This window comes from Desulfofundulus luciae (assembly GCF_030813795.1).
In the GTDB taxonomy this organism is placed as follows: Bacteria; Bacillota; Desulfotomaculia; order Desulfotomaculales; family Desulfovirgulaceae; genus Desulfofundulus; species Desulfofundulus luciae.
On the sequence record NZ_JAUSUX010000009.1, the window covers coordinates 57,672 to 108,278 of the forward strand.

Genomic DNA, 50,607 nt, shown 5'->3' on the forward strand with positions numbered 1-50,607 from the left:
TATGCCGTTGCCTCCGGCGGCATTTTCACCGTTGGCCACAACAAAATCGATGTCCAGCTCACGCTGTAACCCGGGCAGGTTTTCTTTTAAAGCCCGCCTGCCGGGGCGGCCTACAATATCGCCGATGAAAAGCAAACGCACTGGAGGTTTTCCCCCTGGTCACTTGTTAAAAACCAGTACACGACCATCCTCACGAAAGGCAAAAAGATGCTTCTCTTCAGCAGTGACGCGCATGCTGTCAAGCATATGTTCAATAATTTCTTCCTGGATCAGTAGATCCTCTTCAAAGAGGGAATCATTGGCTTCGGTAACCAGGTTATCGTCTAAAAGCTGGCGCAAAAGCTGCACGATAAGGGCTATTTCTTCCTGAACCAGGGTTTCCACATCGCGCTGAACCTCAATTATGGTCAGGTGGCCGCAAATTTGATGGTCGATGAGGCTGACCCGGATCTGTTTGCCTTCCAGCATGCTGAAAACCTCTATACTATCAAGCAGCTTTTCTTTTACTGCTGCTATTTCCCGGCGATTAAGGACCCGGGAAGCAATGAAGGTAAACTTCAAAACCTGCCTGCCGGGATCAAAATTAATGGTGGCCACCTCGGGATAACGCACCAGAATGGAAATTAACAGTCCCACACTATCCGTAACGTCTTCCCTGCCCGTAACCAAAAAAGTCACCTTCCTTTTGTCCTCATACCAGCAATACGTTTAAAATTCGGTTTTATCGTCCGAGTTCCTGCCTCTTCCCGGAGGCAGCCCAAAAAAAATTTATTCCATGAAAGGGAAATGACCCCTGTACGGGGTCACTTTGCGTAATCCACCACCCGGGTTTCCCGTATAATGGTCACATTAATCTGGCCCGGGTAATCCAGTTCTTTTTCGATTTTCTTGGCAATTTCCCGGCTCAGGCGAACGGCTCCCAGGTCATCAATCTTATCTGGCTTAACCATAATCCTGATCTCCCGCCCTGCCTGGATGGCATAGCATTTTTCCACACCCTCAAAGGAGCCGGCGATCTCTTCCAGCTTCTGCAGCCTCTTGATATAAGCTTCCAGGGTTTCCCGCCGGGCCCCCGGCCGGGCCGCCGATATGGCATCGGCCGCCTGTACCAGCACCGCAGTAATGGTCTGGGCTTCCTGATCCCCATGGTGGGCGGCAATGGCGTTGATCACCTCGGGATGCTCGCGGTACTTTTTGGCCAGCTCCACGCCAATGGATACGTGGGGACCCTCTACCTCGTGGTCCACCGCCTTGCCAATGTCGTGCAACAAACCGGCCCGTTTGGCTGTTTGCACATCCACACCCAGTTCAGCGGCCATCAATCCGGCCAGGTGGGCCACTTCGATGGAATGTTTGAGGACGTTCTGCCCGTAGCTGGTACGGAATTTTAACCGGCCCAGGAGAGTAACCAGCTCGGGATGCAAACCGTGCACCCCGGTTTCGAAGGTGGCCTGTTCCCCGGCCTCGCGAATTTGGGCTTCCACTTCCTTGCGGGCCTTCTCCACCATTTCTTCAATCCGGGCGGGGTGAATGCGCCCGTCAACGATGAGCTTTTCCAGGGCAATCCGGGCAATTTCCCGCCGGATGGGGTCAAACCCGGATAGAATAACCGCTTCCGGAGTGTCGTCGATAATTAAATCGATCCCGGTTAGAGTTTCAAAAGCGCGAATGTTGCGCCCTTCCCGGCCAATGATGCGCCCCTTCATCTCATCGCTGGGCAGGGGAATAACCGCCACCGTAGTTTCGGTGACGTGATCCGCGGCACACCGCTGAATGGCCAGGGAAATAATCTCCCGGGCGCGCCTTTCCGCCTCCTCCCGGGCCTTGTTTTCCACATCCTTGATCATCAGGGCCGCTTCGTGTTGCACTTCCTTTTCAATGTCGGCAAGTAGCTGCTGGCGCGCTTCCTCTGAAGTCAGCCCCGAGATCCGTTCAAGTTCGCTAACCTGTTGTTGATAAATCTCGCTTAAACGCGCTTTTAGACTTTCAATCTCTGCCTCCTTGCGGTTAAGGGCTTCTTCTTTGCGTTCAATGGACTCGATTTTGCGATCGAGGGTTTCCTCCTTTTGCAACAGCCGCCGTTCCAGGCGTTGCAGCTCGGACCGGCGCTCCTTGTTCTCCCTCTCCATTTCATTACGTAACCGCAAGACTTCTTCCTTAGCCTCAAGGATGGCTTCCCGTTTTTTCGCTTCTGCAGCCTTTTCTGCCTCTTCTATTATCTTCCTGGCTTCAGTTTCGGCCGAAGCAATCTTGGCCTCTACCAGGTACTTGCGAACCAGATACCCAATGGCAAAAGCAACCACTGCGGCGATCACTGTTACGGCTACGGTAATGGCTTGCAAATTATCTCACCTCCTTAACGCATGCTCCCTGCAGGCATCCCAAGCTTTTTAGCCCGCCGGGCCTGCCGGGATGTCACAGGTATACAAAAAAAAGACCGAGTCAAGCTCGGTAGAAAAAGAATCGGTACTACTTTTGTTTCGGCCACGGGCAGAAAAACCCCTCTAACCCCTTTTTTAGAGGTTATTCTTGAGGTTATGTCCTTCCCTTTGGGAAGGTTGTATCTATTTCAAACCCGCACCAGTAGTAACCAATTCTACTTTCTCCCAACGATAATTCTATATATTTTATTAGAGAATGTCAAGGTTCATCCCTCACTGGCAACGGGCAATATAACTGGTTGCTGTTAACATCACTGCGGTTCAAAATTACTCCTCTGTGGTTTGATCCCCTGCTGAAGGCATCTTAATGCCGCCCACCTGTAGTTGCTGGCGGATTTTTTGCTCAATTTCCCGGGCTACCTCGGGGTGATCCCGCAAGTATTCCTTCACATTCTCCCGGCCCTGTCCCAGCCGTTCCTCTCCGTAAGAATACCAGGTACCGCTTTTGGTGACGATCTTCATCTCTGTGGCCAGATCCAAAAGCGTCCCCTCCCTGGAAATCCCCGTACCATACATGATATCAAAATCTGCCTGCTTAAAGGGCGGAGCCAGCTTGTTTTTAACTACCTTCACCCGGGTCCGGCAGCCAATGATGTCCGAACCCTGCTTTAGTGCTTCCAGCTTGCGCACCTCCAGGCGTACGGAAGCGTAAAACTTTAGCGCCCTGCCGCCGGGTGTGGTCTCCGGGTTGCCAAACATTACGCCCACCTTTTCCCGCAACTGGTTGATAAAAATGGCCGTGGTGCGGGATTTACTGATGGCACCGGTTAGTTTGCGCAGGGCCTGGGACATCAGGCGGGCCTGCAGGCCGACCTGGAGCTCGCCCATTTCCCCTTCAATTTCCGCCTTTGGCACCAGGGCCGCCACCGAGTCGATGACCACCACGTCTATAGCACCGCTCCGTACCAGCGCTTCACAGATCTCCAGGGCCTGCTCGCCGGTATCGGGCTGGGACACCAGCAGATTTTCAATATCCACCCCCAGGTTTTTGGCGTAGACCGGATCCAGGGCATGTTCCGCATCAATAAAAGCTGCTATGCCGCCGGCTTTTTGGGCTTCGGCGATGATGTGCAGGGCCACGGTGGTCTTGCCTGAAGACTCCGGGCCAAAGATTTCCACCACCCGGCCCCGGGGCACTCCGCCAACCCCCAGGGCAATGTCCAGGGACAGGGCCCCGGTGGGAATCACCTCCACGTTGAGCCTGGCAGTCTCGCCCAGTCTCATGATGGCCCCTTTACCGAAATTCTGCTCAATTTTACTTAAGGTCGCTTCCAGTACCTTTAATCTCTCATTGGACATTCTCAACACCACCTTAAAAAAGTAAGTACCCACCGGGTTCGGCCAAAAAGGCCTGGCCAAAACTAACACGATGGATTATGATTATGATCGTGCGGAAAGGAGAGTACAGGTAAAAATGAACAAAAGATATTTCCTGCTGGGGGTCAAGGACGCCCTGCCTGTTGTGCTGGGCTACCTCCCCCTGGGCATGGCCTTCGGGGTGCTGGCCCGCTCCGGCCACCTTTCCATTGGCCAGGTGCTGGCCATGTCTTTAATAATCTATTCCGGCTCGGCCCAGTTTATTGCCGTGGGCATGCTGGGAACCGGGGCAGCCCCGGCCAGCATTATGGCCACAGTTATGCTGGTCAATTCCCGCTTGATACTTTTAAGTGCCTCCCTGGCATCCCATCTTTCCCGTGTGACCGCTCCCGTGCTCTCTTTCCTGGCTCACGGGATCACCGATGAAACCTACGCCGTGGCTGTGGGCCGGATGGGTGAAAAACCCGCTAACCGGTGGTACCTCACCGGGTTGTTCGTCACCGCCCACATGGCCTGGTTAGGAGGCAGTGCGGCGGGAGGAATACTGGGCAGGTTGCTGGGGGATACTGCCCGCTGGGGGTTTAACTTTGCCCTCACGGCCATGTTTGTCTGCCTGTTAATCTTGCAGTTGAAAAACAATGTCACCATCATGGTAGCCTGCCTGGCCGGGCTGGTTTCGGTCGTGGTGGCCTCCATGATCGGCGGCGGATGGAATATCATTGTGGCCACTATCCTGGCCGCTACGGTGGGGGTGTTGATGGAAAAATGGGAAAAACCGTCTGGGCAATCATCCTCGGTATCGCCGCGTTAAATTACCTGTTCCGGGTGACCCCGCTTTTACTTTTAAGCCGGATCCGGATCCCTCCGCTCTGGGCCAGGTGGCTGGGTTACGTACCGGCAGCCGTGCTGGCGGCCCTGGTTGCCCCGGAAATTTTTCTGGCCGGGGGGAAGCCGGCACTAACGCTCGAGAACAAGAACCTCCTGGCCGCCATTCCTACTTTTCTGGTGGCCGTCAAAACCAGGAGCTTACTTTTCACCCTGCTGGTGGGCGTGACCTCCATGATCCTTTTAAATGCCCTGGGCTAGGACCGGGCGAGTAAATACAGGCGGATCATGTTCAGGGCAGCGTTGGCAGCCCCCTGTCTCACCGCCTGGCGGTGGCCGGGAAAGTGAAACTCCCGGCAACTGGTACCATCGGGGGCAGCCAGGGCAATATAAGTCAGCCCCACCGGTTTGGCCGGGGTGCCCCCACCCGGCCCGGCAATACCTGTAATGGACAGCCCTAAATGTGCTCCGGCAAGGGATCTCACTCCTTCGGCCATGGCCACGGCAGTCTGCTGGCTTACGGCACCGTGGGCCTGAAGAGTCTCGAGCGGGACACCCAGGACTTTTTCCTTAACCCGGTTATCGTAAGCCACAATGCTGCCCAAAAAATATTCGGAACTGCCGGGTACGGAGGTTAAGCGGGCGGCAGTCAATCCACCGGTACAGGATTCCGCCAGGGCGCAGGTCAAGCCCTTTTGAGCCAGCAACCGTCCCACCACCTCCTCCAGGACGTCGTCATCCATCCCAAACAGGTAACCGGCCAGGCGTTCCCGCACCTTCTCCAGCAACCCGGTGATCATTTGCTCGGCGGCAGCACCGTCGGCAGCCCGGGCACTAATGCGCACATGCACTTCGCCGGGCTGGGCCACGTAGGCTATTCCGGGGTTACCCTGCCCCCCCAGGTCGCCGATGAGCTCCTGAACCTCTGATTCGGAGATACCGGTCACCTTGAGCAATCTGGTGCGGGTAACCATCCCCGGGTTGCCCAGGGAGGCCAGGTAGGGAACCACCGAGTTTTCAAACATGGCTTTTAGCTCCCGCGGCGGTCCGGGAAGGAGGATGACCACCTTGCCCTGGTGTTCCAGCAGGGCCCCCGGGGCGGTACCTACGGGATTGGGCAACACTCTTGCCCCTGCGGGGAAGTAGGCCTGCCTGGCCATACTTTCGAACACGGGCGTCCCCCGCCGGGCCATGAACTCCCGGAGCCACTGCAGCGTTGGCTCATCGAGTACCATGGGCAACCCCAGCACCCGGGCTACCGTATCCTTGGTCAGGTCATCGGTGGTGGGACCCAGACCGCCGGTAACAATGATGAGATCCGCCCTTTCCAGGGCGGCTTTTAGAACCTGGGCCAGACGGTCCCAGTTATCGCCCACAGTGGTGTGCAGGATAACCTCAATCCCATGGGCCGCCATTTGCCGGCCCAGATACTGGGCATGGGTATTCAGCACCTCTCCTAAAAGCAGTTCGGTGCCGGTGAAAATTAGCTCGGCCTGCATGTGCTCACTTCCTCGCCTTCCTCTTCCTGCTTGCCTCTCCTTCATTTATCTTTTCGCCAGGACCACTCGAAACCCTCCCGCCCCCGGAAAAATGTAGTACGGGGAGGTCAGAAGACGACCTCCCCTCCATCAATTTGCCCCTTTGTCTCCCCTGTTATGCAACCGGCGGGTTGATCAAACTACGGAACTCCTCGCCGGTAACCTTTTCCTGTTCCAAGAGCAACTGGGCCACCCGTTCCAGGACACTCCGCTTTTCACTCAGGTAGGAACGTACCCGTTCCTCCTGGGCCCGCAAGATTTCCGTAAGCACCCGGTAACGCAAGCCGCCGGGGAGGCTTTCCACATCCACCACACCCAGACGGGACATGCCGTTTCTGATAATCTGCTCCGCCACGCGGGTGGCCTCCCGGAAATCGTTGCCGGCGCCGGTGCTGCGATTGCCCAGGATCAATTCCTCGGCCACCGCTCCGGCCAGCATGACAGCAATCTGATTCTCCAGGTAGTCCCTGGTGTACAAATAGGTGTCGTCTTCGGGGATCTGGCGCATGTAACCCAGGGCCTGCCCCCGGGGAGTAATGGTCAGGGTGGATACGGAACCACTTCTCACCAGCTCACTTAAAAGGGCATGGCCGGCTTCGTGGATGGCCACCCGCCTCAACTCGGCCGGGGCGGGCCGGCGATCCAGCCGGTCGCCCATCATGACCTTATCCACTGCTTCGTGGAAATGCCGCTGGTGGATGACTTCGCAACCCTCGCGCATGGCCAGAATGGCTGCCTCATTGGCCAGGCTCTCCAAATGGGCACCGCTGAAGCCAAAGGTTTCCTTGGCCAGAGCCTCCAGGGAAACATCATCAGCCAGGGGTTTATTTTTGGTATGCAGCTTTAAAATTTCCAGCCTTCCCTGCTTGTCCGGCAAATCCACCCTTACCTGGCGGTCAAAGCGACCGGGCCTTAACAGGGCAGGGTCCAGCATATCCACCCGGTTGGTGGCCGCCACCACCAGTACCTGTACCTTGTCATCCACCCTCAGGCCGTCCATCTCCACCAGCAGCTGGTTAAGGGTCTGATCATATTCGTGGTGGCTGGCGGTTTGGCCCCGCTTGGCCCCGAGAATATCGATCTCGTCAATAAAGATCAGGGCATGCTTCTTGCCCTGCTTTAACGCGCTTTCCCGGGCCGCCTGGAAGAGGCGCCTTACCCGCTGGGCACCTACCCCGGCATACATTTCGATAAATTCCGAACCGCTGCAGGCCACAAAAGCGGCATCGGTATAACTGGCCGCCGCCCGGGCCAGCAGGGTTTTCCCTGTGCCGGGCGGCCCCGTCAACAAAATGCCCTTTAAAGGCCTGATACCCAGCTTTTGAATATGGTGATAGTTTTTAATAAAATCAAGGGCCTCACGCAATTCCTGAATGGCCGCCGCCTGGCCGCCGATATCGGCAAAGGAAATCTCTTGCCGGGAAATCACCTGTTCACCCGCAAAGTTGCGGGCCAGCAGGCCGCGGGACCGGGCCACATAATATAAACCCGCCCCGGCCGCGCCCACAAAGATCAGGGGAGTTACATCATGGCCGTTAATGAGCAGGAAAAGGATACCGGCCAGAACCAGACCCAGGCCAATTTCCTTCAACATGAAATACCTTCCCTTCAATCAGCTAGCTGATTACCGGCAAGTTTTTTGGTCAGAGCATTTTTATTATAGCATATATAAAGGGAAGACCGGTCAGGAAATCTATGCCACAGTCCGTATCAAGATTCAGTAGGTAACTTTGTTCTGAAAATATACTCGAAATATACTCGCCTGCCTTTTGCACGCGCTCGCTCCGTTCGCCTCGCAGGCCAAACTACCCAGCACTCACCGGATCCAGGTAACTGCGTAGGGATTAAAGCTGCACATAGTTGGCAATCATTCACACCAAATAACTCTGGTTACAGTGAGTGCTGGGGCGCTTCGTGCAAAACGGCGGCCATTTTATCCTCTCTGTTGGTGGCGCTGAATGCGTCATGGGCGCCCACTTAAATTTTACACGGCCTACGCTTACAGCTTGAGAGGATATGATATACCACTCGTTACACGCCGGCGGCTTCCGGCTTCAAAGCGGCCCTGCGGGGGATCACTTCATAAAGGTGGCGGTCCAGGTGTTTCATGTGCACGTAGATATTTTCTTCATCGAGAGAAATAACGGCTTCAACCCCTACTGACCCTGCCCGGTCTTCAATATAACGCACCATCTCCCGGTAATTACCCCGTATCTGGGCCTCATAAAGGGCAAACTGGCTGTAATAAAATGCTTTTTTTAACTCCTGGTCCCGGTTATCCTTTACTTCCAGGGCAAAGGGTTGGCGACCAAGAACCCCCCGAATTGATTTTTTCAACCTCCGGTAGGTTTCCCCCAGGTCAACCGTATCCTTTAACTGCACGGCAATTTTATAGACCCCGTCCTGTTTCTCGATGGAAAAGGTTTGGACCGCCCTATCGGCCTCCAAAAGCCGGGTCAGGGGCTCCTGATAGTTGTAACGGTTATAAAGCCACTGGACGGCAAAGAAAAATGAAAGGCCAACCAGCAGTGCCGCCAATATAACCGGAATACGCCATCCATGCCACTGCATAATATACTTGATCCCTTCAATGTTTTCAGTTTAAATATAACACGAAGGAAAAGGCCCGTATGTCAGGAAAAATCCGGCTAAAAACCACCCTTTTTCAGCACCGCCCAGCCCCGGTTAAGGTAGTCCAGCCCCGACCAGATGGTAAAGGCGATGGCTATCCACATAGCCAGATTCCCGGGGGTTAAACGGATAACGCTAAAGGGAGAGTCCTGTAAAAGGAGGGCTACAATAGCTACAATTTGGGTAATGGTCTTGAGCTTACCCAGGATGCTGGCTCCCAGAACAGCACCCTCGGCAGCCATCAAAGAGCGCAGTCCCGTAATGGCAAATTCCCGCCCAATAATGATCATGGCCACCCAACCGGGCAAACGGTGCAGTTCGACCAGGGAAATAAGCGCACTGGAAACCAAAAGCTTGTCCGCCAGGGGATCCATTAGCTTGCCCAACCGGGTAACCAGCTGGCGCTTTCTGGCAAGGTAGCCGTCCAAACCATCGGTGCTGGCGGCTAAAATAAAAACGGCAGCAGCGACGTAATCCCCGTAGGGCACCTGGAGGGATACCACAGTTAAAAAAATAGGAATCAAAAAAATCCTGGCCAGGGTTAGACGGTTGGGCAAATTCATGCTAGCTCCCCCATCAAGTCGTACTCACTGGCCCGGGTAATCCTTACCACCACAAAATCACCCGGGCTAAGAGTCACACGGCCGGCTGCAAAGTACACCCGGCCATCTATTTCGGGGGCATCGGCCTCGGTACGGCCAAAATAACGGCTGCCTTTTTTCCCTTCCACCAGAACGTCCACGAGGCTACCCACCAGAGAACGGTTGTGCTCCAGGGATATTTGCTGTTGCAAAGCCATGGCCCTGTGGTAGCGCTCTTCTTTAACTTCTTCCGGCACTTGATCGGTCATGGCAGCAGCCGGTGTACCTTCCTCGGCACAGAATTTAAATACTCCTGCCCTTTCAAAACGCATCTCGCGCATAAAGTCAAGCAGCTGTTGAAAGTCTTCTTCCCTTTCTCCCGGAAAACCAACCATGAAAGTAGTGCGCAGGGTTAACCCGGGAATGACCCGGCGCAGTTTACAGACAAGCTCTCGCAGCCTGGAAGCACTCAGGCCCCGCCCCATGCGGGCCAGCAGTGCCGGACTGGCGTGCTGCAGGGGCAAATCGATATAGCGGCAGATTTTATCGCAAGATGAAAAAACATCGATCAATTCATCGGTAAACCCGTCGGGATGGCCGTAAAGCACGCGGATCCAGCGTATGCCGGATATCCCGTTCAGGGAACGCAACAACGGAGCCAGCATCCGCTCCCCGTAAATATCAAGACCATAGCGGGTAGTATCCTGGGCCACCAGGATAACCTCTTTAACCCCGCAGGAGGCCAGGGCTTCCACCTCTTGCCGGATGGATTCCAGAGTGCGGCTGCGATAAGGACCCCGGATGGAGGGGATGGCGCAGTAAGTACAGCAGTTGCTGCAGCCTTCGGCAATTTTTACATAGGCCGTATGCCCCCCCGTGGTTCTAATCCGGGGCAGGTCGGCATTATAATCAAAACCGGGCTCCCCTACGGCAAAAACCCGCTCGCCGGCCAGAGCCCGCCGGACCACGTCCACCACCCGGTTGACCATTCCGGTACCTAAAACACCGTCGATTTCGGGCATTTCATCCAGCAATTCCCCTGGGTAACGCTGGGCCAGGCAGCCGGTCACCAGGAGCACACGGCAGCGCCCGCTTTTTTTGTACTGTGCCAGGTCCAGGATCTGGTCGATGGATTCTTCTTTGGCGGGGGTAATAAAGCCGCAGGTATTCACGATCAGGACATCCGCCTCTTCGGGACGGGGCGTAATGATAAATCCGGCCGCATCCAGCTGCCCCAACATTAGTTCCGTATCTACCAGGTTTTTCGCACAACCCAGACTGACCATACCAACGCGGTACGACATTTTCTCCATCTCACCAACCCAGGTTCAGTATAACCCAAAAAAAACGGCCCTGTCAAAAAAAGGCGCGGCCCGCGAGGGCCGCCCGGACAAAACCGGGTTATTCGCCCAGCAAGTTTGCTATTCCTTCGTGGATATGGGAGTTGATCTGGGCCATAGTTTTTTGTAAGGAAGGGAAATCCTTGAGGATGTAACCCTCACTCCAACGGGTGATCAGGTACTGTACAAAGGCGAGATAACCCTTTACAGAAGCCACCCGGAAAAGATCACGGTACACGTTGTTGTTTGGCTGCCCCAAACAGTGCTCGCCGGGGCGGTGGGTAATGGCGAAGTTGCCCAATTCCCGCCCTTCCCGGTACCAGGAAAGAATGCCGTCATACAGGCCGACCTCCCGACCGCAGGAGTCACAGATAAAGGATCCCATCACAAGCCCTCCTATCCCTGGGTAGAGGCAGAAAACTCCCGGCTCACCACCTGTCCCCGATCGCCCAGCACACCCAGATCCCGGCCATTTACCCGTACCTTGACCACTCCGGCGTTACCCAGCTTAACCCAGATGTGCTCCCTGGCCTGGAAGGACTTGGATTGATTGGCCGCCACTTCACCGGTAAACATGGTTTTACCATCAACCACTACCCGCATCCAGCATGTTTCGTCGGTAACGTTGAGCACCAGGTGAACCCCTTCCGGCGTACGGTTATCGGTTCCGGTCGAAGCCGGTGTGGGGGAAGAAGCGTCCTGGTTTTGCGTATGATCGGCGTTCCCCGGGGACAACTCACCGTGTGTGCCGGCTGGTTTATCCTGGGACACGACATCATAAGCCGTATCCCGGGTGAGACCAGCGACCCAACCGGCACCCCACAAGAGCAGGACGGCCAGGACCAATCCCGTTACCACATAAACGATGCGGCCAAAGGGCAGGCTCAGCCGCAGTTTTTTCTCAGATCCGGGAAGTGGCTGCGTAACAGGCGGTATCTCCTCCAGAGGTAACATTTCCTCAAACCGGGCCACCAGGGCCTCGGCATTCAGCCCCAAAAACCTGGCGTAATTCCGGAGAAAACCCCGTACATAAACCCGTCCGGGCAGCACATCAAAGGCTTCCTCCTCCAGCGCCTCCAGGTATTTGCGGCGAATCTTCGTTTCTTCTTCAACCTGCTCCAGGGACAACCCCCGGGCCTGGCGGGCTTCCCGCAGCATGTTTCCTATATCCACCGGGTTCACCTCCCTTTACCCGTCCATATTCGGGCAGGCCTGTAATCCACTCCCTAACCCGGTTAACTGCCTCATCCATATCAGCCGTGTTCACACAAAGGTCATAATCTGGGCTGGGCTCACCTGGATATCCGTAGAGAGGATCATAATATTTGGTCAAAAGATAGGAAAAAACCTGGTCAAATTCCCCCCGGGCCAGCAACTGGTTCAGCTCCGCCACCCGGCGTGCTCCCAGATATTTTGCCAGGGCAGTGGTGGCCTCCTGTAAAGCGGGAATGTTTTGTTGTGGGCCACTGGTATACTCCTGGCGAATGCGCCTTACACGATTCTCCAGGGAATCATAGAGCAGTACCCGGTACCCTTTTTCCATAGCCCTGAGCACCACCGCCGGAACCAGCAGATTGCCCAGGCGGCGGCTTTCACATTCAACAACAAATACCCCTTTTTCCTCTGCCGCCATCAAGGCCTGGACAATAAGACCCTCGAACATTTTCTGGCTGGGAGAAGGGGGCAAGCCGATCTTGCCGTAAACCGAGCCCCGGTGCCGGGCCAGGCCTTCCAGGTCTAAAACGGGCAGGCCCTGTTCCGCCAGGCGGCCAAGCAAAATGGTTTTGCCCACCCCCGTCAATCCGTGAATAACCACTGCCTTTAAAGGCAGCTCCTCTACCCCCAGGTAAGAGTTAACAAACCGGCGGTAGGCCTTATAGCCACCCAGGATGCGATATACGGTAAAGCCCATTACATCAAGGATGGCCGCTGCAAAATGGCTGCGCAGCCCTCCCCGCCAGCAAAAAAGGACCACTTGTCGGCTGTGGGCCAGGCGTTCTACAGTCTCGACCCAGCAGGGAAGGCGGGGAGAAACCAGCTCCAAACCCAATTTACGGGCCTCTGCTGGCCCCTTTTCCTTATATACGGTTCCTACCAGCGCCCGCTCCACATTGTCCAGCAGAGGAACATTTACCGCCCCCGGGATGGTTGCCTCTGCAAATTCCCCTTCCGAGCGTACATCCACCACCAGAACATTCGGTAAAGATAGAGCTTCTGCAACGTTAACTTCTTTAACCATAATGCCCCCTGCGTTTTGCACTGACCACTATTATATACTTCCCCGGTAAAAACAAAACACATGTGAAAACGGCCGGTGCACTGGTTCCCGCTCTTTCCAGTGCTTCGCCCGCAGTACCCAGGCTTGATATGCTGGTAAATGTTCTGTGACCTCGCTATGGTGCCGCGTTGCCCACGCTCACTCCAGTGCTCCGCGCTGACAAAATGGTTTTTACCGCAAAAGCTAAAAATTCTCGCCGCAGCGGCATCAGAAAAAGTCTGCACTAACTGAAATAAACCGATGCCGCTGCCATACTCGCTTCGGACCGGACTAGCGGCGCTGCAAATGCGGCATGGCTGTTGTATCTAACCTGTCATCTTTTTGTCGTTTTAGTAAGTTACCTTTTCTAAAGCTACATTTCGGTGCCGCTGGTTTCGCGCCGCAGTCCGGTTACCCTCCCCAGCACTCACTGGCAATGATGTTCTTGTAAAGCTTGCTACGACAAAATTATCAGTCTGGAGCATTTAAGGTTGTTATTCTCGGTGAGTGCTGGGCGGGTGCTGTTACCAGCGCTCCGCAAGTCGTTCGCTTTGGACCCAGCACTCACTAACGTATCAGATCTTCAAAAAACCTGGGGTATCAATTAAGCCTGAAATACCAGGAGCAGAGTCGTATTCTGGTGAGTGCTGGGCGGCACCGTGCCGATAGTAGCGGTTTTACTGAACAATTACCTATGCTGAAATCCACAAAGTGTTTTTCTACACTTAACGCTGGTTTCCTTTCAAACAACGCACTTTTAATTTACCTTTTTTTTGAAAGTCTGCTTGAACTGCTCCAGGGTAATGAGCACAGACCGTGGCTTACTGCCCTCGTAACCTCCCACGATACCCTGCCTTTCCATAATGTCCATTAACCGGGCAGCCCGGGCGTACCCCACCCGGAGGCGCCTTTGCAGCAGGGAAATGGATGCGTGGCCTGTTTCAATAAAAATCTCCACGGCCCGGGGCAACAATTCATCTTCCAGTTCTTTTTCCTGTTCTTCATGGTCTTCTTCATGAACGACCTGCGCTTCAAAGTGGGGGGCAGCCTGTTTCTTCAGGAAAGAAACAAGCGCTTCCACTTCCTGATCGGAGAGATAGGCTCCCTGGACCCGAATGGGTTTGGGCGCCCCCACCGGAAAAAAGAGCATGTCCCCCTTTCCCAGGAGCTTTTCCGCCCCGGCCATGTCCAGGATCGTGCGGGAATCAATTTGGGAAGAAACGGCAAAAGAGATCCGTGAAGGAATATTTGCCTTGATCAGGCCGGTTATGACATCCACTGAAGGGCGCTGGGTGGCCACTACCAGGTGGATACCTGCGGCCCGGGCCATCTGGGCCAGGCGGCACACCGCGTCCTCTACATCGGCCGGCGCTACCATCATTAAATCAGCCAGTTCATCAATGATGATCACAATCAACGGAAGCGGTCCCCGTGCCCCCATACCCGTCTCCTGGCTGCGGCAAAGCTCATTGTAACGAGTAATATCCCTTACTCCGGCCGCGGCAAAGAGCTCATAACGGTGTTCCATTTCTTTAACAGCCCAGCGCAGCGAGGTGGCCGCCTTTCTGGGATCCGTAACCACGGGCGATACCAGGTGGGGGATCCCGTTGTATGTGGACAGCTCCACCATCTTTGGGTCGATAATTAAAAACTTTACTTCGTCGGGTGTAGCCTTAAAAAGAATGCTGGCAATGACGGTATTCAGGCAAACACTTTTCCCGGAGCCGGTTGCTCCGGCAATAAGCAGGTGGGGCATGCGGGCCAGGTCGGTCACTACCGGGTTGCCGGTAATATCCTTGCCCAGGGCCACGGTGAGCCGGGAAGGCGCCTGCTGGAAATCGAGCGTTTCCAGCAGTTCCCTTAAATAGACCATTGAAACTTCCCGGTTGGGCACTTCAATCCCTACGGCCGCTTTGCCAGGAATGGGTGCCTCAATCCGCACATCCGGCGCTGCCATGGACAGGGCAATATCATCGGCCAGGCCGACAATACGGCTAACCTTGATACCCGCCGGCGGCTGAATCTCATACCGGGTAATGGCCGGTCCCCGGGAAACCTGCACCACCCTGGCTTTTACCCCAAAGCTGCTTAGAGTTTCTTCCAGTATACGAATATTTTCGGTAATATCCCTGCTATTCTTGATGCTTTTGGGCCGTGCCGGTTTGGAAAGCAGGCTCAAGGGAGGAAACTGGTAAGGTAAAGAGCCGGATGAAACCTCCTTTTCCCCGGCGGTTTCGCCGGACGGGTAAACGGGAGAAGGAACAATGCGCAAAGCCCGGGTCATACCCGTATTGCCCGCATTACTGTTACCGGGCTTTTCACCGGCCACTTCCGGGCTGGCTGCTTCCCCGGTTGATATCCCCGGCCCGCTTTGATCAATGATCACCGGCCCGGGGTCAGGCTCCTCCACTATCTCTTCCGCTTCCGTAAATAACAAACCTCCAACGCGCTCGTAGAGACTTTTAAGAGCACGCATTAGCCTGGCTAACAATGTACTTAAAGAAACGTTACTGCTTAAAAGCACCCCCATCAAAGTCAAAGTAGCCAGGACAACGTAGGTGCCCGTAAAACCGAAGGAACGCTCCAGAAGGAAATAGCAAACCGCCCCCACCAGGCCACCCCCTTCCCCGGCCAAGCCGGCTTCAAGGGAGTAATCCTGTGGCACCAGCATGTGTAACAGGGTGAGGGCCACCACAAAGAGCAGGGCACCCCCATAGAAACGCCGGCCGGCCGCCCGCCCGTACGCCTTTCCCCGGACCAATCTTAAGCCCCAAAAAGCAAGCAGAAGGGGAAAAAGATATCTTCCCTCTCCGGCTATCCCCCGCAGCACCCGCTCCACCCCCAGGCTGACCAGCCCTACGGTGGGGTTAACCAGACTGATCAGAGCCAAAAGGGACACACAGATTAAACCAATGCCGCTAAGCTCGTACTTTTGCCGGTCTTTTACCGGTCTTACTTTCACCCCAACCAGCCTCCATCCCAATTATACCACATCCAATGGTAAAGCGCTGCACTATATCTATATTTTTCCACAAAGAAATCAGAACAGGGAAAACCGTTGAGCTTACCCGGGTACAACCCATTACCAAAAGTCCTGTTCTTACTTTTTCCCTGCAATGCAAAAAGCCCCCGGATTTTTCCGGGGACTCGCAGTACATTTGTGTGCGACCTTGAAAAATGGTTACCTGCTTGCCATTTGCACCCCCTGTTGGCGCCGGTAAAAACGGCATGAGCGTCTCAGAATTAATTGTTTTTTCCATCCTGAACCTGTACCGTACCGGCAATACAACTCGCGAGGATCTCTGCCGTATGCATCACCCGTATGGGCCGTCTTTCATGGTCTAGTCCGCCACTGATCTGCATCTGGCAACCCGGACAGTCCAGGGCCACCACTTCTGCCCCACTGCCCAGTACGGCCTGCAGCTTGCGGTCCAGGACAGACCTGGAAAGCTCCGGAAACTTGATGGAATAGGACCCCCCAAAACCACAACAGAGAGCAGCGGGAGTCATTTCCACCAGTTCCGCCCCGGCGTCAATCAGCAACTGGCGCGGTTCACCGGTTACCCGCAGGCGGCGCTTCAAGTGGCAGGAGTCGTGGTAAGTAACCTTCTGCTTCAGGGGTATCATGAAAGGAACCAGCTTTTCCCTGTGAGCAAAAACAAAAGAGGAAAAGTCCGTTACTTTTTCCGCCAGCCACCTGGCCCGTTTGCTCCAAACCGGATCATCGGCCAGAAGCTGCGGGTAGAGAAACTTCAGTGCTTCGGCACAGGTCGGGCAGGCGGTAAGCACATACCTGGCATTTATATTCTCAAAGGCGGCGATATTTTGCCGCGCCAGTTCGGTAAAACTGTTAGTCAAACCCACCTGTCTGGCCGGATAACCACAGCAGGTTTGTCCCTCCGGGCAGAGCATTTCAAATCCCAAAGATGCCAAAACTTTAGCTACGGACTCACCAATACCCGGGTAGACAAAATCTACCAGACATCCAGAAAAGAAGGCTACACGGTCAACTACCCTGCCCGGTCGGGGCAGCTTGTCAACCCGCTCCCGGAAAGGAATCTCCGCAATGGCGGGCAGAGAGCGTCCTTCAGTTAAACCGGCTAAAAAGAGGGGTAAGTGACGGATCTTTCCCTCCCGGGTAAAGGGCTTTTGCAACCGGGAGGCAGCCTTTAACAGTTTATGGAAGACCCTCCGGTTGACCAGCACTTTTTCAAAGATCACTCTCTGGACATAGCTCATGCCTTCCTTTTCCACTGTCCGCCGCCTGAGTTCACCAATAAGCCCGGGCAGGTCAATGTTGCCCGAACAGTAATCCCGGCAGCGCTCACAACCCAGGCACAAGTTCTGCACCTGCTGTGCCTTTTGCGGGTCGGTGAAGAAGGCAGTGAGCACGGTCCCAATGCCGCCGGTATAAACATCCCCAAACACCCCCCCGACCAACTGGTAAATGGGGCAAACGTTTAAACAGGCGGCACAACGCACACACTGCAGGGCTTCTCTAAAGACGGGATCACCGGCCATCCGGGTGCGGCCGTTATCCAGAAGAATGATATGCAGTTCCTTTTGCTCGTGGTAGTTGCCGTTGGGGTCCACCGCCGGAACAGCACCGGTAATCATGGTCACGTAGGTAGTAATGTGCTGGGCCGTGGCACTGCGCGGCAGTACTTCCAGTATGGGTACAATATCCGTAAAGCGGGGCACCAGTTTTTCCAGGCCGACGATGATTACATGCACCGGGGGCAAAGTGGTGGTCAGCCGCCCGTTGCCTTCATTGGTGACCATGACGATCGTACCCGTTTCGGCCACGGCAATGTTCGCACCGGAAATGCCCATCCAGGAGGAAAGAAACTTCTTGCGCAGCTCCCTGCGGGCCAGCTTGACCATGGAGGAAATGTCCGGTTCCACCGGCTCTTTAATTTCCCGGCTGAAGATTTCAGCCACTTCGTTCCGGCTCATGTGAATGGCCGGCATGACCATGTGGGAAGGGCGTTGACAGGCAAGCTGGATGATCCACTCACCCAGATCCGTTTCCACGGCCTCTAAACCCTGTTCCTTTAAATATTCGTTTAAATGGATCTCCTCGCTGGCCATGGACTTGGACTTGACGATGGTCTTGATGTCCTTGGACTTGGCCAGCCGGGCAATGTATTCGCGGGCATCCTGGGCGGTAGCCGCCCGGAAAACAGTGGCGCCACGACGGGTAGCCTCCCGGCTAAATTGTATGGCCAGCTCTTCCATGCGTTCCGCCGCTTCCCGCTTGATCCGGGCTACTTCCCGGCGCAGTCCCTCAAAATCCTTATGCCGGTAAGCCTGTTCCCTGGCAATGACATAGTTATCGGCAAACTTTCCCAGGGCGGAACAAACACTTGTATTGGCCAGGGCCTCCCGGGTCGCCTGCCGTAAGGCTGCTTTACTCACCGGCACACCCTCCTTCATCAATGAAGATGACCACCACTCTGCCCGGCCCGTGCACGCCAATGGTTAGCACGCGCTCGATATCTGCCGTACGGCTGGGGCCGGAAATAAAAGCCAGGTAACCGGGAATTTGACCCCGGGCCGCCAGGCTATAAATTGCCTCCATTAAAGTACCCACCAGCCGGCGGGTGGATACCACGGCGAGGTGCGCGGGGGGAAGCATGGATACCAGCCGCTGGTCAATTTCAGTGGCATCCTGAACCAGCGTCCCCGTCTCAGCAATGGCCATTTCAAAGGACGATATGCCCAGGTCTGCCGCTCCGGCCCGCTCCCGGGGATTACCGCCGGTGACTTCCGCTCCGGCCCCGGCTACTGCTGCAGCCAGGTCAAGGGCGGTTACAAGAGGTGATTCGGCCAGGGCAACCTTTCTGGCACCCATCTCCCGGACCAGCTTAACCACCAGTTCCCTGGCCTTAGCCAAATCGGACACCCGGTAGACTTCAGTTCCCAAGGCCCGGGCCCTGGTAACAAATTCCTCGTATAGTTGCTCCAAATTCCGGTTTCTATCCGGCAATAGCTCTTTGTTTAAAGCCACGGGCTGTTCATTCCTTTCCCGGAAGATCCCGGCCGGATCATTCCATCCAGCCGGGATAAAAACCTCCTTGATGTTCTTTTATGCACTCCGGCGACCGTTCAAGGCCTCCAGAGAGCCCTTTTGCCGGGAAGCAACTAATCCCAGCAACAAAATGAACGCTGCTGTCAGCAACAGGATGGTTACCCCGCCGCCGGAAGTCGCGCCGGTTGACGCAGAGGCACCGGCAGCTTTGGCCATGGCCGGCACCATCCAGTCGAACACATAGGCCTGCAGTAATGTAATTACACAGATGATCAGAGTAAAAAAGATACTGTGACCGACGGTAAAACGGAACAGTTCCCCTTCCCGGCCGACCAGACCCGTGGAGGCCGCACCCACGGCAAGGCTCTGGGGGGAGATCATCTTGGCCGCCACCCCGCCACTGCTGTTGGCCGCCACGGTAAGCACCGGGTTAACTCCAATCTGTTCAGCGGTAATCTGTTGCATCTTGCAAAACAGGGCGTTAGATGAAGTATCACTGCCAGTGACGAATACACCCAGCCAGCCCAGGAGGGGGGCCATGAAGGGGAAGAAAGTGCCGGTGACGGTAAAGGCTTTCCCCAGGGTGGGGGTCATGCCGGACCAGTTGGCCACATAAGCAAAGCCCAATACAGAAGCGATGGTCAACAGGGCAAAGCGCAGGTCCTTTAAGGTTTTTGCGAAGACCTCCAGGAACTGGCCGGGGCCTACCCGCAAAATCATGGCGCTGATAATGGCCGCAATCAAAATGGCCGTCCCGCCGGCAGAAAGCCAGTTGAAGTTATAGACCACGGCGAGGGGCTTCCCACCGGCAATGATGGCCTGGTCCAGACCGCTGAACACGATCTTGATGCTGACTTTATCCAGAACCGCCTTGACAGATTTGAGGCCCCAGTCGCTGATCAGCACCGTCAGGACGATAAAGGGCGACCAGGCCTTGAGTACAGCCCCGGCCGAATGCTTTTTCACTTTTAGAGTCACCGGAGGTTCATCGGCAAAACGCCAGACATTTTTCGGGTTCCAAACCCGGAGAAAGAAAACCAGGGCAACGATGGAAACCAGGGAGGACAGGATGTCCGGCAGCATGGGGGTCATGTAGTTGGAAGAGAACCACTGGGCCACGGCAAAAGAAACACCGCTGACCAGGATGGCGGGCATGACTTCCATGGCACCCTTCCACCCGGCCATAATGAAGACCAACCAGAAAGGTACGAAAACCGAAAGGAAGGGCAGCTGGCGGCCGACCATCTGGCTGATGGCCATGGCATCGATGCCGGTTACCGCACCGGCGGTAATGATGGGAATACCGATACCCCCGAAGGCCACCGGGGCGGTGTTGGCAATTAAGCAAATGCCGGCGGCATACAGGGGGTTGAAACCGAGGCCGGCCAGCATAGCCGCCGTAATGGCTACGGGAGTACCAAAGCCGGCCGCCCCCTCCAGGAAGGCACCGAAGGAAAAAGCAATTAAGAGCGCCTGCAGGCGGTGGTCTTCGGTAATGGAAGCAATAGAATCCTTGATGATTTCAAACTGGCCGGTTTTTACCGTCAGGTTGTACAGGAAAACTGCCGTAACCACAATCCAGCCAATGGGGAAAAGGCCCGTCATTACGCCGTAAAGGGCGGTTAAAAACGCCATGTTCCCCGGCATACCATGAACTCCTATGGCCAGTACCAAGGCCAGAGCCAGGGTAATAAGACCGGCAAGATGCCCTTTCATCCGCCATATGGCCAGGGCACAGAACAGGAAGATGATGGGCAGGGCGTCTACCAGGGCCGAAAGACCCAGGTTGCCCAGGGGGTTGATTGCCTGTGTCCACGTCATGGCACCATTCCTCCTTATCAACAAGTACCAAGAAATAAATTAGTCCGAAAACTCCACTAAACTTGATATGGGTTAATTATCAGTCCTTTCTAACTCTCACCACCCTTTCATCATAATATCAATGGTTTGAGCTAGCATAGGATTTGATGGTCAGACCATCAAGATATATAATTCTAGAAGATAATAAATTTTCCTTCTTCGGCAATCTTTTTTTTCTCAAAAATCACGTTTATTTTTAAAAAAATTGCAGTGGTCGAAAATGACTCGCCTCCCCATTACGCCAGGCTGCGGCTTTCCCAGCAACATAAAAGCCAAGAAAAGCGCCGCATGAAAATCAGCATATCTTAATAGTTGGTGGCCTGACCAATTATCTTAATCATTCTATGCAGGCTAATAAAATCCTTCTGGATAACAAAATTTTCGCAAAAAGTCCCCCTAAAAAGGGGGACTTGCTGAATTAAATTTTTTCAAATATAATCAACTTTCATTTTGTCGAAGTTTATGCAGGTTGACCCGTACCAGCTCCACTTCCACTTTCCACAGGTGCTGGTACATCAATTCCCTGGCCCGGGATCTATCCCGCGCGGCCACGGCCAGGTAAATGTCGCGGTGCTCTTCAAATAGCCGCCGGGTGGTGCCGGAAGTGGCGGAAAGCCACAGGGCCCTGGTCACCCGTAAAGTCTGACTGATAGTCTCCTGAACGGTGTTCATCAACCGGCTCAACAAGGGGTTCTGGCTGGCCTGAGCCAGAGTAAGGTGAAAGCGCAAATCCAGTTGCTCGGCTTTCTCTCCTGCGGGGAGATCTTCTTCCATCTCTTCCACCACTGCCTTCAGTTCCTGCAACAGTCCGGAAGTGCATCTTTCGGCAGCCAGGCCGGCGGCCTCCACTTCCAGGGCCTTGCGCACCTCCAGGATATTCTGCAGTTTATCCTTTTCCAGGAGCAAAATAAAGGTCAGGGGTTCAATAACGGCATTCGGCCCGGGCCGCTTGACATAAATCCCCTCTCCATGCCTGATTTCCAGAATACCGGCCAAATTCAGGGCCGAAAGAGCCTCCCTGACCGAGGCCCGGCTCACCTGCAACCGTTCAGAAAGCTCCCTTTCCGTAAGCAATTTGTCACCGGGTGCCAGTTGACCTTCAATGATCAGCTTCTTGATCTGTTCCAAAATGCTTTCAGAAGTGCGTTTAGTTTTTACTGGTTTAAATTCGGCCATTTTTACCCCTACCCCAATTTTTCACCTGATTCCGGCAAGAGCCAGGAATATTACCGCCGCCCCCAGGATCAGGCGGTACCAGATAAAAATGCCGAAACTATGGCGGGTGAGAAAACGTAGAAGAAATTTAATGGAAAGGAACCCCCCCACCGCCGAAACAGCCACGCCAGCTAAAAAAGGGGGGTTCAGGTCGGCGGGAGTTAATTTGGGCAACTGCATCACTCCAGCCCCGAAAATGATAGGTGTAGACATGAGAAAGGAAAAGCGGGCTGCCGCCTCCCGATCCAGGCCGGCCATGCGCCCCACGGCCATGGTGATGCCCGAGCGGGAAACTCCCGGGATGATCGCCAGAGCCTGGGATAGGCCGATCCACAGGCTTTCACCCAGACCAACCTCTTCCAATCGCTTGTAAGCGGGAGCCCGTGTATCAGCCAGATAAAGGATTACCCCCATGACCATGAGCATGATCCCAATTACCAGAGGCTCCCGGAAAATTGTTTCCGCCTGTTTCTCAAACAGGTAACCAATGGCTGCACCGGGAATGGTGGCGGCCACTAAATACCAGAACAAACGGCCTTCGGTGGTACGGCGCCGCAGCAAACCGTCGTGTAATAAAATTAACCAGTCCTGCCAGAAAAAAGCCACCACGGCCACCAGAGTACCCATGTGTAGCGCCACGTCAAAAGTTAATCCCTCATAATGCCAGCCCATTAACCAGGGTACCAGCACCAGGTGGGCGGAACTGGAAATGGGCAAAAACTCTCCCACTCCCTGGACTATTCCCAGGATTACGGCTTCAAACACGCTCAATTCAACCACCCCGTATATTACTGCTTTCAGTCCTCCAACGCTAGCTTTATCATTATAGCATACTGGTAAAATATATGGCCAGACAGTTGTTTAAAAAATTGACGCATTCAATTCCCGGCAAAGGCAGGCCAAAAGCCTTCCCCCACAAAAAAATCAGGGCGGCATCGCCCCCGCCCGGCCGTTCATGAATGCCAGCCCGTCTGGGTACATCTGAATAACTTTACCACAGCACCGGGATAAAGATCGCTTCTGAGATAATCCAGGGGATCGGTACTTAAAAGGCGCACCACCCTGCCTTCTCCGGGTCCGGTGTCCTGAATCAACACAGGCACGCCATCAATGTTTACCTCTCTGGTGGGAGCAGGCTGGATTTCCTCCAGGCCTTCAAAAACTAATTCTAACTGCATGGGAGTATATAAGATCACTGGACCGGCACCCCATTCCGCAATTTCCATTCCTCAATCATTGACTTAAGCTTATTTACCGCCTGCCCTACTCCTCCCACCTCATCGATCAGGCCCTTTTCTACCGCTTCCCGCCCTATGAGAACTGTCCCAATATCCCGGGCCAGTTCCCCCGTGCGAAACATTAGATCGCGAAAAGAGGCTTCACTAATGCGGGAATGCTGGATTACGAAGCGCACCACCCGGTCCTGCATTTTGTCCAGATACTCGTAGGTTTGGGGTACACCTATAACCAGACCATTTAAACGAATGGGATGAATGGTCATGCTGGCTGTTTCAGCAATGAAACTATACTGGGCGGCGACGGCTATCGGCACCCCGATGCTGCCCATGTCGCTACCCCCGTAAAGAGCAAAGGACGGAAACTTTCCGCCCCGTTAAAACGTTGCCAGTACCTTGAGTTCGAACCTTTCCTGCTCCAGTTTTTCTTCCCGCCCCAGGAATTCGGCGAGGTCGACATTATAATGAATTTCAATCTTATCCCGGTACAAAACCACCTTGCTGATGATCTGGGCGAGCATCTGCTTTTTCGTTTCGACCGGGGCCTCCATGAACAGCCTGAACCAATGAGGGGCACGCATGGAAAATTCCATCAACTGGCTTCTCCGATGCTTCTCCACGCGCGCCTGCGACTTTACTTCTTCAAGTTCCTTTTCTAGTGATTCTACTATCCTGCCGTATTCGTTCACTTTCTCAGCCAGCAGTTGCTCCGAATACAAACTGCTGTCCGGATCGGCGAAATAATCATCCAACCGTCTTACCCAGGCATTATAGATTTTCCTGTTTTTGCTTAACTCCTTTTCCAGGGTCTTCACACGATTTGTCGCTTCAGCCAGGTAGTCCACCTGTTTCTGTTCAACATACTGAAAAAGATCTTCACAATTCAATCCGGACAGGAAATTTTCAAGTTCCTGCAGGAATATCCGGTCTATTTTTTTCTGGGAATACGAACCCTGCCCTTCACACAGCTTCTCTCCCCCACCTACCCGGGCGTGGGTAACACACCGGTAAACCCTTTTCTTACAGGGATATACTTTGCCGTTACGTTTGCGCCAGTTATGGCCGGAGCTGATAAAGCCGCGGCCGCAGTAACCGCATACAAGAAAACCGGTCAGGAGTGCACTGCTGGACATGGCGCGGGGATTGGGAGTTCCTCCCTTTTGTGTTTTCGACGTACAATTTTCCTGCATCTTGCGGATCAACCGTTGCCATGTTTCCAGGGGAATAATGGAGTATTCGGGTATCGGCTTCGGGTTTCCATCCTGATCCCGGGGAATGATGAAATTGTTCAGGTCCGTATATCCTTTGATTCGAACCCTGGAAGTGGGAGTGTTTCCCGGTTTCGTCCTGTCATAGGCCGGAAGCCCGCAGATTATTGGGTTCTGCAGCACCTGCCGCACCCGGGTGTCGGTCCACAATCTGCCTTCCCGGGTGCGGTACCCCTGCTCGTTCAACGCAGCGGCTATCCTTTTGCTTCCCAAGCCTTCTTCCAGGTAGAGTCTGCACATTTCCTTAATTACCGCGGCCTCTTCCTGATCCACTTCCAGCGGCAAACCTTTTTTGGACTCGGATAGCCTGAACCCGTATGGAGGGCGGCCACCGGTCCAGCATCCCTGTTTGGCTTTCTGCCGCATAACATGAGACACGCGAATTCTGGTGTTCACACTTTCCGTCTCCGATTGCCACCCTTCGATAAACCGCAGGAGCTTGTCATACTGGTCCTTAAGCTCCAGCTTTTTACCGCCAGGTACATCGGCGACGGCGATGACCTCGACACCGGCACGGTGAAACTGCCATAAGACTATCGGGTACTCCAGGCTTTTGCGTGAGAGGCGGTCGGCCTTAAATACAAGCAGAATCTTAAATTTACCCATTAACGCGTCGGCAAGAACGTTCTGCAGGATGTCTCTGTCGTCTTTGCTGTATTTAAATGCTGATACGCCTTCCTCCGCGTATTCCTTCACAAGTTCCCATTCCGGATGTTGTGCAACAAATTCGCGTATTACGTTTGCCTGAAGCGGTATGCTGTCTTCCTCGTTATTTTTCAACTGCTTGGCGGTCGATACCCTGTATAATGATGCTACCGGAATGGTCATGGAAAGCACCCCTACTTCGTGATTTCCTCCAGAATAAGTTGGGCCGCTTTAGCCTTGAAATTTACCATGCGTTCCCTGGAATCGGGCACGGGTATGAAAACATTTTCCACTTTCATACCCGACACGGGGTCACGCCTTCTTAATTTCATGTGGCCCAGGCCTTCTTCTACAATATATTCTACATCATTTATTAAAACCTTCCCGGGCAATTTTGACATATCCATCGCCTCCTTATCGCATATAAAGCATGTCCAAATAAACGCAAACTATCCGGAAATGACAGGAATTCCCGGCGATATGTCAAGCGGGCGTTTCCGCTGTCGCTGTTTCTACGACCACAAAATCGTGACAGTCTAGCAGGGTGCCACCGAAGCCGCATCGTTCAATGGCCATTTCCGCGTACTCTCGTTTGAGGTCGATATAAATACTGTCCCTATTCAGGGCCATGGCCGCCAGATTCGTGGTTCCCGCTCCACCGAAAGGGTCAAGCACCACACAACGTGCCGAACCGTCGTTATTCGGACAGGAGCAGGTGGGATGCCAGTGTGTGTCCCCGGCCATGCCCGAAAATAGCCCCACGTCCGCCAGCCGGTATTCGCGCGCCCCGCTCTCACGGCGTCCCCGCTCGGAGAGTGCCTTCTCTTTTTCGACCACTCTCTCCCACGGCGCCCCACAGGACGGGCACGCCGCCTGAGAGGTACCCGCGAGTATACACAGTTCGGCAAGCCTCCGGGGAAAAACCGCGTAGTGGGCGCCGGGGAAAGGTTCTGTGGTGATTTCCCACACGGAGCGACGGTTGCGTCCGCGGGTGGTATCCAGCACCCTGAATCCGCTGTGTGGTTTCAGGGGGCCATGGAGATTCCACGATTCTCCAGTCCGTTGCCGGGGCGGGGTCCCGGGAAGGTAACGTTTATCATAGAGATGTGTGACAGCAGGTTCCTTTACGGCTTCCGTATCGTAAAAATACCGCTGCGATTTCGCTAGCAAGAACACGTACTCATGGGTCTTCGTGGGACGATCCTTAACGGATTCCGGCATGCCATTAACTTTGCTCCACACCACGTCCGACCTCAGCCACCACCCGTCTCCCTGCAACGCAAAGGCCACCCGCCAGGGGATGCCGACGAGGTCCTTTTCCTTCAGTCCGCCACTAACCGTGGATTTAAGGAAACCCTCTCGCACTTCATACGCTCGGCGGTTCCACCGGGTGGTCTCTTTCAGGTGCTGTTCGTGCTTACCAGACGAACTGAAGGAGTGGTAGTTGCCCCACGAACCTGCGTAGCTGTCCCCCAGGTTCAACCACAACGTGCCACTCTTCCGCAAAACGCGCCGCACCTCCCGGAAAACAAGCACCAGGTGACCAACGTACATTTCCGGCGTCGGTTCCAATCCGAGCTGGCCTTCCCACGCCGGAACGCGGACGAACGGCAAACCAGGCATTGGCGCGTATTCAATTTCCGGCCAGAGGACCGGCGGAAGGTTGTAATCGCGCATACCCCAGTAGGGCGGAGAAGTCACGACGCAGTGGACGCTATCACCGGGCAAAGAACGCAGAGCGTCCAGGACGTGACCGATCAAAAAGCGATGAAAACTCATTCTTTACCCCCCGAAAACGCAGGTTTTATAAAAAACAACCGGGGTGTCACAAAACCCCGGTTGTTCTCTTCGACGGGAGGGAGTGTCTTCACCGCACCTTTGCCCGTCTATTAATTGCTTCCGCGCTCCGGTAGGCGTGCCGGGCTACGAAGTTTTCGGGGTGGAATTTTGTAATACTCCTGGAAAAGCGACACACCGCTGGTCGCTGTTTCCAGGAGCTGGTTCCTCCTACCAGGGCACCCCGGCCCGCACGGCACTGGATTGGCCTGTTGTTTCCTCTTCTTCCGTTGCCGTTTTGCTGGAGGCGTCAATGTCAGCAACCTTTCCGTCCACTTCTATTTCCGGCAGGCTTATTTCGAAATCCCTGGCGGGTATCACCCGTTCCACCGGCAGCATGCCGCATTGCTTGATTTCCTTTGCTTGAGGTAATTCCGTCCAGCCGACTTTGCGCAGATACAGTGGATATGACCACTGCAAAAGCGCTATACCATACCTGGGATCTATCTGCAGGATTTCGGTAGGAGTCATAAGCGGGCGTGGCATAGCTGTCTGGATTCTCTTTTCAGGCTCGAACCAGTGCTTCACTGGAGTTGTCACGTCCTTGCTTACTTTTTCCGTTTCCACCGCCGCCGTGCCCAGGAGCTGGCTGAACATCCGCGCCAGTTCCATATCGGCGGGAGCAATGCCGGCGAGCATGACCGTGGGGCAGTTACCGATGATTGTTTTCGCGTCTGCTTCACCGTATACGGATTCGAGCTGGCTCGGCGTTTGCAGTATCATTTGTATGTGGATGCCCTTGCTGCGGGCGGTGGAGATGATTTCCGTCAAACCCGGTATCCTGCCCACGTTGGCCATTTCATCCCATATGTTCCGCACATTGACAGGCAACCTTTTGCCGGGGCTCTGGAAGGCCAGTTTATCCAAGCGTTTGAAGAGGAATTTATAGAATATGGAGAGGATTGGTTTTAAATAAACCCCTTCACCGCCCGTCGGAATGATGAGAAACAGTGCCGTCTTTTTGAACCCCACCTGGCGCAGGTCGATTTCCTGTTGTGACATCATGGCCGCCAGCGGCGCCGTGGTTAAATTCTTCAGTACCGCCGTAAGGTTTGAGACTGCGTATTCGTAGTTCTGCCTCACCACGCCCCGCCAGCGCTCATAGATGAGCGGGCTGATCCTCCCTGCTTTGTAAGCTTCGCGAAATCGGGAGTCCAGCTTTTCTACGGGCCAGGCAGCCAGGGTCATCAAAGAACGAATATGTTGCTGTTCAATGGGGAAATCGCCTTTGAGCAAACCAATCATTGCTTCCGCCAGTTCCATCCCTTTCAGCGCGAAATAGGATGATTCGCTGATAGCGTTTTTTGACAGGGTATCGATCATTTCCGATATTTCAGCGTCATCCAGACATTCAATTACAGGGTTCCAGCGGTGGCTGTGTTGTGGTGTCATGAAGTTTAACACCCAGATGTTTTCGTACCCTTTCTGTTTAAGCCATTCACCAACCGTCTCGAAGATCTCTCCCTTGGGGTCGATGACCACGATGCTTTGTCCTTCCGCGACGGCAGCAATTATGTTTGTTATTACGATGCTGAACGTTTTGCCCGAACCGGTGCCCCCGAAGAATACGGCGTGCTGCGCCGTTTTGGGCATGTCAACCGGTGCTTTTTCAAAGTTGACCCGTACGATTTTTCCGTCCAATTCGCCTATTAAATTGCCGCCGGGAAATTTAATTTTCCCTTTCGGATTTTCATCCGGCATCACCGGCGGGCCGAATTCGCAAAACTTTACCAGGTCGTTCAGGCCGGCCCAGCGAGACAACCCAAGTGCCGGGTCTTTGATCACTTTCAGGCCGTGCACATAATTGGAGTTGTTTTTCATTTTTAAAATCCTGTTCCGAGCGAGCCACCACCAGCAGGCACCACCACCCAGGGCGGCAAAGGCATTCAGTAGAAGCCAAAAACTGCGAACTTCGGGAGCGCTTAGTTTCTCCGACGGGGTAGTCAGCCAGGCCCATGCGGTTTTAAACGGGTGGCTCCAGTACCAGGACACCGATTCGAAAGCATGGGCTGCTGCGGCTTTCTCCGCCGGAGTGGCGAATATTGATTGCCCCTTCAGCCAGGTCCCGAGGCCGTGCAGCCAAGCGGCCGCCGTGCCCAAGGTCCATACATCGAGGAGATAGAGGCCACCAAGGGCCAGCGCTGAGGTTCCAGCCATAATTCCCCCTCTAGCCAATGCGGGCATGTGTTTAAAAGCTGAATAAACCTCCTCCTTCACCCGGGATAACAACCATCTCATAAAAACCACCTCTTTTTCAATTGTCCAAAAAAGAAAAAGGGCCGGATAAATTGGGCCTAAAAAAGAAACAACCCGGATAAACCAGGTATTGTGTGAAGAAACTTACCACTCATTTGTATCTACCCGCTCGCAGGCGTCCTCTATAGCTCTTTTCATCAATTCCCCTTCTTCCGGCGATATAACCCCGGCAAAGCGAAGCAAATCCCTACCGGGCGTTCCTTCGTTAAGAGTATGGAAAGGCAGGCGATTGACCTCCATAAAGATTTCCTGTTGAATTGGCTTAGTGCCTACTTTAACCACCATCCCTGTTAATCTTAACCGGCACGGAAGCCGGTTGCAACCCTGACAAAGGGGCCCCGTTAGTGCGGGCCCTATTAAGAACTAATTTAGCGAAAGATAAATCAATCTTCTGGGGGAGAGTCTTTTATCGTTTTCATGACCAGGGCTTCAATCTGCTGCAGGTATTTCTTCCCGAGTACAAGGTATTCTTGCACTTCCTCTCGTGAAAAATTCTTATCCCTGTAGTCCGCCTCCGCCCTGGCCGTTTGAAGGTGGTGGAGGAATCTCCCAAGCTCTCTCGGCAGAATCCCCCCTTTTACGTAGACACGGTTAACCTCAGCTATGACTGCAGAGTGTTTGGCGGGGATTTTTGCTTCAAAGGCAAGGAGGGCAAGACAAGCCCTGTAGAAAGAATAATAGATTCTGTTTATGGCACCCGGATATTTCTTCCCTTTAAAAGCCCATTCAGCCTCGTCCCAGGCCTCCCAGGCTTTTTCCATTTTCGTGCGTGCAAACTCTTTCTTTAAATCATTATTGTCCATGGAAAATTATCCCCTCTCGAGTAACGTTGCGGTAAAAGGGATCAACTTTAAATGAGGGGGAATCGAATTCTTGAATATCGCACGGCAGAGCTATAACCGGAATGTCTTCTCTCATGCTGATTTCAAAGGCTTCATCTACAATCGTATCGCGGATCTTTTTATCAAGCCTTTCCGTCACCACAAGTACGTCAATATCTGATCCCGGAACGCTGGTTCCCCTTGCCTGGGAGCCGAATAAAATTATTAATTTCACCGGAACATCTTTTTTCCTGAGGGCTTCCGCGTATGATTTAACGATCTCTACAGCTCGTTTATTAATAGACACGAAATTATCACCTGCCGGGGCTTGAACTATAGTCATACAGGATCTTCCAAAGCTCCAAGGTTAAAATACCACATGTATGCATACGAATGCAACCGTACGGTAGTCAAAAAGTAAAATTATCTCATGCTACCCCACTGATGTAAAGTCACTTCCCTGTATAAACACTTGTCACTTCCGGCCTGCCGTGGCCCAGAAGCTCCGCCACCTCCAGTTTTGCCGCCCTTTCCGGAGTTACCCTGTGGAGGCCGTATTTCTCCGGATGCTCCAACCGGTAGGCCAGCTCCTCCCTGGCGTATGCGTGGCGCAATCCGTGAAAGGTAATCGGCCGGTCGGTGATTTCTTCCCGGTGCCGTTCGACGAATTTCTGGATGCTTTTGATGACCCTGTGCGTCTTTTCCCCCGGCGCGACGAAGATCTTCTCCCCCCTGGTCCCCCCGCGCTCTTCCAGGAACCGCTCCAGTTCCACCTTTAACTCCAGGCGCAGCGGCACCCGGCGCACCCGACCCCCTTTCCCTTTGACCTCCAGTTCTCCATCCTTCAGGGCGTCCCGGACGTGGCCCACCGTGAGCCGGGTACACTCGTGGATCCTGAGCCCCGCGTGGCGGGCCAGCTTCATGGCCATCACCACGTCCGCACGGCCCAGTTTTTCGGCTTTCTCCAGCATCCGCCGGTATTCTTCTTCCGTCCAGGCCCTATCTTTGCCGCCAGCCGGGGTCTTTTCGAGCCCCAGCGCCTGGTTATCCGGCAGTTCATTGCGCGAACCGGTGAAGCGATGGAAAAACCGCACCGCCGCCAGGTCGTTTTTCAGCGTCTTTTCGGATATGCCTTCCTGGCGGCGGTATTCCACGTATGCCCGCAGATGTTTTTCACCGATGTTGGCGATCTTCTGCAAACGAAATTTTTCCGAGCAGAACCAGAGGAAGTTCTTCATGCTGTCACGATAGCGAAAGTGGGATTGCTTGGATTTTGAGTGAGCAGTGGCATCGACGGCCTCTCTCCAGATTTTCTCAAATTGTGCCATGAGGTTTTTGTACACGCCTCCTGCCCCTTTTACGCCTGTAGCTGTTTTTGATTTCTTCACAGAACCTTTTGTCATCGAGCCTCGCCTCCAGTTCCAGAAGCACCTTATTCTCGGGCATTTCATACTTTCGCCATGGGATCTGCCGGTGCCACCAGCGAATTACGGAATAATAACGTAGCACAGTCCGTTCACTGCGACCCAATTCTTTAAGGTATTTAGAAAATGCCGCTACATGGCGGGGCTGAATGTTACGAATATCTTCCGGTCCAAAGCGCTCAGCCAGGAAATGCAGAAATTTTATGTATTTCCGGTACCACTCTATGCGCTTCTCGTACGAGCCGCCCCTGGCGTAACGAGCAACTCTATCCACAAACTGCCGACCCAAGCGGTCGAGGATGGGATTTCCGGTATTTTCCCAGGAAACCCGTAGCATTTTATCCCCCCTGATCTAAGTTCTCCTTGGAAGCTTTTTTAGCTTAATTGGAAGGTACTTCCTGCTTTAAAAGAAGACAAAAGTAACCCAGAGGTTTATTTTCCTGAGCTCCCGTCACGTGGGTATATGCCGGAAAAAAACCTTTTGCAAATGCCCCTCGGGCCTTGCGCTGCGCGGCTTTTTTGTCGCGGGCTGCGCCCGTCTCAGTTCCCCCTCCGCTTTCGCTCCGGTGGCCTGAGACGGGCTTCCGCCCGTTTCTGCGCTTCGCGGTGCGGGCTTGCGCCCGGTTGCAGCTTTGCCGTGCGGGCTTATGCCCGTTGCCTGCCGCTCCGCGGTTTGGCCGGCGGGCTGCGCCCGGGTTTGCACCCCCGGGGCCCTTGCCCCGTCCGCTGCGGGGCAACCGCCCCGGGGGTGGTACCTTTTTGTTGTCTGCGTGCTCCCGACGGCCGGCTCTTCTAATGCCCGCCTCGCACGCCGTTATGGGCTTGTTAAGCATTCATTGAGGCCCCGTTACCCCCACTTATGGGGGCGGCAGATGCCGCCAGGGCCCATAGCGTGGACCCCATACTCCATATGAAGTGGTTAGTCAGCGATCAATGCGTCATAACCGGGGGTCCGGTAACGCCGCTAATTTGCGGCGGGGAAGGAGCCGGCCGAAAGCCGGCGTCATACCTCCGTTGGTTGATTAAGGTTGGAGCAGGTGCCGACCCTGCGGGCGGCACCCCTCAACCACGTTCTCGATCCCGGGCATGTGGCAGGCAGACACCGGGATCCATTGCTGGTACCGCCGAACTACGGCCCCCATTTACCCCGGGGAGGAGACGGGAATTCATGTTCCTTCCCGCCTCCCCGCCATCCGGAGCTGATCTACATCTACACTGCTTCCGCAACGCTACTCTTCTTGCAAACGGCCTCCAGCAGGACCATCACTTGCCATCGTTTGTCTCCCCTGACCCGCAGGCAGTCGTTGTCGGAATTGCGGAGCCATTGCTGTACCCACCTGTAGGTCTCACAGCTTGCTACATTTACCGCCCTGCCCAGAATCTCAAGGGCCATCCCGGGTTTTTCATCGATGACGTGGCGCGGTATTACCCTGGCAAGGGCATCCGCGTCCTCCGCCTCGATTGCCCTTGCAGCCCGGCGGGCGTAGTGGTCTTTGAGAGCTTCTTCGAGTTGTATCATTCTCATTGCCACTTATACCTCCCGTATGGTTTTTTCCAGGTCGTGCCGGCCACCCCGTTCTCTTGGTTTCGCCCTAAAATCACATTCAGCGCAGCGGCGAGGGTGGCTGCATCCACCGGGTTCTCGATCCCGATGTACTGCTGCACGTCCGCCGCAGACCACTTGTCGGCATCCAGGCAGCCGCACCGGTTGAAGTTGATAACCGCTATTAAATGACTACCTCCGCCGATACCACCGGACGGCCGGACGGCAATCCACATCTCCGTACCCCGCCCCGTAATCACGTAGTTACCCGGTGCTCTGAGCGGGTGTATTTTTACCGGCCATCTGTTATCATGTAAAGAAGCCTGTACTTCCATCATTCGTAATTTAACCCCCTTAAACTCCCAGGATTATATCCCCTTCCGTTTCCCCGGTTTCTTCACCCCACTGACTGCGCGGGGCCAGCAAGGTACCGTTCCAGTTGTAATCCTTTCCGCACCGTTCGCAGGTGTTGGTGAAACCATCGCAGATGACGCTTTCACCGCAGTCGCACCGCACTTCCACATAGCCCGGAATTCGCCTTTTGATATACCTGACAGGATCCGGCACTTCCATCGTTCCGCAAATGGGGCACTTCCCGGGAGTGGTCCTTTTCCAGTTACCGGCTCCGCATTTGGGGCATATAACCCCGCCACCGATTTGTTCGGTAACATATTCAGCCGGAACCCTTTTGATGACTCTTGACATTCGACCCATCTCCTTTCTTATACCCGGACGACCCGCACTTCCATACCGGCCGCCAGGGCGTCATCAATACCTTTTTTATCGCTCCACACTGCCCGGCTAACCGCCAGGCCGTGCTTTTTCAGTTCCACTTTCAGGGTCAAGTATGCTCGTGCCACTTCCGGTTTGCTTTCCAAATCCCGGTCGAAGGCGATTATGACTTCTTTTGCTTCAAGAGCCAGGATAGCCGGTATAGCCGGCCGCCAGGTGGCGGCGCTTAGTGCGCCCACCACGACGGCGCCCAGGTACTTGCAGGCGATGTCCGCTTTCAACGGGCCTTCGGTGATCCATATCCGCCGGTCTTCGACTTTTGCGGGCCTGGTCACGTGGGCAGGGGTGCCGCAGGAGCAGCCGCCCCGGCTTTTGTGACCGCTGAACAGCTTATATTTCCCGCCCCGGGCGTCGTCCATGCGGCGCTGCAGGGCCTGGATCCGGCCCTTTTCGTCCCGCACCGGGATGAAGTATCCTGGCTGCCGGTCGAAGGTCCAGTAGGTGCCGCCGTACGGCCCCCAGGCCTTGTAAAAGCCGGGGATGCCGGCCAGGTCATGGCCCATTCGGATCAGGCGCCTGCAGACCGACCATGGGGCTTCGGTTTCGGGGACCGACCGGTAGCCGTTCCTCCTGATCTCCCATTCAGTCAGCCCGCGCCGGAGCAGATCCTCTCTGTGGCGCGGGTGAAGATAAAGGAGTCGCAGAAAGTCACGGTACACCCGGTCCCGCACTTCCACCGGAGCGGTTTGCGCCGCGGTTATTGAGTCGTCTTTCATGAGCGCCGGCAGGTTTACCATGCCCGGTTCCAGCCAGTGGAGGTAGGCTACCTGGCCGTTGCTCAGGACCACTTCCTTGAACGAGCCCTCGCGCACCCGCATGCAGCTGGCGATGAAGCTATTGAAACCGCACCAGTCGCCCTTGCCGCAGATGGGGCAGGGGCGCCAGGGTTTCACCGGAATGAATTTTCCCTCGGGGTAACGGTGTTCCGCCTGCACCCCCGATCCCCCCTCTGCTTAAATCAATCCCTTTGTTTTCAGGCTTATAAACTTTCCGTCGCCGATGATGATGTGATCCAGCACCGGGATGCCGACTATTCTCCCGGCCTCGGCCAGGTTTTTTGTGATAGCCATGTCCTCTTTCGAAGGTTGCGGGTCACCGCTCGGGTGATTGTGAACAAGGACTATGTTGTAACTGTTGGCCAGGATTGCCGCCTTAAAGACTTCCCGGGGGTGGACCTGGACGCTGTTCAGCGTGCCCACCGCTACGGTATGGATTGCCGTCGGTTCGTTTTTGGCATTAAGGCATATAACCAGGAAGATCTCCCGGTCGGCGTCTTCCAGAAAGTCACGAACCAGATCGGCCACATCCTCCGGTCCGGTTATTCTGCGGGCTGCGTAAAATATGCCCGCTTCCTTGACAAGTTTCACCGAAACGATATTTATCCGTTTCTTCATGCTCCCGGGGCGGCCGCCGGCGCCGCCCCTTTCACCTCCTCTTCGGGTGATTGGGCGGGCCGGGCCGCCTGAAGTTCTAAATCTCGCAGTCTGCCATCCGCCGTGCCCGGTTCCGGTCTTCCGTCTCCGCCACCAGGCGCAGCAGCCGTATCAACCTTTCGCCACGGGCAATCTCCTCGCGCAGGGAAATCTCCCGCATGGCGGACATTGCCACCAGGTAGGTGGTATCTTCACCTGCGTTTCGTGCCTCCCAGATCCGGTATGTCAAGCCGCACATCCCCTCTCTTCCGGGGTGGCGGCTTCCCAGATCCTTTCCAGCACTTCTTCGACCTCGCAGAGCACTTTCATTACGAGTTTAAGCGCCTGTTTCGACTCGCCGCCGACGCAGGCTTTGATGTACTGCCACCCGTGCCAGGCGTATCCGGAATAGCCGTAGATCTCGCAGAGGGTACAGGCCACTGTCTCGGCAACCACTTCCTGCACCGGATCCTGGCCTCCCACCAGGGGGCGTATGGTGTTATGCACCGCGTGCGCCAACTCGTGGAAATACGTTTTGATGTCGTGAGTGTGCAGGTTGATCCTTTTTAGTCCTGGCTGGAAACTGCCGTAACAGCTGCCGTCTCCAGGGCTGTATCTAACTTTGATCCCCAGCCTTGCCGCCACGTCGAACAGGGGAGGCAACTCGGGAGGCATGTAGTTTATCTCCGGCAGGGGTTCACCCTCCGTATCTTCCAGGCGGAACACCGGGATGAACCGGAAACCCACAATCACAGGGCGTTCTTCTTCCCGCTCCTCGCCCGTTTCGGGGTCCTGTATTTTAACCTTCCTGGTTTTGGTCAGCGGGGCCAGAATGTAGAACGCTTTGGCCCCCTTCTTGACCCGCCTGCCCACCTGTTCCCACTGCCGGAACCCCCTGGCGTCCTCGGTCCCGGCCAGGTACATCAGCAGGCGGTTGCCCAGGCTCCATTTGTCAGACGGCCTTTCATCACCTGCCTGGCGCCGGATCATCGTCCGGGCCACCGCCGGCGGCAGGTTGCCACTTTCGAACATTGACAGCAGCTTTTCAAGCGCTTCGCGCAATATTTCTTCTTTCATGATCCGGGGCGGGGCTTAACCGGCCCGCCCCGTTCCCTCCTTTCAATAAGAACGGTTTGCGGGCCGGTGGCCCGGTCAGTTTACCTTTCCGCCTCTGCGCAATCCGGGCAAAGGAAGCCTGTCAGGTTGCCCCGGCTGTCGTAATCACCGTGGACCAGGCAACCCCCAAAGCGGTCTGGCCTAGCCCATTCCCTGGCCTGGCGCAGGCAGGCTTCGCAGTAGCCCTTTTTAAGTAGCCGCTGCGCGTCGTCGCCCTGCAAATACTCGGTCTTAGCCATTTCCCCTTCCCCCTTCCACCTTCACCGGGATGACTTCCTCACCCCGGCAGAAGTGCACCAGGCGGTCGGTCTCCACTGCTCTTGCGTTCCATACGGCAATGGTGCCGCACGCGTGGCAGGGACCAGCGTCTTCCCAGGGCTGGGGGTGTGGGACTTTATAGAACAGGCGGTCCTTGTGCCACGGGGTGCGGAACAGCACCCCCGGCTTAACCCTCTCAAATTTCATTCTCTCCAGGGCGGACCCTTCCGGCCCGCCCCATTCCCTCCTTTCTGGAAATGGTTTGGGCCGGAAGGCCCAGTTAGCTTACTTTGTATTCTTCGCAATCCATTCATCAATTTTGGCAGCTATAATAACTGCCTCCTCTTCACTCAGGAAACCAAAAAGTTTAAGGGTCATAAGTGCGCTAGACACTCTCTGCCCGTAAGTCTGATCGACCCAGTCTGGTGCCGGGTCGGAGGGAGACCGCCTTTCTGCAAGGGACATTTTATCTTCCCCCTTCCTCTTACGGGGCGGGCGTTACGTCCCGCCCCATTTCTCCTTTCTTGAGAACGGTTTGGGCCGGGAGGCCCGATATCCTTACTCCCGAAAGCTGTCCCGCCAGTCGACCAGCCTGATTTTCAACTCGTCCAGGCTGTCCCGGAAGGGGTAACCGGCGGCCAGTTCCTCAGCCAAGTCTTTCTCCAGCTCCACGAGCCTTTCTATAACTAAGTCCAGCAACTGGTACATCCCTGCTCTGTCCATGTTTTCGGGGCAGGCCCCCGGCGACCCGCCCCCATCTCACCTCCTTGTCTGAAGTGAGTTAGGCGGGCCGGGCCGCCTGAGTGATTAAGTTTTCCTTAATAAAGCAAAAGAGGACGGTCGGAACATGAATGTCCCGTTTTCCGTCCTCTTTCTGGCCTTGACGGCCGTATTCCAATCTTCTTACCTGCGGTATGCTTTGCTCCGATGGACTACCTCGGCAATATGAACCTCCTGGTTTTCAAACCGATACCGGAAGGTCACACGCCAGTCACCCACCCGAAGCCTAAAGCGATTGTCCGCGTATTCCAGCTTAAGAACATCACCTTGGGGTGGAAACATCCGCAGGTTTCTTTCAATCGCCATCTTAATTCTTTCACGTACTTGTCTTTCTAAAGACTTGAGTTGCCGAATAGCCTTGGGGGAAAAGATTATATCATACACCGAGTTCCCTCCAGACATCTTCGGCTTTTATGCCTTTACCGGCATCTATTTCGGCAAACGATTCTTCGATTTCAGCCGCTTCTTCCGGTGAAACCTTTTCAGTTGGCCAGGCCATGGAGTTAAGAATAACCCACAATGCCTGCACCTGTTCATCGCTCAACCGGTCGATAAGGGCCTTGACATACTCCCTCGCAATAGCCATGGTAATCACCCCGAGATCATTATATCTCGGAGAGACCATCTTCACCACTCCTCTTTCATTTATCATCGGCTCTCCCTTACACTCGGCTACCGCAAGGTCACCGCCAGCGTGACGACGATGCCGCCGAATCCCAGCAGCATGGTCATCAGAAGACCGATTGACCAGCGGTAGATGCCGTGCAGTTCTTGTCTTAAACCGTTAATTTCTTGCTTAACGCCACCAAACTCTTCCCGGAATTCGCTCCGCAGGTTGTTCTCCATCCGGTCCATTCTTTCCACCAGGTAGAGAAACCAGTGCGGGGGTAGTTCCGGCGGCTCGGCTGCAGCCGCTGTTTCTTTCATGGTTTCCACGGTTATCACCGCCCCCACCTCCAGTTTAACATTCCGGAGGCTAGCCGGCAATCTCGACGCTTACCGCGAAGAGTTTGTCGTCGCCCATAGGCCGGTACTTAATCTTTGCTTGTTTGCCCGAGGAACCCAGCAGAGCCTGACCGTTACCGTTCTTGGCGCAGATCTTATATTCCGCACCGTCTCCGGTAACCCCAATCGCCCAGATGGTACTTTCACTTTTTCCGGGCTTTACCTCTTTAATGGCAAAAGTATCAACCTTCAGCTCTTCCTGATCTGTGCTATTTCCCCTGCGGGATTCATTTTTGTCTCCTTGTGCCGATTTCTGCTCACCTTTTACCAGCGCCGCCAGCACCGCCTGCGCGTCGTCCGCTCTGCCCGCACCAATGAGCGCAGACAGCAGGTTGATGGTCGCCACAGCGGCCGTCTGGCGGGAGCGCAGCCATTCGAGTTCCCGGTCGGTGTTTGCCAGGTTGTCCCTGACGGCCCGGAGGGCTTCTTCGTCCCCGCCCTGGGAAAGTTTCTTTTTCAGGTCCGTCCTGGCAGCCATTATGTCGCGTATTACCGTCGGTATCTCGTTAACTTCCTTAACCAGCTTGACCAGCATTTCCTTCATGCTTCCGGGCTACGGGCCATCCGGCCCGCGCCCAATCACCTCCTTGAAAATGATGATTGGTTTTGCGGGCCGGCGGCCCTTAATTTCTCTTTACACTCGCATCCCTTACCGTACTGCCGACTCGGAAGGAACGCAGAACAGGTTACCAACGTCGATGGTTTCGCCTTTTCCGTTTCCTTCCGTAAACCTCTTTATTGCCCGTTCCACAAAAACTTCGACATCGAGATCGTAAGTTTCCTCTCCGCAGCGCGGGCAGTAGTAATAGGGGATTCTTTTGAGACAAAGCGCTGCGCCGTCTTTTACCAGCGTTTTTTCTTTAAACCGAAGTTCGGCGTTCTCGTAGTAGCACCCGGCACAAATGCCGAACAACTCAAGCTTCTCCATGATATCGCATCTCCTTTTATTTCCGGGGCGATTTGAGAGTCCGGTGATCGTCTTCCCAGATATCCGGGTCCGGTTCGTAGACTGTATCCAGTATTACGGTTTTCCCGTGAAGCGCCACGACCAGATGGAGGATCCGACCACCGTTCCCACGACCCATAACCACTCTCACGGGGTCCGGATTGCTTCCGTACATTCCCGGCGCATGGCCCTGGATGATCTCTCCGTTATTTATAACGTTATACACTTCTTCCACCGTTATACTTCTTGCTTTGATCCGCTTCCGGCAGTGCCTGGAAAACCGGACACGGGCACGGCGAATGCGGACCATTTCTTCCTGCCATCGTTCTTTGCCGTCATACACTTCCCGGGCTGCCTCCTTTCTTTCGAAATTGAAGCGCCCGGGTTTTTCTCCCGCGGGCGCCCGTTTTCAACGCCCGCAGGGGCTTTTAAAAGCAAAGAAACACCTTAACGTCCAAGCCTGTAACTTTGCTTGCCCGTCAAGGTGTTCCACTTCCCAAATTTTCGTTTTCTCCCGCACGCCTCCCGGCGTGCATGTTCCGGCACCTTACATGTTACTGATACTCCGCCCCAGGCAAGCCAATCGGCTTGCAAACTCTTAACGCCGCAGGCGGGGGCACAGCCTTTCGCGCGGCGCTTAGCCCGTCTCGGTTTCTTTTCACCGCCGCAGGTTGGGCGTTCCTGTTTCCCGGCGGCTAGCCCGGTTCGTGTCGGGGAGGCCACCCCCCACTCTCAACGCCACTTGAAGCTGGGCGGCTTCGGCCTGTGGCGCTTGGGACTGCTCGCTTACAAGGGGTGTCGTGCGGCTGCCTTCGGAAGAGTCCACCTTCCTGCCGCTGCGGTCTTCCGCCGCTCACCCCAGGGGCCGGATACAGCTCCGGCCAGGCAAGGCATCCTGCCGCTCATCGCCTGCAGTCGTGCCGTTTTGCCCGTTTCTTACGGCTGGGTCCCACCGCCCGCGTCTGCTCATCGCCATGACGCCGGGAAAACGGAGTGCGCTGCTCATCGCCGAGGCACCCCATCCTGCGAGTACACCCTGCTCATCGCCGTGGGACTTTTCGCAGGACCTCTCTTGCCAACGTGTCCGCCTGCTCATCGCCGTGACGGCCGTTCCGGAGCTTCCATCCGTACCGGGAGAAGGCATCCCGATAGGCAAGGAGTAAAAAATTTGTGTCTTTCATCTTAACCCAAAACTTAACAAGCTTTTTGGCCTCTGTCAAGTGTTTTTTTGAAAAATTTTATGCCTCAGTTCACCGGGCTCAATTAGCACCTCGTCCGCGGTGTACATTTTTCCTGCCGGTGCCAGGTCTTTTCCCTCCCGTAAAGTCGGGAAGATGCACACATCGGCGTGCGGGAGGGGGTCTTCGCCCCGGCGGGGCGCATCAATTACCCATTTTTCCGCACCCGAAGTGCCTGTGAATTCCATTTCGGCCACGGCGCCGCCCCTACCGTTTCTCACCACCCGCCACTTGAACCCGGGTACCTCTTTTTTCGCCAGGGCGTAGAAAAGCCCAAGAGCCGCCAGGCGGCATGCTTCCTGGGCGTCCTTCGGCGGCCTCGCGTCAGCCGGAAGCCAGAGCCGGAACTGCCCCTTGAATTGCCCTATTTCGGCAAATACGTTGACCCAGCGTGCCATTCCAGCCCACCAGAGGCTGTTAAAAGCCGTACCCGCCGTTTGACGGGAACAACCCAAAGCAGTGGCGGCCGCGCCGGTGGTCAGCGCCTGGGCTTCAGTAAGGCAGGCCAGCAGGTCGAAGGCCCGGCCGGTGAAGTCGATTGATTCGCCGTCCCCCCGTTTGTACTGGGCCGCCCCTATTGAGATCCCCCTCGCGTAGTTAACGTTTTGCTTCCCTGATTCTCCTTTCACGCCGCACCCTCCTTCCCCGTATGCGTTCCGGGTCCAGCACGACCAGGTGCAGTTTCCTTTCCACCTTGTCGAAAGACAAAACCTGAAACGGCAATTGTTCCCCTTCCTCAATCATTTTGTTAAGTGGATAGCCGGCCAGGCCGATCAAGCCCTGGCGGACTTCAACGAACATTTCCCTGCCGCGAATTTTTAAAACTCTGCCGGTCAGGATGGTGCCCCGGCTGAATTCTTCGTTTTCCCAGGGGTCTTTGATTGATACCCGTATATCTTTTTTTTCTTTGTCTATGGCCTGAACCGTAACCCTGATCAATTGCCCCGGCCTGTATATCACGTCCAGGGGAAGCGATCTGGAATAGGCCGCATTTCGATACGGCACTTCAACTATCACGCCGCCGCCGATGTCAAGCCCCACGCCTCTTCTGGATACAAAGCGCACCAGGGCCGGAATTTCTTCGCCTTCGGTGAGGGTGCCCAGCAACTGGTTGATCGCCTCTTCGACCACTTCCCGCCGGGTGCAGGCCACAATGCCGTTTTTCCTGTCGATGCTTTTTATTTTGACGTTCACTTTCTGATTGACGAAAAAGTTCATCGTTCTTTCACTGGGCAGCCCGGTTTCGGATGAGGGCACCACGCCGCGCACTCCGTCCGCGTCTTCAAATTTGAGTTCCCAGTATAATCCGTTCAATGTTTTCGGCCTCACAACGGACGTTACGACCGCGCTTAAGACGCTGTCCCGGTCTTTGGCATCATAGAAAATATCCCATTGATCCAGTTCCGTTATGCTGGTTCCTTCCGGAGCTATCCGCATACATCATCCCCCCTGTCGGTTTTGAACTCGAATTCTATCTTGCCGTCTTCACCCAAAACCAGGATAGCTTCAAATTCCCTGCCGGCTTTGGATTTAAAACCTTTGATGACGCCGGTTTTGCCTTTCCGGAGCAGTTCTTTTGCCTGGCTGACCGTGATCTTTTTGCCGGCGATTTCTTTCCAGATGATGAATTTGCATCCTTCCTTCCAGCCCGCGCAGCCGTAGCCCTTCTTCCCCTCGATGACATCCTTGCCGCAGAGGGGACATTTGCCCAGGGCCTGGCCTGCATGGTCGGCAAATTCGAAGTTGACTTTGCCGTCTTCCCCCAGGGTCAATATGGCGTCGAAACTCTTGCCGGCTTTAGATTTGAAGCCCTTAATTACGCCGGTTCTGCCTTTTTGGAGTAACTCCTGTGCCTGTTTGGCCGTAATCTTCTTTCCGGCGGTTTCCTTCCAGATGGCAAAGTTACATCCATCTCTGTACCCGCTGCAGCCGTAGGATTTGGTATATTCCAGCACGTCACGTCCGCATAGAGGACACCTGCCTATCACCTCCTTCTGATGTACCGCGCCATTTGCTTCCTGTGCTTTTGCCATGGCCACCACCTCCACCGTGAAGTTTTTGAGGCCAACCAGCCACAACCGGGCATCATCCAGCCCCTCCTCTATACGCCGCAGCCCGTCTTCCCATTGAGCGGTCAGTTCCACCGATTTCAGTTTTTCCGGCACCAGGTCTACCAGTGCTTCGCCCCGCGGGGTGGGCACCAGGGTTTTCTTGCGGCGCTCGATGTATCCCCGCTTGATCAGCGTTTCGATGATCGCCGCCCTGGTGGCGGGGGTGCCGATGCCGCCGGCGGCTTTGAGGGTTTCGGCCATTTCCCTGTCGTCCACCAGGCGGCCGGCATTTTCCATGGCCGCCAGAAGCGTGGCTTCGGTGTACCGTTTCGGGGGTTTCGTCTGCTGCTCGACGGCCCCCGCTTTTTCGACAGCGACCGTCTCGCCTTCGGCCAGGGGCGGGAGCGGTTGTGATTCTCCGTCTTCGTCTTTCCCATCCTTTTCCTCCTTTTCTTCCGGCCCGTATACCGCTTTCCAGCCCGGCTCGATCTCGACCCGGCCCCCGGATTTGAAAGTCTCGCCTCCGACTTCGGTGACCACGGCGGTTTCGTCGTAGACTGCCGGGGGGTAAAACATGGCCAGGAACCTCCGGACCACCAGATCATATACCTGCCGTTCCGCGGGGTTGAGGGCCGCCGGGTCCGGAGTCACGTCCGTGGGGATGATGGCGTGGTGGTCCGTGACTCCGGCGTCGTCGATGTGACGTTTGCCCGGCATCATCCCCGGCCTTATACGGCGGACCAGTTCCCCGTATTCCGGGCATTTTTCCAGGGCGGCCAGGCGCTTTTGCAGGGTGTCCCGCGCCAGTGCCTCCGTTAGATGGCGGCTGTCGGTCCTGGGGTAGGTGATCAGTTTGTGCTTCTCGTACAGAGATTGGGCCGTGTCCAGGACCTTCTGGGCCGTCATTCCGTATTTCCGGTTGGCTTCTTTCTGCAGGTCGTTCAGGTTGAAGAGCAGGGGTGGGGCTTCCGTTTTGGTGCGTTTTTCAACCTGTGCCACCCTGCCGGAACCGGCGGCCAGGACGGCCCGTACCAGTTCCTCCGCCCGTGATTTTTCTTTGATGCGGTTCTCGCCACCCCTGAACCACCTGCCCCGGTAGGTGGCCCCGCCGCTTTTCTGGAAGGTGGCCCGGACCTCCCAGTAAGTCTCCGGCTTGAAATCCCGGATTTCCCTTTCCCGCCGCACCACCAAGGCCAGGGTGGGCGTCTGCACCCTGCCAACGGAGAGCAGGGTTTTGTGTTTCACCGAAAACGCCCGGGTGGCGTTGATCCCCACGATCCAGTCGGCTTCGGCCCGGGCCCTGGCCGCCGCTGCCAGGTTGTCCAGTTCGCGGCCGTCACGGAGTTTTTTGAAGGCCTCCCGGATTGCGGAGGGGGTGGCCTCCGAAAGCCACAGGCGTTTGACCGGTTTTCTGCAGCCGCACCACTCGTATATGCGGCGGAAGATCAGTTCTCCCTCCCGCCCCGCGTCACAGGCGTTGATTACTTCCGCCACGTCCGCCGAATTGAGCAGTTGCTTTAGGGTCTTGAGTTGCTTCGTGCTCCCCCCGATCGGATGCAGTTTGAACTCCTCCGGAAGGATGGGAAGCTGCTCAAGAGTCCACTTGACGAGGGCCGGGTCGTATTCGTGCGCGTCGGCCAGCTCCAGGAGGTGGCCCAGAGCCCAGGAGATGACCAGACGGTCGTTCTCCAGGTAGCCGTCTTTTTGCGCGAATTTCCCCAGGGCGGAGGCAATGTCGCGGGCGACGGACGGTTTTTCGGCTATAACCAGCTTGCGCAAAACGCTATTCCCCCTTTTTGCCGATCAGGGCCGCAAGGTCCGGGTTGCTGGTGACCACCGCCTTTTCCACCTCGCTCCAGGCCCTGAACCTGATCACCCTTTCGGCGTTCCATCTCGCGCCTTTCCCGGCGGGCAGCTTCCTGTTGTACGGCCAGTCTTTCAGCCAAAGCGCCGGTACCTTGTTGAGCAGGGCCGCTGCGAGCACCGGATCGTCTTCAAAGACCGCCACGGCCTGCAGTTCTTTCGTGGCCACCTCCATCTTCCCCTGCCTGTCCAGGCCGCACAGCACCTGGTCCGCAGGGAAACCGTGTTTCTGCAGCCAGCGCACGGTGAGAAAAAGGGCGTCCCCGGGGCGGGAGCTGATGTAGGCGATGCGGTAGCCGAGGTCCGCCAGGGTCTTCAGCGTCTCGGCTGCGCGGGGGAACGGCTCTGCCCGTTGCAAAAGTTTCAGGCCTTCCTGGGTACTAAAAAACCCCGGCGGTAGCGGCGCCGGGTATTTGTTCAGCGGCACGCCGAACCTGCGCACCAGCTCCAGGTTTGTATTTGCCACGGTGTTGTCCACGTCTACCGCTATCCACATGTGTCTTCATCCTTTCTTCCAGGTGGGCCAGGACCCGCCGGGGGTCCACGCCCGCCAGCTCGAATATACCATGCTCGTAGCCGTCCTCCAGTGCCGCTTTCTGAATGAATTTCCGGGCGTCGGCTTTGATACGCCTGGCGGAATAGTCGCGGTCGTTCAACCTGATCGGGTTAACCGCGTCTTTCACAGCCTGTAGCACGACTGCCCGCGCCAGGCGAACGTATGCGGGTTCGAACATGAAAACCACCTCGCTCAAAGGTTCATGAATGCTTCCACATCAAACTCCAGGGTCTTTTGGAGAACTTTCCGGGTGCTGGTACACGCTCCACCGGTGAGTTTTTGCGCAATCCCGGCCAGTTGGCGCTCTATCTCCGACAGCCGCTCCTCAAGACGGATGGCCGTGTCGATAAGTTCCCTCGCCCTGGCCGCCCGCTGGCCGGGAGGGTAATGGAACAGCGGGTGGTCAGCCGGCAGCCGCAATTCCAGCCGCTTATACTTTGTCTTATTCCTCGCCACGACGAACCACTCCTGTAAGAGTACCGGTACCTTCTTTTCCAGGTGTCATGCGGCTTCAAACCCCTTTTTCCCGCTCCGGTTCCGGCACTTAATGACCGCGACGATCAGCGCCACAAAGGAGTACCGGTACCTGAAGCGAAAAATTGCCCTCAAAGCCGGATTTTACGCACCTTTGGGAGTTCCGGTTACAACCCTCAAAAATCCTTCCGCGTTGGCCCACTGCGGGTCCGGCAGGATCTCGGCCGCCGGGAACATATCCGTCAGCTCCGGTAGCGCTTTCGCCCCACCGCCGGCCAGGTAGAACTTCGCCACGAAGTCCCCTTTTTGCCCCAGGGCCGCAAGCACGCGGTCGGCTATGGCCAGGGCGGTATTGACGCGGGCCGCCTTCACCGCTGCCGTCAGGTCCAGCTCTCTGCCCCGGAACGTTACCCTGCCCTGAGCGGCTACGGCTGCTGCCACGCTCATGTCCAGAGGAGCCCCTGTCGTGGACCCGAAGGCGGCTGCTACAGCTTCATACATCTGGAAGACGCCGTACTCAACAGAACCGCCACCTTCGGGGCCGACTCTTCCACCGGCCACCCTGGCCAGCACGTAGTCCGTGGTTTTGTAGCCTACGTCTACGAGGCACACCAGACTGTTATCCGGCAGGTCGGAAGCCGTCAGCAACGCTCCGGCCCCCTGGGGATATACCACCACCTTCCCGAAGGAGACCCGGGCGAGGGGACCGTCGTCTACAGACACCTTCGCATGCAGGGCCTCCAGATGCCTGCGGAGTTCGTCCCTTTGCAGGCGGTAGTAGGCCACGGGAAGCCCTACCACCAGGGTAGCTCCCTCCCGGGCCTCCAGGAGCCGGGCGGCTGCCAGTACGAGGATGTCGTGGTTGGGATGTTTGTATTTCTCACGGTCCAGGGTAAACGTTGCCCCCTGGCCTTCCCGCAGGGCCAGTTCGCCCACGAAATACTTTTTGGTATCGCTGGTATTGCCGTTCAATCTGCGAATTTGAACCACGTGGCCGGAGCAGTTACGGGACAGTTCAGCCAGCGGCAGTTCGCGGTGCGGGGCCACCACGGAAGGTATAAGCACCCGTTGGTCTGGAGACACGGCCTTGGTATGGCTGTAACCCACGTCGATAGCTATCATAAAACCAGCTCCTTTCGGTAAATGGTCACAAAAAAAGCGCGTTAAACGCGCTATTTCTCAAAGCACCCGTTTTACCACACCGATAACACTAGTATAAAACACTAGTATTATCTATTTACCAACTGCCTTCCCCACCGCCACCTTACTTATGCCCGCCAGCACTCGGACCACCTCCCCCGAAAACCCCTGTTTTTCCAGTTCCGCCAGGGCTTCAGATTTCGTAAAGCTCCTGTCCCTGTATGGCCGGTGTTCCAAAAGTGCCGTGAAGACTTCCACTGCAGCAACTATCACCGACAGGGGGTGTGTCTCCCCGTTTCTCAGCCCGTTCGGATAACCGGAGCCGTCCGGCCTCTCATGATGTTCCCTGACCACACGACACACCGGATCCGGCACGTCAGGCCAGTATTCCCGCAGGTAATATTCCCCTGCTATAGGATGGGCGTTAACCAGCTTCCGGTCATCGTCGCTCAAACAGGCTTTACTTACCAGCGCTGAAGGCCAGGTAATCTTGCCGCAGTCATGGAAGAAAGCCGCCTGGGTAAGCCATTCTAGCTCTTTTTCCTGCAGTCCTAGTGCACGGCCTACAGCTTCGGCGCACACCGCCGTGGCGATGGCGTGATAATACAGCGTCTCGTGCCAGGCCAGCATCTGCATGGCCAGCCTGTTCGGCCCCTGGTACTTCAACATCTCGGCCAGCCACCCGGGCAAGCCCGGGCGATGAAGAATGAGTGCGCGCACTTACGAGACCACCTTTCTTCAGGTTCTTTAAAGAAGAGAGAAAGCCGGGCACCCCCGGAAAAAGGGGTACCCGGCCTCATGCTCTTTTCCTGGCCCTGTTTTTACTGTTCCACGCAGCCGCGCAAGATGCATTACAGAACAGCCGGTCCGCTTTCACGGCGGAAAACTCTACGCCGCAATTAAGGCATCTGAACTGCCTCAAGGGTCTTTGTCTATCCGGCGGCACGAAACTGCCGTACAGGTATTCCCGGAAAGAGTGGATGAAGGCGCCCACGTCTACCGGCCCGTACTTACTGGCCTGGACGAGGCACCGGAAGAAAAGCTCAGCTAACTGCCGCTCGCGCTCGGTCAGGACATGCTCCACAGATATCACCACACATTTACCTTTTCCCATTCCCGAACAAACCCAGCAAAGCATCGAACTGCACACCCGGCCCCGCCATTCTCCCGGCCGTATTGCGGTCCACTTCCCCGCACAGAACCAACCTGCACAGCGCTCCCAACCGTACCTGGGGGTCGGGATCGTCCACCAAAAAGAGCGCCAGGTCCCCCGGACACTCCGGGTGGCGCACCGCGTGCCAGCGCATCTTCGGGTTTTCGGAGATGCGCCAAGGAAGCGAGTTTTTGCAGAACAGCGCCGTCCGATTCCATCAGCTTGTGTCCCTCCCCTGCAGTACTACGAACCAATCTTCATAAATGCTCCCTTGTGTCACAACCACTCCTTCAGCGTAAGGTGGCGCGTTCAATTGCGCCGCTCCTGCCGCCCCGTTACCGGAAAGTTGCATCCGCACCACCGTCCCGCTCGGGCAAACCGCCAGACTCGGGTCCGTCCAGAACTCCACGGCCCACCTGTTCACGGCGTTGCCGGACGGGTACATGGGGTTGCTCATCCCGTCCGGCAGTTTCGCCGGAATATTCACCGTAGCCGTCTTGTTTCCCTGAGGCCCGGTGTAGGGGAACGCCCAGGACACCGAGTTCAGCGGTCCTACGGAATCAACCAGAAGCACCACCTTCGCCCCGGCCTTGACTTTCGGGAGCTGGTTTGCCGTCATCCCCTGGGTAATGACGAAGTGTGTCGCCGGATTCTTCGGATCCGGTGAAACCTGACCTGCCGGCGGGCTGACGATCTGGGCCACCCTGGGCCGCTCGAAAGCATTCACGCAGAAATCCGCCCAGTTCGACCAGGGCGATTCAACCCCGGCCTGGTCCCATACTTTGATACGGTATTTGAACAAATAAGCTCCCGAAGCCCATAGCGGCCCGGGCACGTCCGGTGCCGTGCTTGTAGGTACGGTGTACTGGTTGCTACTGCTCGCCACCTTACCGCTGTCCAGCACCAGGGCCATGTCCGAAGCCCGGAATATCTGGACCTGGTATGCACTCTGGCTGTCCCCGGGGTCGGGGTCAGAGAATGTCCACGAAAGGGTAGGTGTCGTCGTGGTAAAGCACGTGCCGTAGCTCTGCGGTACTGGCGGGTTCGGCGCGCTGTCCGTGTCCAGTCTTACAGCCACGCCCCCGCGCGGGTTCGTCGCTATTTTCGGGGTAACGTTGGTGTCGGAAGTGACCAGCTCCGCCTTCCACTTCACCGCCCTGCCGGGACTGACCAAAACCCAGAGCTGTTTGTTGTCCACCGAAGGCAGGGCATCGTTTGCCGTGCCTATCTGGTTCCACGTGTTCCCGTTATCCGGAGACACTTCCAGCACCGTGCCCGAAGCCGTACCCCGAACACGCCACCGCTTGACCCAGTTGGTACCGTCCGCCGTGACGGACCAGGTTACCGAAGTGTTGTTCGGCAGCTCGTGGGCGGCTCTCACCCTAACGTGAGTCACGTTGTAGCCGGGGTCAAAGGCTTTCGAAACGGCCACCGCCGGGGAACGGTAGCCCGCGTTCTGCAAAATATCGGAGACTGTAACGGAAAGGGACGAGTTGTACACCAGCGAAGAGCCGTTCCACTGGTAGTATTTGACCTGGTTGCCGTCAACAATTATCCGGTCGTAAGAGCCCGGCCTTATGGCCACGGCGCGGGGGTTCGTCAGGCCCGAAGTGACCGAGAGGGCCGCGTTGTACCGGAGGGTCGTACCGTCGAAGGAATAGTGCTTCACCTGGGTGCCGTCTACTATTGCCACGTCGTACCCGTTCTGCGGATCAGCCACCGCGAAAGCCACCGGATTGATTAGCCCGGTCACAGTCAGGGCAGGATTCTCCACCATGCCCGAACCGCTGAAGCTGAACCAGCGCACCCTGTTCGGCTCCAGCACCACCGTATCGTATCCCCCGGAGGCCAGTGCTACGTCAATGGGGTTGCTCAGGGCCACAGAAGGCTCCAGCACGGTGTTCCTGGCCATGTTCGAGCCGGTGAAGCTGAAGTGCTGGACCTGGGCCCCCACCAGGGCGGCCACCTCTGACTGGCCCGCCGCACCCACGGCCAGCACACCAGTCAGCCCCGCCACAGAAAGGGCAGGATTGTAGGCCATGCCGGAGCCGGTGAAGGAGTAGTGCTTCAGGCCGGTTGAATCGGCCACCAGCACGTCCGGGTAGATGCCCCTGGCCGCCACCGCCAGAGGGTTGCTCACCCCGGAAACGTTGAGTACGGTGTTCTCCCGCATCTGGGTGCCGTCGAAGGAATAGTGCTTCACCCCGGAGGTGGTGAGCACCACGTAGTCATACTCCCCCGACTCCCAGAATCCCACCAGGTCGGGTACGGGCTTCGGGGGTAGCTTTATCTCCCGGTTCGCCGTGTCCACCGTGGCTGACGTAGAGGACGTGTCTATGGTACCCGGGGTGTCGGTCGGGCTTATCGTATAGTCCGTGGCTGCCGGGGAAGGGCGGGGAAAGAGGGCCAGGGCTAGGGCCAGCAAGCTAACAATAGCAAAAAACAGGTATTTGAAGTTTTTCATGTTGGACGAACTTCCTTTGTATTCTTAGTAGTAGGCATTTCACTGTTCTAAGCGAATTAAGTAATTATCCTGCTCTGCGAACAAAACCGAAGACTATAGTTGCAACCAAGGAAAATACCACACCTCCAAACAAAAAAGTAATTCCGAAAGTAATTAGTAGACCTACCGGACACTTGTAAGGTTCCAAAGGATAACATTTTGTGTTGATTGTCAATAGAATTGACCCACTTTGTGCAAATAAAATTGACCCACTGGAGAACAAAAATAACCAGCATTGATCCCCCTGATGAGACGA

General features: G+C 55.7%; 59 protein-coding genes and 1 pseudogene (1 of these 60 cut by a window edge). 2 read left to right on the plus strand and 58 right to left on the minus strand.

The features are described from left to right. The 4 genes from J2Z49_RS07065 to recA all read right to left on the minus strand — a co-directional run. Positions 1-141, minus strand: the 5' end (the start) of a protein-coding gene (locus J2Z49_RS07065; RefSeq protein ID WP_307401339.1) for a TIGR00282 family metallophosphoesterase. The gene continues 639 nt to the left of window position 1, outside the view; 141 of the gene's 780 nt are visible here — the first part of the coding sequence; its start codon is at positions 139-141; the stop codon falls past the left edge of the window. An 18-nt stretch (positions 142-159) separates the two neighbouring features. Next, positions 160-678: a hypothetical protein gene (locus tag J2Z49_RS07070; protein WP_407650061.1), complete on the minus strand. Its 519-nt coding sequence runs from the start codon at positions 676-678 to the stop codon at positions 160-162. Positions 679-803: 125 nt separating this feature from the next. Next, positions 804-2,342, minus strand: a complete 1,539-nt coding sequence (rny, locus tag J2Z49_RS07075; protein WP_307401343.1) for a ribonuclease Y — start codon at positions 2,340-2,342, stop codon at positions 804-806. Positions 2,343-2,708: 366 nt separating this feature from the next. After that, positions 2,709-3,740: a recombinase RecA gene (recA, locus tag J2Z49_RS07080; protein ID WP_307401346.1), complete on the minus strand. Its 1,032-nt coding sequence runs from the start codon at positions 3,738-3,740 to the stop codon at positions 2,709-2,711. A 115-nt stretch (positions 3,741-3,855) separates the two neighbouring features. On the opposite strand from recA, the gene J2Z49_RS07085 reads away from it, so the two are divergent. Together J2Z49_RS07085 and J2Z49_RS07090 are read left to right on the plus strand one after the other, a co-directional pair. Next, the gene (locus J2Z49_RS07085) at positions 3,856-4,569 is read left to right on the plus strand and encodes an AzlC family ABC transporter permease (RefSeq protein ID WP_307401349.1); all 714 of its coding nucleotides are present in this window, start codon (positions 3,856-3,858) and stop codon (positions 4,567-4,569) included. Further along, a complete protein-coding gene (locus J2Z49_RS07090) occupies positions 4,524-4,844 on the plus strand; it encodes an AzlD domain-containing protein (RefSeq protein ID WP_307401352.1) in 321 nt (106 codons plus the stop codon). Before J2Z49_RS07085 ends, J2Z49_RS07090 begins: the two co-directional genes overlap by 46 nt. Here J2Z49_RS07090 and J2Z49_RS07095 read toward each other — a convergent pair. The 54 genes and pseudogenes from J2Z49_RS07095 to J2Z49_RS07355 all read right to left on the minus strand — a co-directional run bounded on the left by J2Z49_RS07095 (position 4,841) and on the right by J2Z49_RS07355 (position 50,312). Continuing rightward, the gene (locus J2Z49_RS07095; RefSeq protein WP_307401354.1) at positions 4,841-6,082 is read right to left on the minus strand and encodes a competence/damage-inducible protein A; all 1,242 of its coding nucleotides are present in this window, start codon (positions 6,080-6,082) and stop codon (positions 4,841-4,843) included. The two genes, J2Z49_RS07090 and J2Z49_RS07095, sit on opposite strands and share 4 nt — an antisense overlap. A gap of 154 nt (positions 6,083-6,236) precedes the next feature. Continuing rightward, positions 6,237-7,715, minus strand: a complete 1,479-nt coding sequence (locus J2Z49_RS07100; RefSeq protein WP_307401357.1) for an AAA family ATPase — start codon at positions 7,713-7,715, stop codon at positions 6,237-6,239. Between the two features lie 437 nt (positions 7,716-8,152). Beyond that, entirely contained in the window at positions 8,153-8,659 is a 507-nt protein-coding gene (locus J2Z49_RS07105; RefSeq protein ID WP_307401359.1) for a hypothetical protein, read from the minus strand. Between the two features lie 110 nt (positions 8,660-8,769). After that, positions 8,770-9,315: a CDP-diacylglycerol--glycerol-3-phosphate 3-phosphatidyltransferase gene (gene pgsA / locus J2Z49_RS07110; protein ID WP_307401361.1), complete on the minus strand. Its 546-nt coding sequence runs from the start codon at positions 9,313-9,315 to the stop codon at positions 8,770-8,772. Beyond that, complete coding sequence (gene rimO, locus J2Z49_RS07115; RefSeq protein ID WP_307401364.1) at positions 9,312-10,637, minus strand: 30S ribosomal protein S12 methylthiotransferase RimO; 1,326 nt, start codon at positions 10,635-10,637, stop codon at positions 9,312-9,314. The genes pgsA and rimO overlap by 4 nt, the downstream gene beginning before the upstream one ends. A 97-nt stretch (positions 10,638-10,734) precedes the next feature. Then, positions 10,735-11,058: a hypothetical protein gene (locus tag J2Z49_RS07120; protein WP_307401367.1), complete on the minus strand. Its 324-nt coding sequence runs from the start codon at positions 11,056-11,058 to the stop codon at positions 10,735-10,737. Between the two features lie 11 nt (positions 11,059-11,069). Continuing rightward, a complete protein-coding gene (locus J2Z49_RS07125) occupies positions 11,070-11,846 on the minus strand; it encodes a helix-turn-helix domain-containing protein (protein ID WP_307401370.1) in 777 nt (258 codons plus the stop codon). Then, on the minus strand, positions 11,782-12,912 hold the full coding sequence (mnmH, locus tag J2Z49_RS07130) for a tRNA 2-selenouridine(34) synthase MnmH (protein WP_307401372.1): 1,131 nt from the start codon (positions 12,910-12,912) through the stop codon (positions 11,782-11,784). The genes J2Z49_RS07125 and mnmH overlap by 65 nt, the downstream gene beginning before the upstream one ends. Before the next feature lie 775 nt (positions 12,913-13,687). After that, positions 13,688-15,892: an FtsK/SpoIIIE family DNA translocase gene (locus J2Z49_RS07135; RefSeq protein ID WP_307401375.1), complete on the minus strand. Its 2,205-nt coding sequence runs from the start codon at positions 15,890-15,892 to the stop codon at positions 13,688-13,690. Next, positions 15,849-16,190, minus strand: a complete 342-nt coding sequence (locus tag J2Z49_RS07140) for a hypothetical protein (RefSeq protein ID WP_307401378.1) — start codon at positions 16,188-16,190, stop codon at positions 15,849-15,851. The genes J2Z49_RS07135 and J2Z49_RS07140 overlap by 44 nt, the downstream gene beginning before the upstream one ends. Then, the gene (gene ldhH, locus J2Z49_RS07145) at positions 16,174-18,348 is read right to left on the minus strand and encodes an L-lactate dehydrogenase (quinone) large subunit LdhH (protein ID WP_307401381.1); all 2,175 of its coding nucleotides are present in this window, start codon (positions 18,346-18,348) and stop codon (positions 16,174-16,176) included. The genes J2Z49_RS07140 and ldhH overlap by 17 nt, the downstream gene beginning before the upstream one ends. Then, a complete protein-coding gene (locus J2Z49_RS07150) occupies positions 18,341-18,940 on the minus strand; it encodes a LutC/YkgG family protein (protein ID WP_307401383.1) in 600 nt (199 codons plus the stop codon). The genes ldhH and J2Z49_RS07150 overlap by 8 nt, the downstream gene beginning before the upstream one ends. A 78-nt stretch (positions 18,941-19,018) precedes the next feature. Next, positions 19,019-20,782 carry an L-lactate permease gene (locus tag J2Z49_RS07155; RefSeq protein WP_307401386.1) on the minus strand — a complete coding sequence of 588 codons (1,764 nt, stop codon included), beginning with the start codon at positions 20,780-20,782 and terminating at the stop codon, positions 19,019-19,021. A gap of 477 nt (positions 20,783-21,259) precedes the next feature. Beyond that, the gene (locus J2Z49_RS07160; protein WP_307401389.1) at positions 21,260-21,997 is read right to left on the minus strand and encodes a FadR/GntR family transcriptional regulator; all 738 of its coding nucleotides are present in this window, start codon (positions 21,995-21,997) and stop codon (positions 21,260-21,262) included. Positions 21,998-22,018: 21 nt separating this feature from the next. Beyond that, entirely contained in the window at positions 22,019-22,807 is a 789-nt protein-coding gene (locus J2Z49_RS07165) for an undecaprenyl-diphosphate phosphatase (protein ID WP_307401392.1), read from the minus strand. Positions 22,808-22,989: 182 nt separating this feature from the next. Then, a complete protein-coding gene (locus J2Z49_RS07170; protein WP_307401395.1) occupies positions 22,990-23,214 on the minus strand; it encodes a YlzJ-like family protein in 225 nt (74 codons plus the stop codon). Between the two features lie 14 nt (positions 23,215-23,228). Beyond that, positions 23,229-23,630: pseudogene (locus J2Z49_RS07175) on the minus strand (ClpP family protease); the annotation flags it as partial. Positions 23,631-23,648: 18 nt separating this feature from the next. Further along, positions 23,649-25,367, minus strand: a complete 1,719-nt coding sequence (locus tag J2Z49_RS07180) for a recombinase family protein (protein ID WP_307401397.1) — start codon at positions 25,365-25,367, stop codon at positions 23,649-23,651. An 11-nt stretch (positions 25,368-25,378) separates the two neighbouring features. Further along, complete coding sequence (locus tag J2Z49_RS07185) at positions 25,379-25,585, minus strand: hypothetical protein (protein ID WP_013823446.1); 207 nt, start codon at positions 25,583-25,585, stop codon at positions 25,379-25,381. 82 nt (positions 25,586-25,667) lie between these two features. Beyond that, positions 25,668-26,963, minus strand: coding sequence for a DNA-methyltransferase (locus J2Z49_RS07190; RefSeq protein ID WP_307401401.1), 1,296 nt, complete (start codon positions 26,961-26,963; stop codon positions 25,668-25,670). Between the two features lie 228 nt (positions 26,964-27,191). Continuing rightward, positions 27,192-29,258 (minus strand): VirD4-like conjugal transfer protein, CD1115 family, encoded by a 2,067-nt coding sequence (locus J2Z49_RS07195; protein ID WP_407650062.1) that lies wholly within the window; start codon positions 29,256-29,258, stop codon positions 27,192-27,194. A 102-nt stretch (positions 29,259-29,360) separates the two neighbouring features. Next, complete coding sequence (locus J2Z49_RS07200) at positions 29,361-29,561, minus strand: hypothetical protein (RefSeq protein WP_307401406.1); 201 nt, start codon at positions 29,559-29,561, stop codon at positions 29,361-29,363. A gap of 98 nt (positions 29,562-29,659) precedes the next feature. Beyond that, the gene (locus tag J2Z49_RS07205) at positions 29,660-30,079 is read right to left on the minus strand and encodes a HEPN domain-containing protein (RefSeq protein WP_307401409.1); all 420 of its coding nucleotides are present in this window, start codon (positions 30,077-30,079) and stop codon (positions 29,660-29,662) included. Next, entirely contained in the window at positions 30,069-30,404 is a 336-nt protein-coding gene (locus tag J2Z49_RS07210) for a nucleotidyltransferase domain-containing protein (RefSeq protein WP_307401412.1), read from the minus strand. The genes J2Z49_RS07205 and J2Z49_RS07210 overlap by 11 nt, the downstream gene beginning before the upstream one ends. 145 nt (positions 30,405-30,549) lie before the next feature. After that, positions 30,550-31,440 carry a tyrosine-type recombinase/integrase gene (locus J2Z49_RS07215; RefSeq protein WP_307401415.1) on the minus strand — a complete coding sequence of 297 codons (891 nt, stop codon included), beginning with the start codon at positions 31,438-31,440 and terminating at the stop codon, positions 30,550-30,552. After that, a complete protein-coding gene (locus J2Z49_RS07220; RefSeq protein WP_307401418.1) occupies positions 31,412-31,858 on the minus strand; it encodes a site-specific integrase in 447 nt (148 codons plus the stop codon). Before J2Z49_RS07220 ends, J2Z49_RS07215 begins: the two co-directional genes overlap by 29 nt. An 873-nt stretch (positions 31,859-32,731) precedes the next feature. Beyond that, on the minus strand, positions 32,732-33,046 hold the full coding sequence (locus tag J2Z49_RS07225; RefSeq protein ID WP_307401421.1) for a hypothetical protein: 315 nt from the start codon (positions 33,044-33,046) through the stop codon (positions 32,732-32,734). Continuing rightward, positions 33,043-33,402, minus strand: coding sequence for a hypothetical protein (locus J2Z49_RS07230; RefSeq protein WP_307401424.1), 360 nt, complete (start codon positions 33,400-33,402; stop codon positions 33,043-33,045). The genes J2Z49_RS07225 and J2Z49_RS07230 overlap by 4 nt, the downstream gene beginning before the upstream one ends. A gap of 16 nt (positions 33,403-33,418) precedes the next feature. Continuing rightward, entirely contained in the window at positions 33,419-33,769 is a 351-nt protein-coding gene (locus J2Z49_RS07235; RefSeq protein WP_307401426.1) for a hypothetical protein, read from the minus strand. 17 nt (positions 33,770-33,786) lie between these two features. Continuing rightward, on the minus strand, positions 33,787-34,791 hold the full coding sequence (locus tag J2Z49_RS07240; protein ID WP_307401430.1) for a toprim domain-containing protein: 1,005 nt from the start codon (positions 34,789-34,791) through the stop codon (positions 33,787-33,789). A gap of 18 nt (positions 34,792-34,809) precedes the next feature. After that, the gene (locus tag J2Z49_RS07245) at positions 34,810-35,250 is read right to left on the minus strand and encodes a JAB domain-containing protein (RefSeq protein ID WP_307401433.1); all 441 of its coding nucleotides are present in this window, start codon (positions 35,248-35,250) and stop codon (positions 34,810-34,812) included. Positions 35,251-35,326: 76 nt separating this feature from the next. Then, positions 35,327-35,518 (minus strand): hypothetical protein, encoded by a 192-nt coding sequence (locus J2Z49_RS07250; protein WP_307401435.1) that lies wholly within the window; start codon positions 35,516-35,518, stop codon positions 35,327-35,329. Further along, positions 35,515-36,345, minus strand: a complete 831-nt coding sequence (locus J2Z49_RS07255; protein ID WP_307401438.1) for an ArdC-like ssDNA-binding domain-containing protein — start codon at positions 36,343-36,345, stop codon at positions 35,515-35,517. The genes J2Z49_RS07250 and J2Z49_RS07255 overlap by 4 nt, the downstream gene beginning before the upstream one ends. An 80-nt stretch (positions 36,346-36,425) precedes the next feature. Continuing rightward, positions 36,426-36,623, minus strand: a complete 198-nt coding sequence (locus J2Z49_RS07260; RefSeq protein ID WP_307401441.1) for a hypothetical protein — start codon at positions 36,621-36,623, stop codon at positions 36,426-36,428. Further along, positions 36,616-36,849 carry a hypothetical protein gene (locus J2Z49_RS07265; protein ID WP_307401443.1) on the minus strand — a complete coding sequence of 78 codons (234 nt, stop codon included), beginning with the start codon at positions 36,847-36,849 and terminating at the stop codon, positions 36,616-36,618. The genes J2Z49_RS07260 and J2Z49_RS07265 overlap by 8 nt, the downstream gene beginning before the upstream one ends. Before the next feature lie 78 nt (positions 36,850-36,927). After that, positions 36,928-37,107: a hypothetical protein gene (locus J2Z49_RS07270; protein WP_121450852.1), complete on the minus strand. Its 180-nt coding sequence runs from the start codon at positions 37,105-37,107 to the stop codon at positions 36,928-36,930. 93 nt (positions 37,108-37,200) lie between these two features. Beyond that, positions 37,201-37,365: a hypothetical protein gene (locus J2Z49_RS07275; RefSeq protein ID WP_307401447.1), complete on the minus strand. Its 165-nt coding sequence runs from the start codon at positions 37,363-37,365 to the stop codon at positions 37,201-37,203. A gap of 180 nt (positions 37,366-37,545) precedes the next feature. Beyond that, complete coding sequence (locus J2Z49_RS14845; RefSeq protein WP_407650063.1) at positions 37,546-37,824, minus strand: type II toxin-antitoxin system RelE family toxin; 279 nt, start codon at positions 37,822-37,824, stop codon at positions 37,546-37,548. After that, positions 37,799-38,047 (minus strand): hypothetical protein, encoded by a 249-nt coding sequence (locus J2Z49_RS07280; RefSeq protein ID WP_121452475.1) that lies wholly within the window; start codon positions 38,045-38,047, stop codon positions 37,799-37,801. The genes J2Z49_RS14845 and J2Z49_RS07280 overlap by 26 nt, the downstream gene beginning before the upstream one ends. A gap of 47 nt (positions 38,048-38,094) precedes the next feature. Further along, on the minus strand, positions 38,095-38,367 hold the full coding sequence (locus tag J2Z49_RS07285; RefSeq protein WP_307401450.1) for a hypothetical protein: 273 nt from the start codon (positions 38,365-38,367) through the stop codon (positions 38,095-38,097). Positions 38,368-38,398: 31 nt separating this feature from the next. Continuing rightward, on the minus strand, positions 38,399-38,971 hold the full coding sequence (locus J2Z49_RS07290; RefSeq protein WP_307401453.1) for a hypothetical protein: 573 nt from the start codon (positions 38,969-38,971) through the stop codon (positions 38,399-38,401). A gap of 105 nt (positions 38,972-39,076) precedes the next feature. After that, the gene (locus tag J2Z49_RS07295) at positions 39,077-39,355 is read right to left on the minus strand and encodes a YgiT-type zinc finger protein (RefSeq protein WP_307401456.1); all 279 of its coding nucleotides are present in this window, start codon (positions 39,353-39,355) and stop codon (positions 39,077-39,079) included. Positions 39,356-39,371: 16 nt separating this feature from the next. Continuing rightward, on the minus strand, positions 39,372-39,716 hold the full coding sequence (locus J2Z49_RS07300; protein WP_307401459.1) for a DUF4258 domain-containing protein: 345 nt from the start codon (positions 39,714-39,716) through the stop codon (positions 39,372-39,374). A gap of 873 nt (positions 39,717-40,589) precedes the next feature. Continuing rightward, positions 40,590-41,240 (minus strand): hypothetical protein, encoded by a 651-nt coding sequence (locus tag J2Z49_RS07305; RefSeq protein ID WP_307401461.1) that lies wholly within the window; start codon positions 41,238-41,240, stop codon positions 40,590-40,592. Next, positions 41,209-42,048 (minus strand): RNA-binding protein, encoded by an 840-nt coding sequence (locus tag J2Z49_RS07310; RefSeq protein WP_307401464.1) that lies wholly within the window; start codon positions 42,046-42,048, stop codon positions 41,209-41,211. The genes J2Z49_RS07305 and J2Z49_RS07310 overlap by 32 nt, the downstream gene beginning before the upstream one ends. Beyond that, complete coding sequence (locus J2Z49_RS07315; protein ID WP_307401468.1) at positions 42,039-44,441, minus strand: DNA topoisomerase III; 2,403 nt, start codon at positions 44,439-44,441, stop codon at positions 42,039-42,041. Before J2Z49_RS07315 ends, J2Z49_RS07310 begins: the two co-directional genes overlap by 10 nt. A gap of 4 nt (positions 44,442-44,445) precedes the next feature. Then, positions 44,446-45,021, minus strand: a complete 576-nt coding sequence (locus tag J2Z49_RS07320; RefSeq protein ID WP_307401471.1) for an LNS2 domain-containing protein — start codon at positions 45,019-45,021, stop codon at positions 44,446-44,448. Beyond that, entirely contained in the window at positions 44,906-45,259 is a 354-nt protein-coding gene (locus J2Z49_RS07325) for a hypothetical protein (protein ID WP_307401473.1), read from the minus strand. Before J2Z49_RS07325 ends, J2Z49_RS07320 begins: the two co-directional genes overlap by 116 nt. Positions 45,260-45,273: 14 nt before the next feature. Then, the gene (locus J2Z49_RS07330; RefSeq protein WP_307401474.1) at positions 45,274-45,537 is read right to left on the minus strand and encodes a hypothetical protein; all 264 of its coding nucleotides are present in this window, start codon (positions 45,535-45,537) and stop codon (positions 45,274-45,276) included. Positions 45,538-45,699: 162 nt separating this feature from the next. After that, the gene (locus tag J2Z49_RS07335) at positions 45,700-46,677 is read right to left on the minus strand and encodes a ParM/StbA family protein (RefSeq protein WP_307401477.1); all 978 of its coding nucleotides are present in this window, start codon (positions 46,675-46,677) and stop codon (positions 45,700-45,702) included. Positions 46,678-46,788: 111 nt separating this feature from the next. Then, positions 46,789-47,415: an HD-GYP domain-containing protein gene (locus J2Z49_RS07340; protein WP_307401479.1), complete on the minus strand. Its 627-nt coding sequence runs from the start codon at positions 47,413-47,415 to the stop codon at positions 46,789-46,791. Positions 47,416-47,491: 76 nt separating this feature from the next. Continuing rightward, complete coding sequence (locus J2Z49_RS07345) at positions 47,492-47,809, minus strand: hypothetical protein (protein ID WP_307401482.1); 318 nt, start codon at positions 47,807-47,809, stop codon at positions 47,492-47,494. Continuing rightward, positions 47,796-48,002 carry a hypothetical protein gene (locus J2Z49_RS07350; protein WP_307401484.1) on the minus strand — a complete coding sequence of 69 codons (207 nt, stop codon included), beginning with the start codon at positions 48,000-48,002 and terminating at the stop codon, positions 47,796-47,798. Before J2Z49_RS07350 ends, J2Z49_RS07345 begins: the two co-directional genes overlap by 14 nt. A gap of 63 nt (positions 48,003-48,065) precedes the next feature. Continuing rightward, on the minus strand, positions 48,066-50,312 hold the full coding sequence (locus J2Z49_RS07355) for a glycoside hydrolase family 78 protein (RefSeq protein WP_307401486.1): 2,247 nt from the start codon (positions 50,310-50,312) through the stop codon (positions 48,066-48,068). Between the last annotated feature and the right edge of the window lie 295 nt (positions 50,313-50,607).

Coding starts and splice junctions, on each gene's coding strand:
- recA (WP_307401346.1), bottom strand. CDS start 3,740: ATGTCCAATGAGAGATTAAAGGTACTGGAAGCGACCTTAAGTAAAATT.
- J2Z49_RS07085 (WP_307401349.1), top strand. CDS start 3,856: ATGAACAAAAGATATTTCCTGCTGGGGGTCAAGGACGCCCTGCCTGTT.
- J2Z49_RS07090 (WP_307401352.1), top strand. CDS start 4,524: ATGGGAAAAACCGTCTGGGCAATCATCCTCGGTATCGCCGCGTTAAAT.
- J2Z49_RS07095 (WP_307401354.1), bottom strand. CDS start 6,082: ATGCAGGCCGAGCTAATTTTCACCGGCACCGAACTGCTTTTAGGAGAG.
- J2Z49_RS07100 (WP_307401357.1), bottom strand. CDS start 7,715: ATGTTGAAGGAAATTGGCCTGGGTCTGGTTCTGGCCGGTATCCTTTTC.
- pgsA (WP_307401361.1), bottom strand. CDS start 9,315: ATGAATTTGCCCAACCGTCTAACCCTGGCCAGGATTTTTTTGATTCCT.
- rimO (WP_307401364.1), bottom strand. CDS start 10,637: ATGTCGTACCGCGTTGGTATGGTCAGTCTGGGTTGTGCGAAAAACCTG.
- J2Z49_RS07120 (WP_307401367.1), bottom strand. CDS start 11,058: ATGGGATCCTTTATCTGTGACTCCTGCGGTCGGGAGGTCGGCCTGTAT.
- mnmH (WP_307401372.1), bottom strand. CDS start 12,912: ATGGTTAAAGAAGTTAACGTTGCAGAAGCTCTATCTTTACCGAATGTT.
- J2Z49_RS07140 (WP_307401378.1), bottom strand. CDS start 16,190: ATGGAAAAAACAATTAATTCTGAGACGCTCATGCCGTTTTTACCGGCG.
- J2Z49_RS07155 (WP_307401386.1), bottom strand. CDS start 20,782: ATGACGTGGACACAGGCAATCAACCCCCTGGGCAACCTGGGTCTTTCG.
- J2Z49_RS07160 (WP_307401389.1), bottom strand. CDS start 21,997: ATGGCCGAATTTAAACCAGTAAAAACTAAACGCACTTCTGAAAGCATT.
- J2Z49_RS07170 (WP_307401395.1), bottom strand. CDS start 23,214: ATGCAGTTAGAATTAGTTTTTGAAGGCCTGGAGGAAATCCAGCCTGCT.
- J2Z49_RS07180 (WP_307401397.1), bottom strand. CDS start 25,367: ATGACCATTCCGGTAGCATCATTATACAGGGTATCGACCGCCAAGCAG.
- J2Z49_RS07185 (WP_013823446.1), bottom strand. CDS start 25,585: ATGTCAAAATTGCCCGGGAAGGTTTTAATAAATGATGTAGAATATATT.
- J2Z49_RS07190 (WP_307401401.1), bottom strand. CDS start 26,963: ATGAGTTTTCATCGCTTTTTGATCGGTCACGTCCTGGACGCTCTGCGT.
- J2Z49_RS07195 (WP_407650062.1), bottom strand. CDS start 29,258: ATGAGATGGTTGTTATCCCGGGTGAAGGAGGAGGTTTATTCAGCTTTT.
- J2Z49_RS07200 (WP_307401406.1), bottom strand. CDS start 29,561: ATGGTGGTTAAAGTAGGCACTAAGCCAATTCAACAGGAAATCTTTATG.
- J2Z49_RS07205 (WP_307401409.1), bottom strand. CDS start 30,079: ATGGACAATAATGATTTAAAGAAAGAGTTTGCACGCACGAAAATGGAA.
- J2Z49_RS07220 (WP_307401418.1), bottom strand. CDS start 31,858: ATGCTACGGGTTTCCTGGGAAAATACCGGAAATCCCATCCTCGACCGC.
- J2Z49_RS07225 (WP_307401421.1), bottom strand. CDS start 33,046: ATGAGAATGATACAACTCGAAGAAGCTCTCAAAGACCACTACGCCCGC.
- J2Z49_RS07230 (WP_307401424.1), bottom strand. CDS start 33,402: ATGATGGAAGTACAGGCTTCTTTACATGATAACAGATGGCCGGTAAAA.
- J2Z49_RS07235 (WP_307401426.1), bottom strand. CDS start 33,769: ATGTCAAGAGTCATCAAAAGGGTTCCGGCTGAATATGTTACCGAACAA.
- J2Z49_RS07245 (WP_307401433.1), bottom strand. CDS start 35,250: ATGAAGAAACGGATAAATATCGTTTCGGTGAAACTTGTCAAGGAAGCG.
- J2Z49_RS07255 (WP_307401438.1), bottom strand. CDS start 36,345: ATGAAAGAAGAAATATTGCGCGAAGCGCTTGAAAAGCTGCTGTCAATG.
- J2Z49_RS07260 (WP_307401441.1), bottom strand. CDS start 36,623: ATGGCTAAGACCGAGTATTTGCAGGGCGACGACGCGCAGCGGCTACTT.
- J2Z49_RS07265 (WP_307401443.1), bottom strand. CDS start 36,849: ATGAAATTTGAGAGGGTTAAGCCGGGGGTGCTGTTCCGCACCCCGTGG.
- J2Z49_RS07270 (WP_121450852.1), bottom strand. CDS start 37,107: ATGTCCCTTGCAGAAAGGCGGTCTCCCTCCGACCCGGCACCAGACTGG.
- J2Z49_RS07275 (WP_307401447.1), bottom strand. CDS start 37,365: ATGGACAGAGCAGGGATGTACCAGTTGCTGGACTTAGTTATAGAAAGG.
- J2Z49_RS14845 (WP_407650063.1), bottom strand. CDS start 37,824: ATGTCTGGAGGGAACTCGGTGTATGATATAATCTTTTCCCCCAAGGCT.
- J2Z49_RS07280 (WP_121452475.1), bottom strand. CDS start 38,047: ATGGTCTCTCCGAGATATAATGATCTCGGGGTGATTACCATGGCTATT.
- J2Z49_RS07290 (WP_307401453.1), bottom strand. CDS start 38,971: ATGAAGGAAATGCTGGTCAAGCTGGTTAAGGAAGTTAACGAGATACCG.
- J2Z49_RS07295 (WP_307401456.1), bottom strand. CDS start 39,355: ATGGAGAAGCTTGAGTTGTTCGGCATTTGTGCCGGGTGCTACTACGAG.
- J2Z49_RS07310 (WP_307401464.1), bottom strand. CDS start 42,048: ATGCGGATAGCTCCGGAAGGAACCAGCATAACGGAACTGGATCAATGG.
- J2Z49_RS07320 (WP_307401471.1), bottom strand. CDS start 45,021: ATGTGGATAGCGGTAGACGTGGACAACACCGTGGCAAATACAAACCTG.
- J2Z49_RS07325 (WP_307401473.1), bottom strand. CDS start 45,259: ATGTTCGAACCCGCATACGTTCGCCTGGCGCGGGCAGTCGTGCTACAG.
- J2Z49_RS07335 (WP_307401477.1), bottom strand. CDS start 46,677: ATGATAGCTATCGACGTGGGTTACAGCCATACCAAGGCCGTGTCTCCA.
- J2Z49_RS07345 (WP_307401482.1), bottom strand. CDS start 47,809: ATGGGAAAAGGTAAATGTGTGGTGATATCTGTGGAGCATGTCCTGACC.
- J2Z49_RS07350 (WP_307401484.1), bottom strand. CDS start 48,002: ATGCGCTGGCACGCGGTGCGCCACCCGGAGTGTCCGGGGGACCTGGCG.
- J2Z49_RS07355 (WP_307401486.1), bottom strand. CDS start 50,312: ATGAAAAACTTCAAATACCTGTTTTTTGCTATTGTTAGCTTGCTGGCC.